Origin of the sequence: Agarivorans aestuarii, from assembly GCF_019670125.1 — a bacterium.
GTDB classification, from domain to species: domain Bacteria; phylum Pseudomonadota; class Gammaproteobacteria; order Enterobacterales; family Celerinatantimonadaceae; genus Agarivorans; species Agarivorans aestuarii.
Genome location: NZ_AP023033.1, coordinates 1,725,001 through 1,781,570 on the forward strand (window position 1 = coordinate 1,725,001; position 56,570 = coordinate 1,781,570).

58 protein-coding genes, 5 tRNA genes and 2 rRNA genes (2 of these 65 only partly in view) are annotated in these 56,570 nt (G+C 44.8%); 31 read left to right on the forward strand and 34 right to left on the reverse strand.

Annotation, left to right across the window (positions count from 1 at the left end):
* Both K5609_RS08015 and rrf read left to right on the forward strand, forming a co-directional pair.
* Positions 1-1,048 (forward strand): 23S ribosomal RNA (locus K5609_RS08015) (it extends 1,839 nt beyond the left edge of the window).
* 111 nt (positions 1,049-1,159) lie between these two features.
* Positions 1,160-1,275, forward strand: a 5S ribosomal RNA gene (rrf, locus tag K5609_RS08020).
* A gap of 523 nt (positions 1,276-1,798) precedes the next feature.
* Here the strand turns inward: rrf and K5609_RS08025 are convergent.
* The 11 genes from K5609_RS08025 to K5609_RS08075 all read right to left on the reverse strand — a co-directional run bounded on the left by K5609_RS08025 (position 1,799) and on the right by K5609_RS08075 (position 11,148).
* Positions 1,799-2,029 (reverse strand): hypothetical protein, encoded by a 231-nt coding sequence (locus K5609_RS08025; protein ID WP_221076709.1) that lies wholly within the window; start codon positions 2,027-2,029, stop codon positions 1,799-1,801.
* A 121-nt stretch (positions 2,030-2,150) separates the two neighbouring features.
* Positions 2,151-3,047: a UTP--glucose-1-phosphate uridylyltransferase GalU gene (galU, locus tag K5609_RS08030; RefSeq protein ID WP_221076710.1), complete on the reverse strand. Its 897-nt coding sequence runs from the start codon at positions 3,045-3,047 to the stop codon at positions 2,151-2,153.
* Positions 3,048-3,216: 169 nt separating this feature from the next.
* Positions 3,217-3,489: a ComEA family DNA-binding protein gene (locus K5609_RS08035; protein WP_221076711.1), complete on the reverse strand. Its 273-nt coding sequence runs from the start codon at positions 3,487-3,489 to the stop codon at positions 3,217-3,219.
* 124 nt (positions 3,490-3,613) lie between these two features.
* A complete protein-coding gene (locus tag K5609_RS08040) occupies positions 3,614-3,913 on the reverse strand; it encodes a YciI family protein (protein WP_221076712.1) in 300 nt (99 codons plus the stop codon).
* A 4-nt stretch (positions 3,914-3,917) separates the two neighbouring features.
* On the reverse strand, positions 3,918-4,478 hold the full coding sequence (locus tag K5609_RS08045; protein WP_221076713.1) for a septation protein A: 561 nt from the start codon (positions 4,476-4,478) through the stop codon (positions 3,918-3,920).
* 70 nt (positions 4,479-4,548) lie between these two features.
* Entirely contained in the window at positions 4,549-5,355 is an 807-nt protein-coding gene (gene trpA / locus K5609_RS08050) for a tryptophan synthase subunit alpha (protein WP_221076714.1), read from the reverse strand.
* Positions 5,355-6,545: a tryptophan synthase subunit beta gene (gene trpB / locus K5609_RS08055; RefSeq protein WP_221076715.1), complete on the reverse strand. Its 1,191-nt coding sequence runs from the start codon at positions 6,543-6,545 to the stop codon at positions 5,355-5,357. The genes trpA and trpB overlap by 1 nt, the downstream gene beginning before the upstream one ends.
* Before the next feature lie 50 nt (positions 6,546-6,595).
* A complete protein-coding gene (trpCF, locus tag K5609_RS08060; protein WP_221076716.1) occupies positions 6,596-7,978 on the reverse strand; it encodes a bifunctional indole-3-glycerol-phosphate synthase TrpC/phosphoribosylanthranilate isomerase TrpF in 1,383 nt (460 codons plus the stop codon).
* A complete protein-coding gene (gene trpD, locus K5609_RS08065; protein WP_221076717.1) occupies positions 7,975-8,979 on the reverse strand; it encodes an anthranilate phosphoribosyltransferase in 1,005 nt (334 codons plus the stop codon). The genes trpCF and trpD overlap by 4 nt, the downstream gene beginning before the upstream one ends.
* On the reverse strand, positions 8,979-9,575 hold the full coding sequence (locus tag K5609_RS08070) for an aminodeoxychorismate/anthranilate synthase component II (protein ID WP_221076718.1): 597 nt from the start codon (positions 9,573-9,575) through the stop codon (positions 8,979-8,981). The genes trpD and K5609_RS08070 overlap by 1 nt, the downstream gene beginning before the upstream one ends.
* Positions 9,565-11,148, reverse strand: coding sequence for an anthranilate synthase component 1 (locus K5609_RS08075; protein ID WP_221076719.1), 1,584 nt, complete (start codon positions 11,146-11,148; stop codon positions 9,565-9,567). The genes K5609_RS08070 and K5609_RS08075 overlap by 11 nt, the downstream gene beginning before the upstream one ends.
* A 242-nt stretch (positions 11,149-11,390) precedes the next feature.
* On the opposite strand from K5609_RS08075, the gene rnm reads away from it, so the two are divergent.
* The 5 genes from rnm to rluB are packed head-to-tail and all read left to right on the forward strand — an operon-like array spanning position 11,391 to position 15,126.
* Positions 11,391-12,233 (forward strand): RNase RNM, encoded by an 843-nt coding sequence (gene rnm / locus K5609_RS08080; protein WP_221076720.1) that lies wholly within the window; start codon positions 11,391-11,393, stop codon positions 12,231-12,233.
* A 23-nt stretch (positions 12,234-12,256) separates the two neighbouring features.
* Positions 12,257-12,877 carry an L-threonylcarbamoyladenylate synthase gene (locus K5609_RS08085; RefSeq protein WP_016400687.1) on the forward strand — a complete coding sequence of 207 codons (621 nt, stop codon included), beginning with the start codon at positions 12,257-12,259 and terminating at the stop codon, positions 12,875-12,877.
* Positions 12,877-13,695, forward strand: a complete 819-nt coding sequence (locus K5609_RS08090; RefSeq protein ID WP_221076721.1) for a segregation and condensation protein A — start codon at positions 12,877-12,879, stop codon at positions 13,693-13,695. The genes K5609_RS08085 and K5609_RS08090 overlap by 1 nt, the downstream gene beginning before the upstream one ends.
* Positions 13,688-14,239, forward strand: coding sequence for an SMC-Scp complex subunit ScpB (scpB, locus tag K5609_RS08095; RefSeq protein ID WP_016400685.1), 552 nt, complete (start codon positions 13,688-13,690; stop codon positions 14,237-14,239). Before K5609_RS08090 ends, scpB begins: the two co-directional genes overlap by 8 nt.
* Positions 14,240-14,265: 26 nt before the next feature.
* Positions 14,266-15,126, forward strand: coding sequence for a 23S rRNA pseudouridine(2605) synthase RluB (gene rluB / locus K5609_RS08100; protein ID WP_040306893.1), 861 nt, complete (start codon positions 14,266-14,268; stop codon positions 15,124-15,126).
* 56 nt (positions 15,127-15,182) lie between these two features.
* Here rluB and K5609_RS08105 read toward each other — a convergent pair whose 3' ends face one another.
* From K5609_RS08105 to K5609_RS08115, 3 genes are all read right to left on the reverse strand, one after another.
* Positions 15,183-15,779, reverse strand: a complete 597-nt coding sequence (locus K5609_RS08105; protein ID WP_016400683.1) for a Yip1 family protein — start codon at positions 15,777-15,779, stop codon at positions 15,183-15,185.
* Positions 15,780-15,971: 192 nt separating this feature from the next.
* Complete coding sequence (locus tag K5609_RS08110; protein WP_221076722.1) at positions 15,972-16,721, reverse strand: UDP-2,3-diacylglucosamine diphosphatase; 750 nt, start codon at positions 16,719-16,721, stop codon at positions 15,972-15,974.
* A gap of 6 nt (positions 16,722-16,727) precedes the next feature.
* Positions 16,728-17,225: a peptidylprolyl isomerase gene (locus K5609_RS08115; protein ID WP_016400681.1), complete on the reverse strand. Its 498-nt coding sequence runs from the start codon at positions 17,223-17,225 to the stop codon at positions 16,728-16,730.
* 152 nt (positions 17,226-17,377) lie between these two features.
* On the opposite strand from K5609_RS08115, the gene cysS reads away from it, so the two are divergent.
* On the forward strand, positions 17,378-18,757 hold the full coding sequence (gene cysS / locus K5609_RS08120) for a cysteine--tRNA ligase (RefSeq protein WP_221076723.1): 1,380 nt from the start codon (positions 17,378-17,380) through the stop codon (positions 18,755-18,757).
* A 43-nt stretch (positions 18,758-18,800) separates the two neighbouring features.
* Here cysS and K5609_RS08125 read toward each other — a convergent pair whose 3' ends face one another.
* The 3 genes from K5609_RS08125 to K5609_RS08135 form a co-directional block, all read right to left on the reverse strand.
* Complete coding sequence (locus K5609_RS08125; protein ID WP_016400679.1) at positions 18,801-19,529, reverse strand: substrate-binding periplasmic protein; 729 nt, start codon at positions 19,527-19,529, stop codon at positions 18,801-18,803.
* Positions 19,530-19,627: 98 nt separating this feature from the next.
* Positions 19,628-20,485 (reverse strand): bifunctional methylenetetrahydrofolate dehydrogenase/methenyltetrahydrofolate cyclohydrolase FolD, encoded by an 858-nt coding sequence (gene folD / locus K5609_RS08130; RefSeq protein ID WP_016400678.1) that lies wholly within the window; start codon positions 20,483-20,485, stop codon positions 19,628-19,630.
* A gap of 177 nt (positions 20,486-20,662) precedes the next feature.
* Positions 20,663-22,327, reverse strand: a complete 1,665-nt coding sequence (locus K5609_RS08135) for a putative transporter (protein ID WP_221076724.1) — start codon at positions 22,325-22,327, stop codon at positions 20,663-20,665.
* Positions 22,328-22,749: 422 nt separating this feature from the next.
* On the opposite strand from K5609_RS08135, the gene K5609_RS08140 reads away from it, so the two are divergent.
* The 6 genes from K5609_RS08140 (at position 22,750) to K5609_RS08165 (ending at position 23,717) form a co-directional block, all read left to right on the forward strand.
* Positions 22,750-22,826 (forward strand) — tRNA-Pro (locus K5609_RS08140).
* A gap of 47 nt (positions 22,827-22,873) precedes the next feature.
* Positions 22,874-22,950 (forward strand) — tRNA-Arg (locus K5609_RS08145).
* Positions 22,951-22,981: 31 nt separating this feature from the next.
* A tRNA-His gene (locus K5609_RS08150) sits at positions 22,982-23,057 on the forward strand.
* Between the two features lie 43 nt (positions 23,058-23,100).
* Positions 23,101-23,185, forward strand: a tRNA-Leu gene (locus K5609_RS08155).
* 47 nt (positions 23,186-23,232) lie between these two features.
* Positions 23,233-23,309 (forward strand) — tRNA-Pro (locus tag K5609_RS08160).
* Positions 23,310-23,558: 249 nt separating this feature from the next.
* On the forward strand, positions 23,559-23,717 hold the full coding sequence (locus tag K5609_RS08165) for a hypothetical protein (RefSeq protein WP_221076725.1): 159 nt from the start codon (positions 23,559-23,561) through the stop codon (positions 23,715-23,717).
* Positions 23,718-23,762: 45 nt separating this feature from the next.
* Here the strand turns inward: K5609_RS08165 and K5609_RS08170 are convergent, their stop codons facing one another.
* Positions 23,763-24,269, reverse strand: coding sequence for a prepilin-type N-terminal cleavage/methylation domain-containing protein (locus tag K5609_RS08170; RefSeq protein ID WP_221076726.1), 507 nt, complete (start codon positions 24,267-24,269; stop codon positions 23,763-23,765).
* 397 nt (positions 24,270-24,666) lie between these two features.
* Between K5609_RS08170 and tig the strand changes: the two genes are divergently transcribed.
* From tig to K5609_RS08190, 4 genes are all read left to right on the forward strand, one after another.
* Positions 24,667-25,968, forward strand: coding sequence for a trigger factor (tig, locus tag K5609_RS08175; protein WP_221076727.1), 1,302 nt, complete (start codon positions 24,667-24,669; stop codon positions 25,966-25,968).
* An 89-nt stretch (positions 25,969-26,057) separates the two neighbouring features.
* Entirely contained in the window at positions 26,058-26,681 is a 624-nt protein-coding gene (gene clpP / locus K5609_RS08180; protein ID WP_016400663.1) for an ATP-dependent Clp endopeptidase proteolytic subunit ClpP, read from the forward strand.
* Between the two features lie 113 nt (positions 26,682-26,794).
* A complete protein-coding gene (gene clpX, locus K5609_RS08185; protein WP_221076728.1) occupies positions 26,795-28,075 on the forward strand; it encodes an ATP-dependent protease ATP-binding subunit ClpX in 1,281 nt (426 codons plus the stop codon).
* A gap of 94 nt (positions 28,076-28,169) precedes the next feature.
* Positions 28,170-29,398 (forward strand): IS3 family transposase gene (locus tag K5609_RS08190; protein ID WP_221076729.1). Its coding sequence is split into 2 segments (ribosomal slippage): positions 28,170-28,521 and positions 28,521-29,398, totalling 1,230 coding nucleotides; the frame shifts between segments, so codons are not numbered across the junction.
* A gap of 121 nt (positions 29,399-29,519) precedes the next feature.
* Here the strand turns inward: K5609_RS08190 and K5609_RS08195 are convergent.
* From K5609_RS08195 to K5609_RS08225, 7 genes are read right to left on the reverse strand one after another with little or no spacing between them, the layout of a single operon-like run.
* Positions 29,520-30,038: a DUF938 domain-containing protein gene (locus K5609_RS08195; RefSeq protein ID WP_221076730.1), complete on the reverse strand. Its 519-nt coding sequence runs from the start codon at positions 30,036-30,038 to the stop codon at positions 29,520-29,522.
* Entirely contained in the window at positions 30,028-30,393 is a 366-nt protein-coding gene (locus tag K5609_RS08200; RefSeq protein WP_221076731.1) for a Na+/H+ antiporter subunit G, read from the reverse strand. The genes K5609_RS08195 and K5609_RS08200 overlap by 11 nt, the downstream gene beginning before the upstream one ends.
* Positions 30,394-30,402: 9 nt before the next feature.
* Entirely contained in the window at positions 30,403-30,672 is a 270-nt protein-coding gene (locus tag K5609_RS08205) for a K+/H+ antiporter subunit F (protein WP_221076732.1), read from the reverse strand.
* A complete protein-coding gene (locus tag K5609_RS08210) occupies positions 30,666-31,169 on the reverse strand; it encodes a Na+/H+ antiporter subunit E (RefSeq protein WP_246611959.1) in 504 nt (167 codons plus the stop codon). Before K5609_RS08210 ends, K5609_RS08205 begins: the two co-directional genes overlap by 7 nt.
* Positions 31,166-32,677 carry a monovalent cation/H+ antiporter subunit D gene (locus tag K5609_RS08215; RefSeq protein ID WP_221076733.1) on the reverse strand — a complete coding sequence of 504 codons (1,512 nt, stop codon included), beginning with the start codon at positions 32,675-32,677 and terminating at the stop codon, positions 31,166-31,168. The genes K5609_RS08210 and K5609_RS08215 overlap by 4 nt, the downstream gene beginning before the upstream one ends.
* Positions 32,677-33,030, reverse strand: a complete 354-nt coding sequence (locus tag K5609_RS08220; RefSeq protein WP_163135176.1) for a Na+/H+ antiporter subunit C — start codon at positions 33,028-33,030, stop codon at positions 32,677-32,679. The genes K5609_RS08215 and K5609_RS08220 overlap by 1 nt, the downstream gene beginning before the upstream one ends.
* A complete protein-coding gene (locus tag K5609_RS08225) occupies positions 33,030-35,825 on the reverse strand; it encodes a monovalent cation/H+ antiporter subunit A (RefSeq protein ID WP_221076734.1) in 2,796 nt (931 codons plus the stop codon). The genes K5609_RS08220 and K5609_RS08225 overlap by 1 nt, the downstream gene beginning before the upstream one ends.
* Before the next feature lie 242 nt (positions 35,826-36,067).
* Between K5609_RS08225 and K5609_RS08230 the strand changes: the two genes are divergently transcribed.
* The 7 genes from K5609_RS08230 to K5609_RS08260 all read left to right on the forward strand — a co-directional run bounded on the left by K5609_RS08230 (position 36,068) and on the right by K5609_RS08260 (position 46,199).
* Positions 36,068-36,436 (forward strand): DUF5329 family protein, encoded by a 369-nt coding sequence (locus K5609_RS08230; protein WP_221076735.1) that lies wholly within the window; start codon positions 36,068-36,070, stop codon positions 36,434-36,436.
* Positions 36,433-37,338: an AraC family transcriptional regulator gene (locus tag K5609_RS08235; RefSeq protein WP_221076736.1), complete on the forward strand. Its 906-nt coding sequence runs from the start codon at positions 36,433-36,435 to the stop codon at positions 37,336-37,338. The genes K5609_RS08230 and K5609_RS08235 overlap by 4 nt, the downstream gene beginning before the upstream one ends.
* A gap of 247 nt (positions 37,339-37,585) precedes the next feature.
* Positions 37,586-38,713: an S-(hydroxymethyl)glutathione dehydrogenase/class III alcohol dehydrogenase gene (locus K5609_RS08240; RefSeq protein ID WP_281423339.1), complete on the forward strand. Its 1,128-nt coding sequence runs from the start codon at positions 37,586-37,588 to the stop codon at positions 38,711-38,713.
* 17 nt (positions 38,714-38,730) lie between these two features.
* The gene (gene fghA, locus K5609_RS08245; protein ID WP_221077227.1) at positions 38,731-39,570 is read left to right on the forward strand and encodes an S-formylglutathione hydrolase; all 840 of its coding nucleotides are present in this window, start codon (positions 38,731-38,733) and stop codon (positions 39,568-39,570) included.
* A 242-nt stretch (positions 39,571-39,812) separates the two neighbouring features.
* Positions 39,813-40,976 (forward strand): glycoside hydrolase family 5 protein, encoded by a 1,164-nt coding sequence (locus K5609_RS08250; protein WP_221076737.1) that lies wholly within the window; start codon positions 39,813-39,815, stop codon positions 40,974-40,976.
* A gap of 222 nt (positions 40,977-41,198) precedes the next feature.
* Positions 41,199-45,188 (forward strand): AsmA family protein, encoded by a 3,990-nt coding sequence (locus K5609_RS08255; RefSeq protein WP_221076738.1) that lies wholly within the window; start codon positions 41,199-41,201, stop codon positions 45,186-45,188.
* A 186-nt stretch (positions 45,189-45,374) separates the two neighbouring features.
* Positions 45,375-46,199 (forward strand): substrate-binding periplasmic protein, encoded by an 825-nt coding sequence (locus K5609_RS08260; RefSeq protein ID WP_221076739.1) that lies wholly within the window; start codon positions 45,375-45,377, stop codon positions 46,197-46,199.
* Positions 46,200-46,229: 30 nt separating this feature from the next.
* Here the strand turns inward: K5609_RS08260 and K5609_RS08265 are convergent, their stop codons facing one another.
* Positions 46,230-46,457: a hypothetical protein gene (locus K5609_RS08265; RefSeq protein ID WP_221076740.1), complete on the reverse strand. Its 228-nt coding sequence runs from the start codon at positions 46,455-46,457 to the stop codon at positions 46,230-46,232.
* A 156-nt stretch (positions 46,458-46,613) separates the two neighbouring features.
* Here K5609_RS08265 and K5609_RS08270 point away from each other — a divergent pair, with 156 nt between their 5' ends.
* The 4 genes from K5609_RS08270 (at position 46,614) to K5609_RS08280 (ending at position 48,789) form a co-directional block, all read left to right on the forward strand.
* Positions 46,614-47,588, forward strand: coding sequence for an MFS transporter (locus tag K5609_RS08270; protein ID WP_246611960.1), 975 nt, complete (start codon positions 46,614-46,616; stop codon positions 47,586-47,588).
* A 61-nt stretch (positions 47,589-47,649) separates the two neighbouring features.
* Entirely contained in the window at positions 47,650-47,787 is a 138-nt protein-coding gene (locus K5609_RS21730) for a hypothetical protein (protein ID WP_246611961.1), read from the forward strand.
* A gap of 44 nt (positions 47,788-47,831) precedes the next feature.
* Positions 47,832-48,407, forward strand: a complete 576-nt coding sequence (locus K5609_RS08275; RefSeq protein ID WP_221076741.1) for a phosphoribosyltransferase — start codon at positions 47,832-47,834, stop codon at positions 48,405-48,407.
* Positions 48,394-48,789 (forward strand): ACT domain-containing protein, encoded by a 396-nt coding sequence (locus K5609_RS08280; RefSeq protein WP_221076742.1) that lies wholly within the window; start codon positions 48,394-48,396, stop codon positions 48,787-48,789. Before K5609_RS08275 ends, K5609_RS08280 begins: the two co-directional genes overlap by 14 nt.
* Before the next feature lie 125 nt (positions 48,790-48,914).
* Here K5609_RS08280 and K5609_RS08285 read toward each other — a convergent pair whose 3' ends face one another.
* Complete coding sequence (locus K5609_RS08285) at positions 48,915-49,268, reverse strand: HopJ type III effector protein (protein ID WP_221076743.1); 354 nt, start codon at positions 49,266-49,268, stop codon at positions 48,915-48,917.
* 81 nt (positions 49,269-49,349) lie between these two features.
* Positions 49,350-50,270, reverse strand: a complete 921-nt coding sequence (locus tag K5609_RS08290; protein WP_221076744.1) for a DMT family transporter — start codon at positions 50,268-50,270, stop codon at positions 49,350-49,352.
* Positions 50,271-50,381: 111 nt separating this feature from the next.
* Here K5609_RS08290 and K5609_RS08295 point away from each other — a divergent pair, with 111 nt between their 5' ends.
* On the forward strand, positions 50,382-51,296 hold the full coding sequence (locus K5609_RS08295; protein WP_221076745.1) for a LysR family transcriptional regulator: 915 nt from the start codon (positions 50,382-50,384) through the stop codon (positions 51,294-51,296).
* Positions 51,297-51,340: 44 nt separating this feature from the next.
* Here K5609_RS08295 and K5609_RS08300 read toward each other — a convergent pair whose 3' ends face one another.
* A complete protein-coding gene (locus K5609_RS08300) occupies positions 51,341-52,072 on the reverse strand; it encodes a hypothetical protein (RefSeq protein ID WP_221076746.1) in 732 nt (243 codons plus the stop codon).
* Positions 52,073-52,153: 81 nt separating this feature from the next.
* Complete coding sequence (locus K5609_RS08305; RefSeq protein WP_221076747.1) at positions 52,154-52,651, reverse strand: GNAT family N-acetyltransferase; 498 nt, start codon at positions 52,649-52,651, stop codon at positions 52,154-52,156.
* Between the two features lie 281 nt (positions 52,652-52,932).
* Between K5609_RS08305 and K5609_RS08310 the strand changes: the two genes are divergently transcribed.
* Positions 52,933-53,538, forward strand: a complete 606-nt coding sequence (locus tag K5609_RS08310; RefSeq protein WP_221076748.1) for a nitroreductase family protein — start codon at positions 52,933-52,935, stop codon at positions 53,536-53,538.
* A gap of 70 nt (positions 53,539-53,608) precedes the next feature.
* On the opposite strand, the gene K5609_RS08315 is transcribed toward K5609_RS08310, so the two are convergent.
* The 4 genes in view from K5609_RS08315 to uraD are tightly spaced (at most 1 nt apart) and all read right to left on the reverse strand, a layout consistent with a single transcriptional unit that may run on beyond the window.
* Positions 53,609-54,808 (reverse strand): urate hydroxylase PuuD, encoded by a 1,200-nt coding sequence (locus K5609_RS08315; protein WP_221076749.1) that lies wholly within the window; start codon positions 54,806-54,808, stop codon positions 53,609-53,611.
* Positions 54,789-56,108, reverse strand: coding sequence for a guanine deaminase (gene guaD, locus K5609_RS08320; protein ID WP_221076750.1), 1,320 nt, complete (start codon positions 56,106-56,108; stop codon positions 54,789-54,791). The genes K5609_RS08315 and guaD overlap by 20 nt, the downstream gene beginning before the upstream one ends.
* 1 nt (position 56,109) lies before the next feature.
* Positions 56,110-56,436, reverse strand: coding sequence for a hydroxyisourate hydrolase (gene uraH / locus K5609_RS08325; protein ID WP_016400631.1), 327 nt, complete (start codon positions 56,434-56,436; stop codon positions 56,110-56,112).
* Positions 56,433-56,570, reverse strand: partial view of a 2-oxo-4-hydroxy-4-carboxy-5-ureidoimidazoline decarboxylase gene (gene uraD, locus K5609_RS08330; protein WP_221076751.1) — the 3' portion only. 378 nt of this gene lie beyond the right edge of the window; only the last 138 of its 516 coding nucleotides appear in the window; its start codon lies beyond the right edge, outside the window; the stop codon is at positions 56,433-56,435. Before uraD ends, uraH begins: the two co-directional genes overlap by 4 nt.

Below are 56,570 nucleotides of genomic sequence, written 5' to 3' on the forward strand. Positions count from 1 at the left end.
TGTGGTTAGTCTTTGGACGAAGCTATTGATCGAAGCCCCGGTAAACGGCGGCCGTAACTATAACGGTCCTAAGGTAGCGAAATTCCTTGTCGGGTAAGTTCCGACCTGCACGAATGGCGTAATGATGGCCAAGCTGTCTCCACCCGAGACTCAGTGAAATTGAAATTGCCGTGAAGATGCGGTGTACCCGCGGCTAGACGGAAAGACCCCGTGAACCTTTACTACAGCTTGACACTGAACATTGACCCTACATGTGTAGGATAGGTGGGAGGCTTTGAAGCGTTGTCGCTAGATGATGTGGAGCCGACCTTGAAATACCACCCTTGTAGTGTTGATGTTCTAACGTTGGTCCCTTATCGGGATTGCGGACAGTGTCTGGTGGGTAGTTTGACTGGGGCGGTCTCCTCCCAAAGAGTAACGGAGGAGCACGAAGGTTGGCTAAGTATGGTCGGACATCATACGGTTAGTGCAATGGCATAAGCCAGCTTAACTGCGAGACAGACACGTCGAGCAGGTACGAAAGTAGGTCATAGTGATCCGGTGGTTCTGTATGGAAGGGCCATCGCTCAACGGATAAAAGGTACTCCGGGGATAACAGGCTGATACCGCCCAAGAGTTCATATCGACGGCGGTGTTTGGCACCTCGATGTCGGCTCATCACATCCTGGGGCTGAAGTCGGTCCCAAGGGTATGGCTGTTCGCCATTTAAAGTGGTACGCGAGCTGGGTTTAGAACGTCGTGAGACAGTTCGGTCCCTATCTGCCGTGGGCGTTTGAGAATTGAGGGGAGCTGCTCCTAGTACGAGAGGACCGGAGTGGACGAACCGCTGGTGTTTGGGTTGTTATGCCAATAGCATTGCCCAGTAGCTACGTTCGGAACTGATAACCGCTGAAAGCATCTAAGCGGGAAGCAGGCCTCGAGATTAATTCTCACTAGGACTTTAAGTCCTCTGAAGGGCCGTTGGAGACTACAACGTTGATAGGCAAGGTGTGTAAGTGCTGTGAGGCATTGAGCTAACTTGTACTAATTACCCGTGAGGCTTAACCATACAACACCTAAAGGGTGTTGCTTATAGATACCTTATTTTTTGACCATGAATACTTGTTAGTACTCGTGAGATATTTTTAGCTTTTTCGAATGTTAAAGACAACAGTTTTTGCCTGGTGGCAATAGCGTTGTGGACCCACCTGATCCCATGCCGAACTCAGAAGTGAAACGCAACTGCGCCGATGATAGTGTGGGGTTTCCCCATGTGAAAGTAGGTCACTGCCAGGCTCTCATTATCGAAAAGGGCTTCCCGATTGGGAAGCCCTTTTTGTTTGTGTTTAGCATGGCCTGCTTTCAAAAGTAGGGCGGAGGCGGTTAAGGACAAAACGCAGTTTTGTTCCGCCGAAGCACAAGCAGCTATGCTGCGCACCTGACCACCGCCAGGCTCCTATACTAAGCCTCGTCATACGACGAGGGCTTTTTTATTGCCTGCGGTTTAGTCCCACAAAAGCCTTCCAGATATGCTCACACTCAATCCTCAATCACTTTCTCAAGAGTGCCAACCGAGCACATCACAGACATCGTCCTCTTGCACATACAAGGTCGACCAGTGATTACGCTTGGCTTGCTTCTTAACGAGGGCTCAAATCATAAATGTGTAGCTATCCAGCTGCGCGGAAATTACTCTTCGTGCTTATTGAGTCGTTTAACGAAGTGAACGGATAAGAAAAAGAAAGTGAAGGAATTGGTGTTGGCAATTTTAATAACAAAAAGGCAGCGAATGCTGCCTTTTAATACTATTTCTGATAGCTTATTGAGCTGTAGAAGTAGTTGTAGAAGTTGAAGTGCCAGTTGTTGAATCATTGTTTTGATTCGCGGCAATACCAACAACTGCAGTTGCAGCAACAACACCACCAACTACACCAGCTGTAACACCAGCGCCACCAGCAGCTCCGCCAGCTGTACCAGCAGCTGCTTCTTGTGCGAATACGTTAGAAGATAAAGCTAAAGCTGCTACACCAGCTAAAAGTAAAGTTTTCATGAAATTTCCCTGTATTAAATATATTACTGTTTCATTGTATTACTGTGTGGTGATTCTTGCCACATCTACTTACATTTTTATCACTGAAAGTGATAAATTTCCAGCAATAACCAACTAAAAATTAAAGTTTTAACTCAGCAAGGTACTTCTTAAAGCGGTCTCTTAACTCTGGGTGGCGTAAGCCAAATTCGACGATGGCTTTCATATAGCCAAACTTACTGCCGCAGTCATGGCTTTTACCTACCATGTAATAAGCTTGGGTGGTTTCTTTTTCCATCAAGCTTGCAATGGCATCAGTAAGTTGGATTTCGTCACCAGCACCAGGAGCGGTTCTTTCTAATTCTTTCCATATTTGAGCCGATAATACATAGCGGCCAACAACCGCCAAGTTTGAAGGCGCTTCTTCAATCGCTGGCTTTTCTACCGAACCTATCATATCTGATGATTCACCCGGCTTTAGCTTCTTACCATCAATATCTACGATACCAAATTTACTCACGTCCTCTTGGGCGACTGCTTCAACCATTACTTGGCTCGAGCCAGTCTGGTTAAATTTAGTCACCATGTCAGCTAAGTTTTCAGTACGCAGGTCTGAGGTTGAATCATCGAGCACAACATCGGGTAGAAGGACAGCAAAGGGTTCGTCACCTATTAGGGGATGAGCACATAGGATTGCGTGTCCTAGGCCTTTTGCAACGCCTTGGCGAACGTGCATGATGGTAACGTCTTTGGGGCAAATTGAACGTACTTCGTTTAGTAGTTGACGCTTTACCCTTTTCTCTAATGTGGCTTCTAGTTCGAAGCTAGTATCAAAATGGTTTTCTATAGAGTTCTTACTAGAGTGGGTTACTAAAATGATCTCTTTAATGCCTGCAGATATAGCTTCTTGAACAACATATTGAATCAAAGGCTTATCTACAATTGGTAACATCTCTTTAGGGATGGCTTTGGTTGCAGGTAGCATTCTTGTTCCTAATCCTGCTACCGGTAGTACAGCTTTTTGTACTTGTTGGGTCATTTTCAGTCTCTTGAAAAATAAGGTTAAATACCGATGCACTGTAACACGCCAAAATGACATTTTAAATTGAGATATTTGCGAATAGCTATACCTGTGACATTTTTTTTGGGATGGGGAAGTCATCGCCCTTGCAGTGATAGCGAGCTACGGACGATGCCAAAAGACTAACTTAGTCTACGTAGATCCTGTCTTTGTTATCCAAGTAGATTTTTTCACCAATGCCTGGCACTAGCACAATCTGTTCAATGTTTTTGAAATTGCCATGTTGCTTGCGGTACTGAACGATCGCGATGGATTTTGACTCACCAACGCCTTTTAGAGAATCTAGTTGTTCTGCACTGGCTGTATTTAAGTTGATTGGTGTTAGATTTTCATTAGCTAAGGCTGATTGTATATTGATTAAACTAAATACAAGCACCAGTACCAGCTGAATTAATTTCATGGTTCATTCTCCTTTTTGATAAAACCATGAATAACAGTAGAAGATATGTTTTATATGCGAATCACTCATTTGGGCTAAATTGTGACGCTAAGATGACAATTGGGCGATAGCTCGCCCAATTAGATTAAGGAAGTACTTTTTTGAAGGGCTTTACACTTACCTTTGCGTAAACGCCTGCAGCAACATAAGGGTCAGCATCAGCCCAAGCTTTTGCATCAGCCAAACTTTCGAACTCAGCGATGACTGTTGAGCCAGTAAAACCGGCCTCTGCAGGATCTTCAGCATCTATGGCAGGCATTGGGCCGGCAACTAATAATCGCCCTTCGTTGAGTAAAGCGTTTAAACGCTCTAAGTGAGCGGGGCGAGCTTGTTTGCGTTTATCTAAACTATTAGCGACATCTTTCGCATAAATTACATACCACATGCTATTAATCCTTTTTCTCTGTGAGTGATTCTTTTTGTTCTTTTGGCAAATGCTTATAAAGGTAAACCACCGTACCAACCGTGAATACTAAGGTTAATCCAAGTAGACCAAATACCTTAAAGTTAACCCAAAACTCCTCTGAGAAGCTAAAGGCTATATAGAGGTTTAGCGTGCCACAAGCGATAAAGAATAATGCCCAAGCCACGTTTACTTTGGACCAAATATCGTCAGGCAAAGTCATTTCTTTGCCAAGCATTTTTTTGATAAGCGGACTACCAAATGCAAACTGACTGACTAAAAGTACTAAGCCAAATATCCAATTAATAACGGTAGGTTTCCATTTGATGAAGTCGTCATCGCGCAGAATTAAGGTTAAACCACCAAATACCAAAATAAGTACAAAGGAGATGAGATGCATTTTCTCAACTTTTTTGTTTTTGATGTATGAGATAGCCAATAGCAGTGCTGTAGAGATAATTAATGCTAGGGTTGCCGCGTAAATGTCCTGCATTTTATATACAGCGAAAAAAATAATTAAAGGGATAAACTCGAAAAATTGTTTCATAGTTCCTCAGCGCCAGCTGTTAATAAAAAAGCCGCTAAAAAGCGGCTTTTGATAGTAGCAAGATCTTTGGCTAAACGGTAGCCGCTTTCATGTCACAGGCAAACTGCTTGAGTGTTACAAGCATTTGCGCTTTGTCATCAAGGTTGTTTTCGATGATTTTAACCACGGCTGAGCCAGAAATGGCGCCAGCTGCTCCAGCTTCAATGGTTTCTTTTACCTGCTGAGGCGTAGCTATTCCAAAACCCAGTAAGGCTGGCGGCGCATTATGTTGCTTAAGCTTGTTTAACAGCTCTCCCACTGGAGCGCCTGCTTTAGTTTCTGTACCGGTAACACCTGCTCGGCTAACGAGGTAGGTATAACCTTGCCCATATTCAGCTACCTTGGCTAAAGTAGCTTCATCGGCGTTTGGTGGCGCTATAAAGATGCTTTGTAAGCCATGTTTATCAGCGGCTTCTCTAAATGGCGCTGATTCACGAATAGGTACATCTGCCACTAGCACCGAGTCTACTCCTGCAGCGGCAAGCTTTTGATAGAAGGAATCAATGCCGGTTGAATAAACCAAGTTAGCGTAAAGCAGCAGTCCAATAGGTACTTGTGGGTGCTTTTTACGAATCGCACTTAGCATCTCTAAACACTTAGGCGGAGTCACATCAGCCGCTAGAGCACGTACATTGGCACCTTGAATAGTTGGGCCATCGGCTACAGGGTCAGAGAAAGGAATACCCAACTCTAGTGCATCAGCACCTCCTTCAACTAAGACATCTACAATTGCTAGCGATTGCTCTAAATCTGGATCACCAAGTGTAACAAAGGGAACAAAGGCGCCTTGTTGTTGGCTGGCTAATTGCTCGAATAGGTTAGCGTAACGTTGCGTCATTATAAGCTTCCTCTTTGTTCGAATATTTCGGCTACGGTGAAGATGTCTTTGTCGCCACGTCCCGATAGATTTACTAACAAAATTTGTTCTTTGTCTTTATCTTGCTTCGCTAATTTAAGCGCGTAAGCCAAGGCGTGAGCAGACTCAAGAGCCGGAATAATACCTTCACTTTCAGCTAAAATTTGGAAGGCTTCTAAGGCTTCTTCGTCAGTTGCTGATTCATAACCGGCTCTGCCAATGGCGTTTAAGTGAGCGTGTTGCGGACCCACAGACGGAAAATCTAAGCCAGCAGAAATAGAATAAGACTCTTCAATTTGACCGTTTGGATCTTGCATCAATAATGAATGCATACCAAAGAACATACCTTTACGGCCGTGTTTAAGCGGCGCGCCATGTTGGTCGGTATCTATGCCTTTGCCAGCAGGTTCAACGCCAATTAGTTTTACCTCTTCTTCTTTAATGAAGTCAGCAAACATGCCAATGGCGTTAGATCCGCCACCAACACATGCAATGACTGCGTCAGGTAAGCGACCTTCAGCTTCAAGGATCTGTTGTTTAGCTTCTTCGCCAATCATTTTCTGGAACTCACGCACAATGGTTGGGAATGGATGGGGGCCAGCCGCAGTACCTAGCAGGTAGTGAGCGCTGTCGTAACTAGCAGCCCAGTCACGTAATGCTTCGTTACAGGCATCTTTCAGAGTTGAAGAACCACTATGCACAGGAATAACTTCTGCACCCATCAACTTCATTCTGAATACATTAGGTTTTTGGCGTTCACAATCAACGGCACCCATGTAAACACGACACTTAAGGCCGAGCAGGGCACAAGCTAAGGCCGTTGCCACGCCATGTTGTCCAGCACCCGTTTCAGCAATGATTTCTTTTTTGCCCATACGCTTAGCAAGCAATGCCTGCCCAAGTACTTGGTTGGTTTTATGGGCGCCGCCGTGCAGCAAGTCTTCACGCTTAAGGTAGATCTTAGTTTTAGTGCCAGCAGTTAAATTGCGGCACAAGGTTAGCGGGGTTGGTCTGCCTGCATATTCGCTTAGTAGTCCATTAAACTCTTTTAAAAAGTCTGGGTCTTCTTGGGCATCAATAAAAGCTTGTTCTAGTTGGTCGAGTGCTGGCACTAATATTTGTGGCACAAACTGCCCACCAAACTCGCCGAAATATGAATTTAATTTACTCATTGTTGACTCTTATTCGTTAATAATGGTTAACAGTGACTAATCTCTTGAGACTAGTACTGTCTAATCTGTTCGAACGCAGCAATAATTTTTGCTGGGTCTTTAACGCCTGGTGTTTGCTCAACACCGGAGTTTAAATCTAAGCCTGCAGCGGCGTAGGCTAGCGCACCTTGGATGTTGCTTGGGCTTATGCCGCCTGCTAGCATCGCACCTTGGCTGTGCTCACCTAATAGTTGCCAGTTGAAGGTTTGTCCGGTGCCGCCACATTGGCCGGCGACTTTGCTGTCGAACAAAATCTTGTCGGCATTGTTAGGTGCTTCTGGCAGGGCATCACTCACCCCTAGCGCTTTCCATACTAAGCTGTTATTCAGTTTGTTTTTTAACTCTGTAATATATTGTGGGTCTTCGCTGCCATGCAACTGAACGGCATGTAGTTTCAGCTTATTGGCAATTGTTGCCACTTCTTCAACCGAGCTATTTACAAATACACCAACAAAATTAAGCGGAGCGACTTGGGTGAGCTTTTCTGCTTGGGCTAGGCTTACGTAGCGCGGTGACTTCTCAGCGAAAATTAGGCCGCCGTATACTGCACCTGCTTGATAAACGGCTTGTACGTCTAGCTCGCGGGTTAATCCACACACCTTGTTTTCGCCCAAAATAAGCTTGCGGCAAGCCATGTCTACGTCATCTTGGCTCATTAGTGAGCTGCCTACCAAAAATCCGTTGGCGTATTTGGCCAGTTCGCGAACTTGTTGGTGCTGATAAATACCGGACTCTGAGATGATGATTCGATCGTCAGGAATTTGTTTCGCCAGCTCAGGCGTTCTGTCTAAGGTTATCGATAAGTCACGCAAGTTGCGGTTGTTAATACCGATAACTTTTGCATTTAGATCAATGGCGCGCTCAAGTTCTTCTTGGTTGCTTACTTCGGTAAGTACGCCCATGTTGAGCTTATGAGCAACCTCGGCCAGCAAGCGGTACTCGTTGTCATCCAATACCGACAACATCAGTAAGGTGGCGTCGGCTTTGTGATAACGCGCTAGGTAGATTTGGTATTCGTCAATGAAGAAGTCTTTACAAAGAACCGGCTGCTCAACTTGTCCACGTACTTGAGTCACGTAGTCAAACTCACCTTGAAAGTACTTAGTATCGGTAAGCACAGAAATGGCTGCAGCATAGTTTTTATATACGCCAGCAATTAGGTCTAAGTCGAACTCTGGGCGAATCAAGCCTTTAGATGGAGAAGCCTTTTTACACTCAAGAATAAACTTAGCGGGTGAGCCTGATAGCGCATCATAAAAACTGCGCTCTGTGGGCTTAACCTGATCTATAAAGCTTGCTAGTGTTATGCTTTGCATACGCTCTGCTAACCAAATTTCTTTGTCAGCCACAATTTTATCTAGAATGGTGGTTTGTTTTGTTTCTGCTTGGCTCACTGACTCATCTCCGCCAATTGGTTTGCTAGGGTTAGTGGACGACCAGAGGCCATTTCATCTAAGGCCATTTTAACGCCTTGAGCAACATCATCAGCTTTACCTGCAAGCTTAAGTAACAAGGCAACATTAACTGCAACAGCTGCTTGTTGTGCTGGTGTCGCGGTGCCTTGCAATAACTGTAAAGTGATGGCTTTGTTTTTTTCAGGAGTGCCACCTTTAATGGCATCTAGATCGGCTTGCTCAACACCAAAATCAGAAGGGGTTAAGCTATATTCGGTAATCTTGTCGCCGTTAATTTCAGCAATTTGAGTTTCACCATGAATGGCTACTTCGTCTAAGCCTGCACCGTGAACCACCATGGCTTTTTTCATGCCTAGTTGTTGCAAGGTATGCGCAATAGGCGAAATAAGCGCCGGGTCGTAAACGCCCATCACTTCCATGCTTGGGTGAGCCGGGTTTATTAGCGGGCCCAATACATTAAATATGGTGCGAGTTTTTAAGGTTTGTCGCACTGGCATCGCGTGGCGCACACCAGCGTGGTATTGAGGAGCAAACAAGAAGCACAGGCCTAGTTCATCTAAACAACGGCGGGCTGTTTCAGGTGTCATTTGGATGTTAATGCCTAAAGCCGCCAACAAATCTGAAGAGCCCGATTTACTCGATACGCTGCGGTTACCGTGTTTGGCAACTTTAACCCCAAGGCTAGCCGCGACAAAAGCCGAAGTGGTTGAGATATTAATGGTGTTGTGGCCATCACCACCTGTGCCAACAATATCTGCAAAGTCGTATTCAGGGCTTGGGAAAGGCGCAGCGTTGGCAAGCAAGGCTTTGGCTGCACCCGCAATTTCCTGCGGTTGCTCGCCTTTAATTTTTAGCGCGGTTAACAGTGAAGATAAGACAATTGGCTCTACTTCACCTTGAATCACCTGACTGAACACTTGCTGCGCTTGTTCAATGCTTAAATCTTTTCCTTGATATAGCTGCTCTAAAATAGCCTGCATTATGCTTGCTCCTGTTGGATTGCCCAGTCTAGGCTGCGGGCTAACAGTGTTGCCCCTTCGCTGGTTAAAATGGATTCTGGGTGAAATTGAAAGCCAACAACCTTATCCTGCTCGTTAATGATTGCCATTGGCATTTTTTGGTAGTGGGCACTTACCACTAGGCCTTCTGGCATCGAGGTAGCTACCAAGGAGTGATAACGCGCAACTGGAAGTGGGTTAGTTAAACCTTCAAACATTAAACGGTTGTCGTGCTCAATAGCCGATGACTTACCATGCACAATTTCATCAGCTTTACCTACCACACCACCGTAGCTTTCTACTAGCGCTTGGTGGCCAAGGCAAATACCAATAATAGGCACTTCACCTTTACACAAATTAATTAGCTCTAACATACAGCCTGCTTGCTGTGGGTTACCTGGCCCCGGTGATAAAACCAATACCGGCGGTGTAGGGCTATCATCAATATGCTGCTTAATTTCTTTGGCGCTTAAGTGATTGCGGTAGATGCTCACATCTAAGCCTTGGCTGCGAAACTGATCAACAAGGTTGTAAGTGAACGAGTCAAAGTTATCGAGCAAAAATACACTATGAGTCATGGCTAACATCCTTCAAAGTTGAACCGTGAGCACGGGCTATTGCGTTTAGCACCGCTGCTGCTTTGTTTCGGGTTTCATCTGCTTCGGCCTGAGGCAGTGAATCATACACCACACCTGCACCAGCTTGAACATGTGCGACCTGATCTTTAACAAAAGCAGAACGAATAACGATACAGCTGTCCATGTCGCCGTTACCTGCAAGATAACCTACCGCTCCGCCATAACTGCCTCGGCGTTGCTGCTCCACTTGGCGAATTAACTCTGAAGCACGAATTTTAGGCGCGCCCACTAGGGTTCCCATGTTCATGCAGGCTTGGTAGGCGTGCAGTGCATCTAGGTCACTGCGTAAGGTGCCTACAACTCTCGATACCAAATGCATAACGTGGCTGTAACGGTCTACTTTTAGTAGGTCTGCTACGTGGCGAGTACCCGGCTCACTGATTCGAGCAACGTCATTACGGGCTAAATCAACCAGCATTATGTGTTCGGCGGTCTCTTTTTTATCTAGGCGCAGCTCTAGCTCTAGTCGTCCGTCTAAATCTTGATTGATTGAGCCATCGGCATTAAAACCGCGTTTACGAGTACCTGCAATGGGGTAGATTTCAACATCGCGATTATGGCTAGAGTACTTAATCGCACTTTCTGGAGAGGCGCCAAACAATACAAATTCGCTGTCTTGCAGGTAGAACATGTAAGGGCTAGGGTTGGTGATCTTTAGTTCGCGGTAAGCAGCAAGGCTATCGGGACAAGAGAGTTTAAAACTGCGAGATGGAACAACTTGAAAAATGTCACCTTGGCGAATGTAGTCTTTCATAGTTTCTACATTCTGGCAGAAGTCTCGGTCGCTAATGTCAGCTTCAATCTTTCCTTGGTAATCACTAAAATCTGGCTGCGCTTGTTGGTGATTTTTGTGCTCACATAATTCTACTAAGTGGGCTAGGCGTTGATTTATTCTAGCTTGCTCACCTTCGTTATATACCGAGCCAATTAAGTGAGTCACTTGTTCTTGGTGGTCTATTAGTAGCAATGTTTCGGCGAGGTAGAACTGATAGTCGGGGCAAATGTTGGTGCTTTCGGCGACGTCTTGTAGTTGCTCAAAGCTGGCGATGAAATCATAGGCAAATACACCGCCGATAAAAACGCCTTTATCATGAGAGGCTAGCTCACCGTAAAGTGTGGTTATTAATCGTAAGGCATCAACAGGAGAGCTCGCTTTTAAACGAGAATCTTCATCCAAATTAGCGGCTGGGAGTGGGTAATCTAAAACCAGTTGAGTTGCACTATGTTCGGTGATTAAGCTGTTGTCACTGTGTTCTACAACCGCCGAGATAACCGCTTCACCATTGAGTGATACCGCAGTAAACGTCACTTGACGACCTTTACAAGTTATCTTTAAGGCTGCATCGGCCAAAATTAAACTTTGAAGGTTTTCTTTGCTGTCTATCTCGCAGGATTCTAGCAAAACGTTGTGCTGACTCTCTTTGCAAAGCTCTTGATATAAGCTTAGTGGGTCAAGCACGTAGCTAGCATCAATTAAGTTGTTGCTTAGCTGCACCCTAGGGTGATTACTCATGGTTCGTTACTCCTCGTTAAGGCCGTAGCGCAAATATAAAAAAAGCCCGCATTAAGCGGGCTTTTTGTTGTTCTGTTCAATGTATTGGAAATACAACAACTCACACCCGTTTATTTCGGAGTGCGCCACCACCAAGATTTGTTGGTAAGAAGAAAAGTTGTCATGCTTATTCCTAGTCATTTTGATAGACTAAGTTAACTGTAAATGACATCACCAAGTCAAGAAAAAATTTAGGAAATTTAATGCGATTTGATTTGCATTGCCATACTACTGCCTCGGATGGTGGCTTAAGCCCAACTGAAATAGTAATGCGTGCCGAAAACATGCAAGTCGACGTATTGGCTATTACCGACCACGACACCACCGCTGGCATTGCAGAAGCAAAAGCTAATGCGAAGCATGTGCAAATTATCACTGGCACCGAAATCTCTACTGCTTGGCATGCTTTTGATATTCATATTGTAGGCTTGAATATCGATGTGACGTCTACAGAATTACAAAGGCACTTGGCTGAACAACGAGACAAGCGAGAAGTTCGAGCTCAAGAAATGAGCCGCCGTTTAGCAAAAGCCGGTATCCATGATGTTTACAGTGATGCAAAACAATTGGCGGGTACAGCCCCGATAACCCGTTCCCATTTTGCTAAGGTATTGGTGGAACGTGGTATAGCGGCTAATTTCAATAAAGTATTTGATAAGTATTTAAGCCGTGGCAATACCGGTTATGTGCCTAATAATTGGATGAGCATGGGCGATGCAATAGAGGTTATTCATCATGCTGGCGGTGTTGCTGTATTGGCTCACCCAACTCATTATGATTTGTCGAATAAATGGGTGCGTAAGTTGTTGGCCGAGTTTGCCGAATTGGGCGGCGACGGCGTAGAAGTGGCAATGCCGCAAATGTCTAAAGACCAATTACTGTGGCTAGCCGATTTAGCCGAACAAAATGGATTACGTGCTTCTCAAGGCTCTGATTTTCATCATCCCTCTCCTTGGCGTGAATTAGGTAGAGGCTTACAATTACCAGAAAAGTGCCAAGCTATTTGGCAGTTGTGGCCTGGCTTCTCTCCTGAATCCAATCGCTAGGCCCATTAATCGCAGGGACAGTTATGAGTCAGTTTTTCTATGTACACCCCGACAACCCTCAACAGCGCTTGATGAATCAAGCGGCTAATCATATTCAGCAGGGCGGGGTGGTGATCTACCCAACCGATTCAGGCTATGCCATTGGTTGCCATATTGGCGATAAAGCCGCATTAGAGCGCATTTGCCGTATTCGTCAGTTAGATAAAAACCACCATTTTACTTTGATGTGTCGCGATTTATCTGAGCTCTCGGAATACGCACGAGTGGGTAACCAAGCTTATCGCTTGTTACGCAACAATACCCCAGGACCATATACCTTTATTTTTAAAGGTACCAAGGAAGTGCCACGTCGTTTACTCAACCCTAAACGTAAAACCATAGGTATTCGAGTTCCCGACAACAAAATTGCATTGGCGATGCTGGAAGCTCTTGGTGAGCCACTAATGTCATCGAGCTTAATTTTGCCGGGCAATGACTACACCGAATCTGATCCGGAACAAATACGCGACCTATTGGAACACCAAGTAGATTTAATTGTTAACGGTGGCTATTTAGGCGAGCAGCCTACTACTGTTATTGATCTTTCAGAAGATGAGCCAGAGATATTGCGCAGTGGCTCCGGTGATACGAGCCCATTTGAATAATGTCTGAACAGGCTTCTCCTACTCAGCAATTAACCCTAGCCAGCGTAAATGGTGAGCCTTGGCTAGACATGCCGGAGGATTTGTTTATTCCGCCGGATGCCATGGAAGTGATTCTGGAGCAGTTTGAGGGGCCTTTGGATTTATTGCTGTATTTAATCCGAAAGCAGAAGTTGGATATTGAGCACTTACCTGTATTAGCAATCACCCAGCAATATATGGAATATATTGAAGCAATGCGAATGCTCAAATTAGAGCTCGCAGCAGAGTATTTGGTAATGGCAGCGCTGTTAACCGAAATTAAATCGCGTAGCTTGCTACCAGTACAAGAGCACGAACAAGTTGAGGAAGACCCACGGGCTGAGCTTATTCGGCGTCTTCAAGAGTATGAGTTATATAAAAATGCCACCGAAAAAGTAGATAGTTTACCAAGACAGCAACGAGATACTTACACAGCTACCATCAACCGCCCTCAAGATATGCCAATCAATGTTATTTACCCAGAAGTGACGATGGATGAGTTGATTCAAGCTATGCGGGGTATTGCTCAGCGAGTGGCTAACTTTGAACATCATGAAATTAAGCGTGAAAAACTGTCTACTCGGCAAAGGATGAGCGATATATTGGCCAAGTTACAACAACACCAGTTTGTCGAATTTAGTCAGTTGTTTTCCTTATCTGAAGGTCGTAGCGGTTTAGTGGTAAGTTTTTTAGCAATACTTGAGTTAGTCAAAGAAGGTTATATCAAGTGTGTGCAAAGTCAGCCTCTGCAGCCTATTCAAGTATTATTAGTTGATGCGGAGATCTCTGAGCATGGCTAAACCCAATTTAGTTAAGTTAGTTGAAGCCGCTTTGTTTGTTGCTGGCAGACCGCTCAGCGTTAAAGAGCTGCAAGCCACGGTGTTGGCAGATGTAGGATTAGCTAAAGCACAAGTGAATATGGTGCTTGAAGAGTTGTCTTTGCGTTATCAAGATTCGGGTATTGAGTTGGCCGAAACCGCATCCGGGTTTCAATTTAGAGCGCGCCAAGAATATGCGCCACAATTAGCCAACTTATGGGCTGAAAAAGCCCCGAAATTTAGCCGAGCAATGTTAGAAACGCTCACTTTAATTGCTTATCGCCAGCCAATTACTCGCGGTGAGATCGAAGCGATTAGGGGAGTGGCAGTGAGCAGCCATATCATAAGTGTATTGAGAGAGCGCAATTGGATCCGCAGCGTTGGACATAAAGAAATTCCCGGCCGTCCTACCTTATTTGCAACTACAACAAGCTTCTTAGATTACTTTGGTTTGAAAGATCTGGCCGATTTGCCAGAATTAGATCAATCTTTACTTGAAAAACTGCCGCAAGACTTTCAGACTTAGCGCACATTACCACCCGGATAAGAAATATGAGTGAAAAACTTCAAAAAGTCCTGGCCCGTAGCGGTTTAGGCTCACGTCGTGAGATGGAAGCTGTAATTGACGCAGGGAGAGTAAGCGTAGATGGGAGTATTGCCACTTTAGGTGATCGCATCGAAGAAGGGGTTGAAGTAAGGGTGGATGGCCGCATCATCGACATCCAAAAAGTCGAAGACACCATTTGTCGAGTATTGGCTTACCATAAGTCTGAAGGTGAAATCTGTTCTCGCAATGACCCTGAAGGGCGAGAAACTGTATTTGACCGCTTACCACGTTTGCAACATGGTCGCTGGATTGCGGTAGGTCGATTAGATATCAATACCTCTGGTTTATTGTTATTTACTACCGATGGCGAGTTGGCCAACCGTTTAATGCATCCAAGTTTCGAAGTTGAACGCGAATATGCAGTACGGGTATTTGGTGATGTAGATGACGAAGTAATTCGTAACTTGCGCACCGGTGTTGAATTAGAAGATGGCCGAGCAGCATTTACCACGGTTAAGCGCCAAGGCGGCGAGGGTATTAATCAGTGGTACTCCGTGACACTAAGCGAGGGTCGTAATCGCGAAGTGCGCAGAATGTGGGAATCTCAAGGCATGCAAGTGAGCCGTTTGATTCGGGTTCGTTATGGGCTTATTCCTTTACCTAAAGGTTTGCCACGCAGCGGCTGGCAAGAAATGCCCTTAGATCAAGTAAACTACTTGCGTAAGTTGGTACAGCTTAATAAAGAAGAGAATACGATTATCAAGGTGGAAGATCGTGTTCGCAGTACCCAGCGTATTAGAAAGTCGGTGCGTAAACACCGCTCTCGCACGCAAAGCCAAGCGGCAAAGAGAAGGCGTTTAAAATAGCCCTTTAGCCAATAAAAAAGCTCGCTTAGTTGCGAGCTTTTTGTTTTGGCCTTGCGTCAGTTCGCAAAGATGGGGCCTGCGCCGCTAGACCATAAAATAACGGTTGAGATGAGCACGGTCACCAACATCACCAAGCCAACAGTAACTAGGCTACTGGCAAAGATGAAGCCTCGCTCTTCTGGGATGTGCATAATGATAGGCACACCCGTGTACAGCAAATATACGGCGTAAGTAACGCCAACTAAGCCGGCAACCATAACAAACCAAGGTTCTGGATAAAGCGCGGCAAAGCCCACCATATAAATTGGTGTGGCTACGTAAGCAGATAGCTCTAAGGTTTGCTGGTAGGTGGTATCGGTATTAAACGTTTTTGCCATCCAAAGCGCTGCATAAGCTAAGCACAACACTACGGTAACCATGGCAGCATACATAGCCACAGACATGAAAATGGCACTGTCGCTGGTTAATGAAAAGCTGTTTGCTCCCACCTTCCAACCAATGTGTACGGTAGAAAAGTAACCACAAATGGCAGGAATAAGTGCCATAAGTAATAAGTGCGACAAGCTCGCTCCGATCCCTTCGTGGTGCTTGTCAATGTCTTGCCATTCTTCTTTTGTATGTGAAGCTAGTCCCCAAACATGACTAAATAACATAGGCGCGTCCTCGCTAAAATTAACATTAATGCAACATTAATGATTAAGTTATGCGCGATGTCTATGAAATCGTCAAGTAGTTTATTAATTAAACGATTCTGCTGAGAATCTGGGTAAGAGTAGAGTATTCAAGTGCTTGGCTTGGTTTATTAACAATTTACCTAAGCAAAGTGCTAGTACTTAATGTTTAAATTATTGACCAAGCTCAAGCTTCTGTAGCTGACCTTTCGCGCTAAGTTCTAAGCCGTTTTGATCAATTTTTAATACACTCATTTGTTGGTACCAATCTCCAAGTACTACACGATACTTGATTGTATTATTGGTTTGCTGAATAGAGTGGATATCAGGTCGGTGGGTATGACCGTGGATCATGTAGTCGATAGCCTGACATTCAAAGCGTTGTTCAACGGCTTGTTGGTTAACATCCATAATGCCAAGCGATTTGCTGGTGTTGGCTTGTTTACTTTTACTGCGGATTTTGTTGGCAATTTTTTGCCGAACAAATAGAGGCAGCAATAAGAATAAGCGCCTAAGCCAAAGCTTTTGAGTCACCTCGCGGTATTCTTGATAACCTACATCGTCAGTGCATAAGGTATCGCCATGCAAAATTAAGACTTTATGACCGTAAAGATCTACCAATTTCTCTTCTTCAAGCAAGGTCATGCCGCAGCGTTTTGCGTAAGCCTTGCCTACCATAAAGTCTCGGTTGCCATGAATAAAGTAACTTGGCACACCTTTGTCAGATAAAGCTTTTAACGCTTGCTCTACTTGCTTGGCCACCGGTGTTTTATCGTCATCACCAATCCAAAACTCGAATAAATCGCCCAAAATGTAGAGGGCTTCGGCCTTAGGGGCTTGTTGCTGCAAAAAGTCGAGAAAGGCCTGAATAATGTCAGGCCGATCTTCACTTAGATGTAAATCTGAAATGAAATAGGTGTGCACGTAAGCTTATTCCGCAACACTTACAGAAGTGATTAGTACTTCTTCTAAAGGCACGTCTGAGTGAACATAACCAAAGTTACCAGTGTCTACGCCTTTGATTTTGTTGACTACATCCATGCCTTCAACCACTTCACCAAACACGCAGTAACCCCAGCCTTCGGTGGTCTCTGCTTTAAAGTCTAGGAAGGTGTTGTCATTCACGTTAATGAAAAACTGGGCAGAAGCTGAGTGAGGATCCATGGTGCGGGCCATTGCCAAGGTGCCAGTTTTGTTAGATAAACCGTTGTTCGCCTCGTTTTTGATTGGCGCTTTGGTTTCTTTCTCTTCCATGCCAGATGCAAAGCCACCACCTTGAACCATAAAGCCATCGATTACGCGGTGGAAGATAGTGTCGTTGTAAAATCCATCTTTTGCATAAGCAATGAAGTTAGCAGCTGTTTCAGGCGCTTCAGCGGTGTTTAGTTTAACCACGATGTCGCCAAAATTTGTATGTAAAGTAACCATTGTTTCACCCTTTTTTGGTAAGTGCACCGATTCTAAACTTTCCCATGTCTACTGACTAGTCACAGCGCTTAATTCGGCTGTTTTTCCTCAAGCGCAGTGTTAGAATAGCCAACCTTAGCAATAGTCAGTAAATGGAACAGGAAACCAATTAGATGTTACAGATATACAATACTTTAACCCGCAAGAAACAAGCGTTTAAGCCCTTAGTCGAAGGGAAAGTGGGTATGTATGTTTGTGGAGTTACCATTTACGACTACTGTCACATTGGCCACGCGCGTACGTTTGTCGCTTTTGATACGGTTGCTCGCTACTTACGTTGGTCGGGGTACGAGCTTAATTTTGTTCGCAATATTACCGACGTAGACGACAAAATTATTAAACGTGCAGCTGAAAACGGCGAAAGCTGCGATGCCTTAACCGAGCGTTTTACTAAAGCAATGCATGCTGACTTTGATGCACTGAATATGCTGCGCCCAGATATTGAGCCTCGGGTAACAACGCATATGCCAGAAATCATTGAGGTGATAGAAAAGCTGATTGCTAATGGCCATGCCTATGTTGCCGATAGCGGCGATGTACTGTTTGAAGTGAGCACCTTCGCTGATTACGGCAAGCTGAGCTTACAAAACTTAGAAATGCTACAAGCAGGCGCGCGGGTAGAAGTAGAAGAGGACAAGCGTAATCCTCTAGATTTTGTATTGTGGAAAAGTGCCAAACCTGGTGAGCCTATGTGGGATTCTCCATGGGGTAAAGGCCGCCCTGGCTGGCACATTGAATGTTCAGCAATGAATATGAAGCACTTAGGGGATGTATTTGATATTCACGGTGGCGGTTCAGATTTAGCCTTTCCACACCATGAAAACGAAATTGCTCAATCTTGCTGCGCTCATAAGACCAATTACGTGAACTACTGGATGCACTCTGGCATGGTTCAGGTAAACAAAGAGAAAATGTCTAAGTCTTTAGGTAACTTCTTCACCATCAAAGATGTGTTAGAAGTGTATGATCCTGAAACAGTGCGTTACTTCTTGTTGTCTGGTCATTACCGCAGCCAGTTAAATTACTCTGAAGACAACTTAAAGCAATCTCGCTCGGCTCTTGAGCGTTTGTATACTGCCTTGCGTGGTATTGAGCTGGTAGCTGTAGACGAACAAGTAGCAGCTGCTTATCGTGAACCGTTTAAGGCTGCGATGGATGACGATTTTAATACGCCAGAAGCCTTGCCTGTTTTATTCGAGTTAGCAAAAGAAATTAACCGGGTTAAAGAAAGCAATGCAATGTTAGCCGGCCAGTATGCTAGCTTGTTGTTAGAACTTAGCGCAGTGCTTGGCATTTTGACTCAAGATGTAGAAACCTTTTTGCAAGGTGAGCACGATAGTGAAGTGGCTGAGATTGAGGCTTTGATTGCAGCGCGTAACCAAGCGCGAGCTGATAAAGATTGGGCTGCAGCAGACATTGCACGTAATCGATTAACCGAAATGGGTATTGTGTTGGAAGACGGTGCGGCAGGTACAACTTGGCGTAAAGCCTAAGCAAGGTTTACAGATAACAAAAAGGCAGCCTAGGCTGCCTTTTTTACATCTTGTATTTCTTTAATAAGCTTTGGTATTGCTCGCCAGAGGTTACTTTGCTTAGTGCGGCTCTAAAGCGTTGCAAATAATCTGGGTCAGTCCCTTGGCTAAATGCATAACAACCCTCTAATTTACCTAGCTGGTGAACAGGTTCAAATAGTTCACTTTCAAATCCTAAGGCTTTAGCCGTTTGCTCGACGACCTCGGGTTCAGAAGCAATAACATCAACACGCTCGCGCTTTAACATGCGTAAGGCTTTTTCTAAGTCTTCGGTAAGTGATATCTGCTCAAACTCAACGCCTTTATAGAGCAAGAGTTGTTCGCCAACGCCGGCCTTCATAGCGCCAAATAGGAGTTTTGAATTTGGTCCAATTTGGTCAATTTTGATAGCGCGTGACTTTAACGCGATGAGCTTAATATTGGAGGTGGTTATGGGGCAGGCCCAGTGAAACATGTGTTCTCTACGGGGGCTACGCATGGTAAGAAACAATGCCATATTGGGGCGATGCTGTAGCAAATAGTAGGCTTTTTCCCAGGTTTGCACTTTAATAGGTTGAGGATCTTCGCCCATCTCTTGCCACACTAAACGCAGTAGTTCTACAGAAATACCGGTTAGGTGAGCATCTTCTACATAGTTAAAAGGGCGCAGGTTTTCCGTTACAAAGCTAATGTTTTCTGCACGAGCGGCAAAAGGTAAGGTTAAACACAGCAATAATAAGTAACGGTGGAGCATAAGTAATCCTAATCTAGTCCCTTTGTTAAAATTAGCTTACTTTTGATTAAGTTGCAGTGAAAATGGCGAATACTTGATCTGAGTATTCGCCCAGCCAACTATTTGTCGTGGAACTCTTCACAGGCTTCTAAGGTGTTTTGAATAAGCGTTGCTACTGTCATTGGGCCAACTCCACCAGGTACTGGCGTAATAAACGCGGCATTTTGACGAGCAACTTCATATTCAACATCACCAGCTAGTTTACCGTTGTCTAAGCGGTTAATGCCTACATCGATCACCATTGCGCCGGGTTTAATCCATTCGCCAGGAATAAATTGCGGTTTACCTACAGCAACAACTACTAAATCGGCGCGACGCACATGCGCTTCTAGGTCTTTAGTAAAACGGTGACAAGTGGTGGTAGTGCAGCCAGCTAGCAATAACTCTAAGGTCATTGGTCGGCCAACAATATTTGAGGCACCTACAACAACGGCTTCTAGACCGTAAGGGCTGACACCGGTTGATTCAATAAGGGTAATAATGCCTTTAGGAGTACATGGGCGTAGTGCTGGAATACGTTGAGCTAATCGACCAATGTTATAAGGATGAAAGCCATCTACATCTTTGTCAGGGCGAATACGCTCAACCACTTTGGTTTCATCGATACCTTCGGGTAAAGGCAATTGCACCAAGATTCCGTCGATTAGTGGGTCATCGTTAAGTTTGTCAATTTCGGCTAATAGCGTTTGCTCATCAGTGTTGTCATCTAAGTCGATAGACTTCGAAATAAAGCCAACGGCTTCACATACGCGGCGTTTGCTGCCCACATAAACTTGAGAGGCTGGGTTATCGCCAACTAAAATCACGGCTAAACCTGGAGCACGTTTCCCTTCAGCGACTCTTTGCTTAACACGCTCAGCAACTTGATCTTGAACTTGTTGAGCGATTTTTTTTCCATCAATTATTTGTGCAGACATTGATTCTTCTTTAACGAGTGATTGACCATGCTAGAGGGCGCTATTTTGGCATGATAGGCGAATAAATGTCAGATCTTTTTTTTAGCAAAAAGGATGGTTTTAAAAAGAAGTTGAGTGAAACGGCGGAATTTATAAGGCGGATAAAGCAAAAGCCTGCTTGCGCAGGCCTTTATATAACTAAGCAGCAACCCAGAGTAATACAGCGATTACTTGTGGTGATAAAATCCGTAAACACATTACCAAAGGGTACACCGTAGCATAGGCTAAGGCCGAGGCACCGCTGGTACTGTGAATAGAGTTAGCAAATGCCAACGCTGGTGGATCGGTCATCGAACCTGCCATCAAACCACATAGGCTTAGGTAATTCACTTTTAGAACGTAACGCCCAATAAAGCCGATAATAAGTAGGGGAATAAGGGTTATAAAAGCGCCATAGAACATCCAGCTAAGGCCATCGCCCTCAACTAAAGTTTCAATGAAGTTAGCACCCGAGTTAATACCTACAACCGCCAAAAATAGCACAATTCCTATCTCTCTAAGTGCTAAGTTAGCACTTGGTGGCATAAACCAGTAAAGGCGGCCAATACTGCCAATTCTCGCAAGAATAATTGCCACAATAAGTGGGCCTCCAGCTAAGCCGAGCTTAAGAGGAGCCGGTAAGCTTGGAATTGCTAAAGGCAAAGAACCCAGTAAAACACCTAAGCCAATACCAATGAAAATAGGTAGCATTTGCACATGCTGTAACTTGCTACGCACGTTGCCTAAGCTTTTGGCTACTTTTTCAATATCTTGGCTCGGGCCTACGATATTAAGAATATCGCCAAACTGTAAAATGGTGTCTTTGTTAGCAACCAGCTCAACACCGGCACGGTTTAGGCGCGAGATAATTACGTCAAAGCTATGTTTTAAATCTAACTCGCTGAGTTTTTTACCTAAAATCCGCTCTTCGGTGACTACAACCCGTTCACTGCGAAGCAAGGTTCCTTTAGTAGAGAGAGACTCACTGATCTCTTGGCCAATGATTAAGGTGGCTTGTTCCAGTTTGTTGCGATTAGGCCCTACCAAGTGTAGGTAATCACCTAGGTGCATTAGCATATCGGCGCCTGGTACTTTTAGCTCGCCATCAGATTTTACTCGCGAACAAATGACATCTTCGCCAATCAGCTTACTTAACTCAGAGAAGGCAATGCCATTTAGGTTGGGGTTTTCAATAATGACGTTGATATCAAGCAAGCTTTGCTTCTTTTTACCTTTAGTATTATCGAAATCTTCTGCTTCTTGTTCAATATCAACGCGAAAGGCAAGGCGAATGATCCACATGGTAAGCAAAATGCCCAAAATGCCAAAAGGGTAGGCCATGGCGTAACCTAAACCGAGTACGGTGGTTTCCTCGGTAGCCATTCCTAGCTCTTGTAGGATTTGTTGGCCAGCCGCTAGAGAAGGGGTATTGGTAACCGCGCCACTATATATGCCCAAGAAAACATTTAAAGGTAGGTCAAAGATGAAGTGAAGCGCTACTGCAGTTATGCCTCCAAGAACAACAATGCCAACAGCAAGCAGGTTTAACCTTAATCCACTGGCTTTAAGCGAGGCAAAAAAACCAGGCCCAACTTGGATACCAATAGTGTAAACAAATAGGATAAGGCCAAACTCTTTAATAAAATGCAGGGCGTGTGGGTCTAAATGCCAGCCAAATTGCTTAATGAAGTGACCAACAAACAGGCCTCCAAATAACACTCCGCCTATGCCTAAACCAACGCCGCGAACTTTTATTCCACCAAACCATAGTCCTATAACCGCAACAGCCGATAAGACCAATATGGATAACGCAACTTCACTCATGAGATTCCATTCCAATCGCAAAAAAAATTTGTGTTTAATTCTTCAGCAAGAGACTACTACTTTAGTCGTAGTTAACTATTGATTTGGATTAATAAATAACAATGATCTAAATAAACAGTGGCTCCGTTATGAAGATGATGAAGTTTTTATAGCTAATGATTGGTTTTAGGCCTCTGTTTGCTGATTATTACCGCAGGATATTGTTGAAATTCACTCATTTTGGCTATGCTGTAACCAATCGGTAAATATCAGTAAAAAACTGTTTGACGCTGACCAATCAAGTGGGTAGTATTCGCCTCCGTTGAAGGGCACAATCAGTGCTTTAAAACAAATCGGTGATTAGCGTAGTTTGATAGCGCATCGTCGCGAAGCTCATAAAGAGCGGGACCAGAAGGTATAACCTTCTAAAATATCAAAGCAATCGGTGATTAGCGCAGCTTGGTAGCGCATCTGGTTTGGGACCAGAGGGTCGGGAGTTCGAATCTCTCATCACCGACCAAATTTTTGAAGCCTAGTGTTTACACTGGGTTATTTGACGCTAAAGATGCGCCCTTAGCTCATCTGGATAGAGCAACGGCCTTCTAAGCCGTAGGTAGTAGGTTCGAGTCCTACAGGGTGCGCCAAATACATGCTCTAGTAGCATAAAAGTTTGTGGTGGGTATAGCTCAGTTGGTAGAGCCCCGGATTGTGATTCCGGTTGTCGTGGGTTCAAATCCCATTACTCACCCCATTATTCGACTACATTGCCATAGCAATGTTGCGAAAATAGTTTTGCGGAAGTGGCGGAATTGGTAGACGCGCTAGATTTAGGTTCTAGTATCGCAAGGTGTGAGAGTTCAAGTCTCTCCTTCCGCACCATTATTGGTGTAAGCGTGGGTAACGCTTAAAATATACCAACAAGTTTTCGGTGATTAGCGCAGCTTGGTAGCGCATCTGGTTTGGGACCAGAGGGTCGGGAGTTCGAATCTCTCATCACCGACCACTACATAAAGCCTCGTCAGCAATGACGGGGCTTTTTTGTATCTGTACTTTGCGATGAAGAGGGCTCAGGTTTAGAGTCAGGAGTTCGCTTTTTTGTATCTGTACTTTGCGATGAAGAGGGCTCAGGTTTAGAGTCAGGAGTTCGCTTTTAAGTTTTGCTCATATTGTAGTACCTGCTTACTTCTGGGATAGCAACAAAGTAGAGCTTCATTCATTCGATAAAAGCCTCGAGGTACTGGAGTTACCTTTCTTGGCCACTGGCTTTAAATATCAAGCGAGCGAAGCGATGAACTGTATTCGCCAGGGTAAATTGCAAAGTGATCTTAATACTTGGCAAGACACCCTAGGCACCCAGCGAGTGATGGATGAAATCTTAGCCCAAGTAGGTGTTAGTTACCCATTTCTTTAGACGGTCGTTAATGCATTTAGCTAAAGCCCCGCCTTAGGGGCTTTTTTAGCAACCGTCGTCGACTAGCTCGTACTGCGGAGGTGTGGTTGCGTTGCTGGCTTGGGTATATTGAAAATAGCAGTTGTCGTCAGTGACTTGGCCATTACCATTTCTGTCGTAACCCAAATAAGTAAAAGCGAAGCCTTGCTCTTGTAAAACAAAGACATCATCAATGTCGATGCGTTTAGTAATATCGGTATTATCAAGGTATCGCCATTTTAGTCTTACGTCAGGACTATCTGGGTTAAATACATCAAAAGTGCCATCTCCATCCATGTCTACGTCGATTAAATCATCGCGATTAGGCACCTGTTGCGACACATAACTTGGCATGTAGGATTTAAGGGTGAGGAGGTCGTTGGCTGTTTTTACACTAACGCTGATTTGTTCAATGGTTTTTATTCGAGCATCACTGGATAGATTTAGTAGCTTAGGTGCAGCAGTAACCGCAAGAATACCGATCACGATAATCACTACAACCAGTTCTATTAAGGTAAAGCCTTGGTTCTTCATTAATCCCTAAACATTATTACAGCATCCGTTTTCGGCGAAGTATAAAAGTTTGCTTATCGCTTGCCTAGCTTTGTAGAGTCATTGGTCTAATTTTGTGCGGGTGCGCTAATTATAAGCGAGCGTTATATCAACAAAGGCCTGTTTATTAAGCGGGAGCTTTGGGCTTTATGTAGTGAAAATCGCCAAACAGGTATGCGTAGCAGCAAATATTTACGCGATATCTGCGATTATCTAGCAATCAGTCTCGACCTTGGCGAAAACCATGGCTATAATGCGGCGTTTTGAAATTATGGGTCCTTAACTAAGGACAGCTAGTTCGCCAATGCGAACCGCTAAATTCCCATTGTTTACGTAAGTAAATTGTCAGCAGGGTGCTGACTATAGCCGAGGTAATAAAATGCAGGTTTCAGTAGAAACAACTCAGGGCTTGGAGCGTCGTGTTACGATTTCGATTGACGCTACGCAAATCGAACAGCAAATTGAGCAAGCGCTTAAGCAAGAATCACGTCGCGCTCGCATCGACGGTTTCCGCCCTGGTAAAGTGCCAGTAAGCGTAATCAAGAAACGTTACGGTGCAGCTATTCGCCACGATGTAACTGGTCAAGCAATGCAGCGTTCATTCTACGAAGCTATCATGCAAGAGAAGCTAAACCCAGCAGGTGCTCCAGCACTTCAGCCTGGTGATACTAAAGATGGCGAGTTCAGCTTTAGCGCTACTTTCGAAATTTTCCCAGAAGTAGAAGTTGCTGGCTTAGATGCTATCGAAGTCGAAAAGAAAACTGCGACAGTTAACGAAAAAGATGTTGATACCATGATCGACACTTTACGCAAGCAGCAAGCTACTTGGAAAGAAACCAAGGGCATGATTAAAAATGAATTCCGCGTTAACCTAGACTTCTTAGGTAAAATTGACGGTGAAGAATTCGAAGGTGGCAAAGCTGATGGTTTCGACCTAGCAATGGGCGCTGGCCGAATGATTCCTGGTTTTGAAGATGGAATCATGGGTAAGAAAGCTGGCGAAGAGTTTACTATTGAAGTTAACTTCCCAGAAGATTACCACGCAGAAAACCTAAAAGGTAAAGCGGCAACTTTTGATATCAAAATCAACAAAGTTGAAAAGCCTGAACTAGCTGAAGTTAACGAAGAGTTCGTTAAATTATTCGGTATCGAAACAGGTGAATTAGACGCACTTAAAGCTGAAATCCGTAAGAACATGGAACGTGAACTTGAGCAAACGCTAAAAGCGGGTGTTAAAGAGCAAGTTTTAGCTGGTCTTATCGAGCAGAACGAAATCGACGTTCCAGCTGCACTAGTGTCTCAAGAAGTTGAGCAACTTCGTAAGCAAGCAATGCAACGTTTTGGCGAAAACGCACAAAACGCACCAGAGCTTCCTGATGAGCTATTCACTGAGCAAGCACAGCGCCGTGTTCGCACTGGTCTTCTACTAGGTGAGTTAATTAAAGTTAACGAACTAGAAGCTGACGATGAGAAAGTTAAAGAGCACATCGCTTCTTTCGCATCAGCTTACGAAGATCCAACTGAAGTACTTGAGTACTACGCTAAAAACGAAGAGTTAATGAACAATGTTCGTAACGTAGTATTAGAAGAACAAGCGATTGAGTTTGTACTTGATAAAGCAAAAGTGACTGAAAAAGAAGTAGCTTTTGATGAAATTATGAACAAGCAAGGTGCAAATTAAGGTCTAATTTGACTTAGCCACCTTTATCTCGCATATAATGGCTCGTATGTACTACATACGAGCCATTTTTTTTAAGGAAGAGCGCATCAATGTCTAAAGAAGTTAATCAGTCTGCATTCGACCCCATGGCGGCTTTGGTGCCAATGGTTATTGAGCAAACCTCTAAAGGGGAGCGCTCTTACGATATTTATTCTCGTCTATTAAAAGACCGAGTTATTTTCTTAACTGGCCAAGTGGAAGACCACATGGCCAATCTTGTGGTTGCTCAGCTGTTATTCTTAGAATCTGAGAACCCAGAGAAAGACATTTTTATTTACATTAACTCGCCAGGCGGTTCAATTAGCGCTGGTATGGCGATTTATGACACCATGCAGTTTATTAAGCCTAAAATTAGTACCGTGTGTATGGGTATGGCAGCAAGCATGGGTGCATTTTTATTAGCGGGTGGCGCTAAAGGCAAACGTTATTGTTTACCAAACGCCAAAGTGATGATTCACCAGCCACTAGGCGGTTATCAAGGTCAAGCATCTGACATTGAAATCCACGCCAACGAAATTATTAAAACAAAACGTCGCATGAACGAGTTGTTGGCCGAGCATACTGGTCAAAGTTTTGATACTATCGCTGCAGACACTGATCGCGATAACTATATGACAGCCGAACAGGCTAAAGAATACGGTATCGTCGATGATATCTTTGCGCGTCGTGAATAATTAGTTCCAATTCACGGTCTGTACAGATAGAGCATAGAGAAAATAGCATTCTTCGCGGTTTGATTTACACTGTAGATAAAAGCGTAGAATGCTACATAGTTTGAGGTTAGCGAATGACAGATAAGCGCAAGGGTGATGGAGATAGCAGTAAGCTGTTGTATTGCTCCTTCTGCGGTAAAAGCCAACATGAAGTGAGAAAGCTGATTGCCGGTCCCTCCGTCTATATTTGTGACGAATGTGTTGAGTTATGTAACGACATTATTCGAGAAGAAATAAAAGAAATATCGCCTAATAAAAAAGAAGGCAACGCCTTACCTGTTCCTAAGGAAATTAGAGAACATCTAGATGACTACGTAATCGGTCAAGACCACGCTAAAAAAGTATTAGCGGTAGCGGTTTACAACCATTACAAGCGCCTGCGCAATGGCGATGTAGCTGACGGCATCGAGCTAGGTAAGAGTAATATTCTCCTAATTGGCCCTACCGGTAGTGGTAAAACTCTATTGGCAGAAACGCTTGCTCGTTTACTAGACGTGCCGTTTACTATGGCCGACGCCACCACATTAACCGAAGCGGGTTATGTGGGCGAAGACGTTGAGAATATCATCCAGAAGTTACTTCAGAAGTGTGACTACGACGTTGAAAAAGCTCAACGGGGCATTGTTTACATTGATGAAATTGACAAGATTTCGCGTAAATCAGATAACCCGTCAATTACCCGTGATGTATCTGGTGAAGGTGTACAACAAGCCTTACTTAAGTTGATTGAAGGTACTGTTGCTTCGGTTCCTCCTCAAGGCGGTCGTAAGCATCCTCAGCAAGAGTTTTTACAGGTTGATACCTCTAAAATCTTATTCATCTGTGGTGGTGCGTTTGCCGGCTTAGATAAAGTAATTGAGCAACGGGCAACTACTGGAACCGGCATCGGTTTTGGTGCTGAAGTGAAGGGCGAAGCGGATAAAAATTCGTTGAGCGAAACCTTCTCTAAAGTAGAGCCAGAAGATTTAGTTAAATACGGTCTTATCCCAGAGTTTATTGGTCGTTTGCCAGTAGTAGCTACGTTGACTGAACTAGATGAAGACGCATTAATTCAAATCTTAAGCGAGCCTAAGAATGCCCTTACCAAGCAGTATGGCGCTTTGTTTAAGCTTGAAGATGTTGAGTTAGAGTTCCGAGAAGACGCGCTAAGAGCTATCGCTCATAAGGCGATGGAACGTAAAACCGGTGCTCGTGGCTTGCGTTCAATTGTTGAAGCCGTATTGCTTAACACCATGTACGACTTGCCATCAATTGATAACATATCGAAGGTAGTTATCGACCAAACGGTGATTCAAGGTGAGAGCGATCCAATCTTGATTTATACCAATGAAGATAAAGCCGCTAGCGCAGACTAGTTTACGCGGGTGCTAAAAAAGCCAGTCTAAGGACTGGCTTTTTTGTTTTTATCTGTCCCGTCCGGAAATAGGTTGACATAAAGAGGACTTCTTTATGACAACACCCATTAACTCAAGCCGTAAGCGCACACAACGAGATTACACCTTGGTCTTTAAATTAGGTGTCGTAGAGCGCGTCGAAAAAGGCGAAATGACTTACAAACAAGCTCAAGCCCGATTTGGCATTCAGGGGCGTTCAACAGTACTGGTTTGGCTCAGAAAACATGGTAGGCTTGATTGGTCAAAACCATTTCAGCATCCCCTTATGCCTAATTCAAAAGAAACACCAGCCGAAACAATCAAGCGCCTTGAGCGTGAGTTAGCCGAAGAGAAGCTACGTAACCAAATCCTCAATGGTATGGTCGATATCATGGACAATGAATACGGAGCGGGCCTTAGAAAAAAGTACTTATCCGGCACATCTGGCAAGCGAAAACCGACAGCGAAATAAACCTAGCTGCTGCATGTCGCGCGGCGGGTATTTCACGGCAATCTATTTATCAGGCGGTCGCCCGAATAGAAAACCGTAGAGCGACGTTATCGGTCATCAAAGACTGGGTACAGTACTGGCGTAAATATATGCCGCGATTGGGTGTACGCAAGCTCTACGTGTTGATAAAGCCTAAACTCCTTGAGCACGACATTAAACTTGGACGAGATGGGCTCTTTGCCTATTTGAGACGTGAGGGTTTGCTGGTTAAACCAAAGAGAAGCTTCACCAAAACGACATTCAGCAAGCACTGGATGAAGAAACATCCTAACCTGCTGAAAGAGGAAGGATTACATGATGCAGAGCATGTACTGGTTAGCGACATGACCTATCTTGAATCAGACCAAGGTGTGCACTATCTGTCGTTGGTGACCGATGCCGCTTCTCGTAAAATAGTCGGTCATCACTTGAGTGATGACATGAAAGCTGACAGCGTAGTGAAGGCCCTGAAAATGGCGGTTAAAGATAAGCGCTATATCGCTAACGCGGTACACCACTCAGACCGAGGCTCACAATACTGCTCGGCAGCTTATCAGGATGAACTGTTGATAAACCAAATTCGACCATCGATGACAGACGGTAATGATTGCTACCAAAATGCGTTGGCGGAAAGGATAAACGGAATACTGAAGCAGGAGTTTTTACTGTACCGATGTAAAACGCTTAAAGAAATGAAGATACTTGTAAAAGAATCGATAGCGATATACAACGCTATGAGGCCGCATCTGAGTTTAAATATGGAAACGCCCAATCAGGTGCACAATAGAAAAGGCAAGCTACTGGAGCTGGCCTAAAAATCGTCAACCTATCTTAGGACGGGTCAATCGCTTAGGCCTTTTGCCACACTAACAAAAGGTTGTTAGTCGGCATTGCGATACGTTCTTTCAGTTTTAATCTGTTTAGGCCTGCCCAGGCCTATAGTTGCTCGATGTCGCGCAAGCCACCATAGCCTTGTGCTTGCAACATTAAATCAAACTCTCTATTACTCTCACTGCTGTATTCACTAGCTAGTCTAAATGGCCCATAGTGAAATAGTTGCCCTTTAGGGGGGAAGTGCTTACCAATATCTAAGTACATAAGCTCTACAAGCTCTTGAGACATTATGTGGGCAGTATTGGCTGTGTACACAGTGTCACAGGCAAATGGCCAATTATCCTTTCCTACTTGATAGTTCAGCGGCTGTGGTTGCTCAGTGAGCTCCATCTGCTTTTGCCAATACTCTATGGCAGCTGTATCGGCTTGTTGATCTGAGCACTGCCAATAAAGGTGAGGTAGGGCTTTAGCAACATAAGCTGCGTGCTGCCCCGTGCCAGAACCTATCTCAAGCAAGCGGCGAGCGTCTTGCAGCCTTGGTTTAAGTTGTTCAAGTATTGCTTGTTTGTTGTTATCGGCAGCACGATTGAAAAAGGCTGGCGGATGCTGCTTATTGGTCATCAGGGTTTTGATGTAAATAGGCTTTTTCGCTTAGGTGTTGCTTTTGGGTATTGGCTTTTAGCTTCACTTTATAGTGCAAGCCCGCTTTGGCTAACATGTGGGCAGCAATGGGCGCGGTGATAAGCAGAAACATGGTGATCAATATTTCCTTCAAGCTCAATCTACCCAGCTCAACACTAAAGTAGACCATCGATGCAATTAAAATGCAGCCTACACCGAGGGTGCTCGCCTTAGTGGGGGCGTGTAAACGGGTGAAAAAGTCTGGCAATTTTGCTAAACCAATAGAGCCAATCAACATAATAGTTGCACCAAGTACAAGTAAAACACTGACAATTACTTCTAATAAACTGGTCATCTGTTGGTCCTATTCGATGATATCGCCACGGAGTAAGTATTTACAAAACGCCGCGGTGCTTACAAAACCTAGTAGTGCAATCAGCAGTGCACTCTCGTAGTAGCTGACAGAACCTTGGTAGAGGCCTAACAATATAATTAAGGCGATGCTGTTGATGTACATAGTATCTACCGCAATAATTCGGTCTGGCGCGGTTGGCCCTATAATTAAGCGCCAGGCGTTTAATGCTAAGGCGATACAAATTAAACCGCTGGCAAAGAGAGTGGCATACATTAACATTTAAAAATCTCCTTGAGTGGGGCTTCATAGCGCTGTTTTATCTGTGTTATTAGTTCTTGTTCGTCATCTAAATGAAGCACATGCACATAAAGCCAATTTCTATCATCAGACAACTCTACACTGCAGGTACCTGGAGTGAGTGACACGCTGCTGGTAAAAATGGTTAAGGGTAGCGGCTCACTAAAGGAGATGGGCACAGCAATAAAAGCGGGCTTAAGCTTTTTATTACTTTGCAATACTCGTTTAGCAACATCAAAATTTGATACCACAATATCCACCAGTAAGCGCAGCATATAAGTCACAACTTTAAGTGGGTTTTTAGCGATCGGTTCTTCCTCGCTAAGTGGCGCGACAATCCAAGGGATCACGATGGCAAACACCGCACCTAAAACCATATGGCCACGGCTAAATTCATGAAGGATTTGCCATACTAACCACAACAATAAACTGTGGTAAGGAGTAGGGAACCAAACAAATTTCTTTTGTGTTTTTATCATTTGGCTACCTCATTAAGTTGCTGCAAGCTTAAGCCATTATTTAGTTGCTCTGCGGCTAGCTGAGCATAGTCGGTGAGTGGGCCACCAAATAGCACCATTAAGGGCAGTAGACCAACCAAAATACCAATGGCTAGATACTGAATCGGGTGTCCTTGTAAGGCACTGGTATTCTCGCCACTAGTGCGCCAGAACAATGATGTTCCCGCGCGTGATAGAGCTATTAGTGAAATCAATCCAGCTACTAGAATCAGTGACCAAACCCATGTCATTTGTTTAGCATCAGTCACCGATTGCAAAATTAGTGCTTTGCCGACAAAGCCCGATAAGGGCGGCATGCCGATTAGACCTATCGCTAGCAGTGCAAAAACAAAGCCTAACTTAGCCGATTGTGGCATGGCTCTGGCCGTTACGAAGCGGTCTTCCGCTTTACCTCGCTGCTGCTGTATAAGCCCTGCCAGTAAAAACATCGCTGCGCAGGCAATGGTACTGTGTACTAAATAGTAAATCCCCGCAGTGCTGGCTTGAACACTGTTTAGGCTAATGGTCACTAATAAGGTTCCCACCGACACAATCACCAAGTTGCTACAAAGCACTCTTAGGCTTTGGCTAGCTAATACAGAGATAGCACCGATAGCGATAGTCAACAAGGCAATGGGCCACAACCATGGAAGCGCAATGTTAGCCAGCTCGCCAGCTTGGTCACCAAACATGACTCCGTGAACTCGCCAAATACTGTAGATGCCTACCTTGGTCATAATGGCAAATAAGGCTGCCACCGAGGCGCTTGTGCTTGAGTAAGCCTTTGGCAGCCAAAAGTGCAGTGGTAGCATGGCAGCTTTTAAGCCAAACACTGCAAGCAATAACAACGCACCCGACTTAGTAATTAGCTGCTCGCTATCTGATAAAAGCGGAATTTTGTCAGCCATGTCTGCAAAGTTAAGCGTTCCTAAGGTGCCGTATAAGGTACCTAAGGCAAACAAGAATAGAGATGAGCCAATTAAGTTTAAAAACACATAATGGATGTTGGCCTGAATTTTCTGTTTACCGCCGCCATGAATCATTAAGGAGTATGACGCAATCAGCAGTACTTCAAAAAATACAAACAGGTTGAAGGCATCACCGGTTAGAAATGCGCCGTTAATGCCCATTAGCTGAAACATGATTAGTGGATGAAAGAATGCACCACTTTTGTCTTCCCCCGCACTGGCATACAAAATCACCGTTAGGCCTAGTAAAGCGCTTAGGGCAATCATCAAAGCTGAGAAAGCATCTGCCACCAACACAATACCAAAAGGTGCCGACCAATCGCCTAAGGCATACATTTGAATGCCATCCTGTTGAACCTTAATTAGCAAAGAAATTGCCACAATAACCATTAACAGGTTGGCTGATATAGTGAAAATGCGTTGCTTTTCCAATGAGCCGCTAAGGCTAGGGAACAGTAATATCACACCTACAAAAAATGGGATAAGAATGGGGAAAATAACTAAATGATCAAACAAGCTCATTAGGCTTTTTCCTCCCGCGCTAAACGGTCAATAGGTTCTTCTCCGTCAACGTGGTCATTACCTAAATCGGCACGCCCTCGCATTGCTAAAATCACCGCAAAGGCGGTCATTGCAAAACCAATAACAATGGCGGTTAACACCAAGGCTTGAGGCAAAGGATCAGCGTAATTGCCGCTGCCATCTAATACGGCTGGAGCGCCAATCGTAAGTCCGCCACTGGCAAACAAAAATAAGTTAACTGCGTAAGACAGCAAGGTTAATCCTATAACAAGGGTAAAAGTGTGCCCACGTAGCATCAAAAAGATGCCACAGGCAGTCATAAAGCCGACACACACTGAGTAGACTACTTCCATTATCTTTCTCCTACGGTGAGTCGTTCTTTGGTGGTGAGTTTGCCTAAGTTGGCCAAAATCAATAGGGTGGCACCGATCACCGTTAGGTAAACACCTAGGTCAAAGACCAAGGCACTGGTAAGTTCAAACTTGCCAATCCATGGTAATGAAAAGTAATCAAACCAAGAGGTTAAGAATGGGCGGCCAAAGGCCCAACTACCTAAACCGGTAATAGCAGCCATCACCAAACCAATCGCAATAAAGTAGTGATAACTCACGCTAACTCGTTTACTCATCCAATCCACGCCGTGGGCCAAATATTGTTGAATCAGCGCAATAGCGGTGATTAGACCTGCAATAAAGCCACCGCCAGGTAGGTTGTGTCCACGCATAAATATGTAGGCAGAAACTAATAAGAATAGCGGCAGTAAGCTTTGTGAAACAACTGAAAGCAGAACCGGGTACTTATCAGTAGCCCATAAGCGACCCTCGTGATCCTTAGTGCGCATCGATAGGCGCATGCGGGCAATCAGTTTATAGATGCCTAAAGCTGCAATACCGAGCACGGTAATTTCGCCGAAGGTATCAAATCCACGAAAATCTACCAAAATAACGTTAACGACATTAGTGCCACCGCCGCCAGTTTTAGCGTTGGCAATGAAGAAATCGGAAATGCTGTCGAGCGGATGAGTCAGCAGAGCAAAACAAATACTGCCAACGATACAACCAATTGCTGAAGCCAAGGCTAAGTCACGCACAAAGTGACTGGGGCGGCTCTTGCTGGTGGGAGTATGTTGCGGGAAGAAGTACAAAGCCAACAGCAGTAAAATCACCGTTACCACTTCTACCGACAGCTGGGTTAAAGCAAGATCTGGTGCCGAGAAGTAAGCAAAAGTAATTGATACCACTAAACCCACTAACGACAGCATTAGCAGCGCTATCATCCGGTAGTGGCTCCATATTATGGTGGCCAGTGAACCAGCTATTAACAATATAGCGGCTACGATTACTGCGCCATTAAGTGGTGTAGTGGGTAAACTACCTTTGGTTGTTTCCAAGTCTAATAGTGGTGGTGCAGTTAAGGCTAAGGCAAAAAAGCATAACCAAAATGCGTAGCGCTGCAGTGAGCCCGATTCTAAATAAGCATTAGCTTTTTGCGCCCAAGCCACACAGCGTTGAATAACGCCTTCAAATATCAGCTTGGCATCAAGGGCGGGGAACAAGCCTTCAAATCTAAATAGTGGCTTGCGGTTTAAGTAAATCGCCAAGCCACCTGCGATGGCTAAACCACTCATCAACAATGGAATGTTGAAACCGTGCCAAAGAGCTAAACTAAATTCGGGTAAGGGGTGGTTCAATACAGCCAGTGAAGCACTGTCTAGCAGTGGCCCAATGGTGAAGTTAGGGAAGATACCTACAATTAAACATAAGGCTACCAAGATTTCGACCGGCACCCGCATGTAACGCGGTGGTTCATGCGGTGTTTTGGTTAAGCCTTTAGGTTCGCCATTGAAAAACACATCGTGAATAAAGCGTAACGAGTAAGCTACCGCAAAGGCACCACCAATAGTGGCGAGCACTGGAATAAGCCAAGACAGTGAGCCTAAAATGCTTTGGTCCAGAGTTTCGGCAAAAAACATTTCTTTAGACAAAAAGCCATTAAGTAAGGGCACACCTGCCATTGAGGCCGAGGCCACCATCGCCAAAGTGGCGGTAATGGGCATGTATTTCCATAAACCGTTCAGTTTGCGCATATCACGTGAACCGGACTCATGATCAATAATCCCAGCAGCCATAAACAAAGAGGCTTTAAAAATGGCGTGGTTAATAATATGGAATACTGCTGCAATGGCCGCCAGTTGAGTATTTAAGCCCAACAGCAATACAATTAAACCTAAGTGGCTAATGGTTGAGTAGGCCAGCAAACCTTTTAAATCATGCTTAAACAGCGCGGTGTATGCACCCAATAACAAGGTAAACAAACCGGTCATTGATACCACAGCAAACCAAGTTTCTGTGCCAGCAAGTACCGGGTAAAAACGCGCCAGTAAGAAAATACCGGCTTTAACCATGGTAGCAGAGTGCAGATAAGCGCTTACTGGAGTAGGCGCTGCCATGGCGTGGGGGAGCCAAAAATGGAAGGGGAACTGGGCCGATTTAGTAAAGGCGCCTAACAAGAACAAAGCAAGAATGGCAAAGTAGTAGGGATGTTGTTTAACGAGTTCACCACTGTTTAACACCACATCCAGCTCATAGCTGCCAACTACTTGGCCTAGCAGCACTATGCCACCCAACAGAGCTAATCCGCCCGCGCCAGTAATGGTTAGCGCCATGCGAGCACCTTTTCTTGCGTCACTGCTATGAGACCAAAAACCAATCAGTAAAAAAGAGCTGATACTGGTTAATTCCCAGAAGAACCATAGCTGCAACATGTTGTTAGACATAACAATGCCGAGCATGGCAGTCATAAACATGATCAGGTAGCAGTAAAAGCGTCCCATATGGTCATTTTCGCTCAAGTAGTAGCGAGCATATAAAATGACCAACAAGCCAATGCCTAGTATCAGTAAGCTGAATAATACAGACAAGCCATCAAGGCGAAAAGATAGGTTAAGCCCTAGCTGTGGGATCCAAGCGATACTTTGGGTGAAAAATTGGCCATCCAGTACTGCTGGCATGTCGAACAAAATCAAGGCCAGTGCAAGTGCGGGGAGTAAGGCAGTTGCCAGTGCACAGGTACTTCGGTTGAATTTGTTGGTTAGCAAAGGAACAATGATTCCCAGCATGGGTAAAAACGGTACCCAAAAATAGTGCATTTAATGCAGCTCCGTCAGCTAATTGTTTGGTATTTATGAAAAATCATAGTCATTATTCGAATGAATATCCATGCTTAGTTTACACTAGTTAAGGAAAGTTACCCCTTGATTAAGCCTGCTTATTTTGTTTCTTGAGCTTAGTGGTGATGAGACATAGACTAGGCGAAAGTCCACACTCAAAAGGATGATTTTAGGTGTTCTCACGCAAGCATTTTTTAAGTGTCGTTTTTTTAAGCTTTTGCATGTTTAGTCAACTTATCTATGCAGAATCAAACACTAGCACTAATTGGCCAAAACAACAGCAACGCATTGAAGCCCTATTGCAAGCTATTGAACAAGCTGACCTCACCTTTATTCGCAATGGTTCCGAACATAATGCTAAGCAAGCTGGTGAGCACTTAAGAATGAAGTTAAAGCGAGCGCAAAACAGCTGGTTTGCTCCAGACAAAGAAACTTGGACCGCTGAAATGTTCATCGACAAGCTGGCCAGTAAGTCTTCCTTTAGTGGCAAACCCTACCAAATTCGTTTTACTGACGGCCAGCAAGTAGATTCTTCGCTTTGGCTTTATCAGCAACTCGCCAGCTACGATCAACAGCAGGGAGCGCAATGAGCAAAACCAATTATCAGCGTAAATTTGTGCCGGTGATTCGCTACTTAGAAAAAAACTACGACAAGAACCTAAATTTAAACGAAGTGGCAGAACTGGCGCATTTGTCGCCCTATTATTTTCATCGCGTTTTTAAAGCGGTAACCGGGGAAACGCCAGCCGATTTTATTCGCCGCTTAAAGCTAGAAAAAGCTGCTACCCAATTGTTCTTTCATAAAGAAGCGGTAACCAAAGTGGCCTTAGATTTTGGTTTTTCAAGTTCTCAAGCTTTAGCGAAGGCTTTTCGTGGTTATTTTGCCTTAAGCCCAAGTGAGGTGAGAAACTGCGAAAGCATGGAACATTACAATCAGTTGTTAAGAGACAGCAAGATTGGACACCTGTTACGCAACAATGGACACGCTTTAAGTGCTAACTCCCAATATGATGAAGATGAACATCAAACAAGGAGTGAAACCATGAAAACTGAACATTTCGAAGAAAAAACTTTGGCTTACATTCGGGTAACTGGCCCCTATGGCGAAGGGTATGCTGCTGCCAGCGAGCGACTTTATGGCTGGGCTGGACCGCTGGGTTTAGCAGAAGGCGATAGTATTTTTATCTATCACGATAACCCTGAGCTTACCCCAGCAGAAAAGTGTCGCACCGACGTATGTTTGGCTGTGCCAAAAGACCTTATTCCGCCAGCAGGCATAGAGCTGCAAACTTTACCAGCAGGTACGTATGCGAGTATGCGCAAACTGGTTACCGATACGTCTCAATATGGGCTTTACTGGCAACAGCTGATGACCCAAGTAGTAGAAGCAGAGCTAACAGTAGATAACCGCCCATGTTTTGAGTTTTACCATAGCTACGATCAAAGCTCTCATCATGCTGATGTTAGTTTTTGTACCTCAGTAAAACTATAAGTACTCGCAGCGTTATGCTGCTTACCGTGTGATCGAGTTCATTTTGTTTTTTGCAGCCCACTTGGGCTGCCTTTTTATTCCCTCCCAAAAGTCCTTTTAAAACATAGCGGCTAGTTGTTCCGGCTCTGCTATGCTCTGGTAATGATTAGTTGATGTGTGCTGTAGCGATAGCTTTTGTTGAGTTATTTTGCTTAGGCTACTAAACAGCAGCTAGTGTAAATTCGTTTTTTATTGCCTAAGGATTGTTATGGATACCAGCAATTTTATTAAGTCTCGTGCGGCCATCGCTTGGGCGCCTAATCAGCCGCTTTCAGTAGAAACCGTTGATGTTATGCCGCCTAAAAAAGGCGAGGTTCTGGTGAAAATTGTTGCCACTGGGGTTTGCCACACCGATGCATACACCTTATCGGGTGCCGATTCAGAGGGGGTATTCCCTTGTATTCTCGGTCATGAGGGTGGCGGCATTGTTGAACAAGTGGGCGAGGGGGTTAACTCGGTTAAAGTGGGCGATCATGTTATTCCACTGTATACCCCGGAATGCGGCGAGTGTAAGTTTTGCTTGTCTGGAAAAACCAATCTTTGCCAGAAGATTAGAGCCACCCAAGGTCAGGGCTTAATGCCCGATGGCACTTCTCGTTTTTACAAAGACGGTAAACCGATTTTTCATTATATGGGCTGCTCAACCTTTAGCGAATACACCGTTTTACCCGAGATATCTTTAGCAAAAATTAACCCCAGTGCAGATCTAAAAGAAGTTTGCTTATTGGGCTGCGGAGTCACCACCGGCATGGGCGCGGTGACAAAAACTGCCAAAGTACAATCCGGCGATACGGTTGCCATTTTTGGCTTGGGTGGAATTGGCCTCTCTGCCGTCATTGGCGCAGCAATGGAAAAGGCTTCACGCATTATAGCCATTGATATTAATGAATCTAAATTTGAGCTAGCCAAGCAACTGGGCGCTACCGACTGCATTAACCCACAAACCATCGACAAGCCAATTCAAGACTATATCGTTGAGCTCACCGATGGTGGCGTAGATTTCTCGTTTGAATGTATTGGTAACGTAAACGTGATGCGCTCGGCCTTAGAATGCTGCCATAAGGGCTGGGGAGAGTCGGTGATTATTGGTGTAGCGGGTGCTGGTGAAGAGATTAGTACTCGACCTTTTCAATTAGTGACCGGCAGAGTTTGGCGCGGCTCAGCCTTTGGTGGGGTAAAAGGGCGCAGCGAGTTGCCCGATTATGTAGAGCGTTATATGGCAGGAGAATTTAAGCTTAGCGACTTTATTACTCACACCATGAGCTTAGACAAAATCAATGAAGCATTTGATTTGATGCATCAAGGCAAAAGTATTCGTAGCGTAATTCACTATTAAGGTAGCCGTTGATGACTATTCAATTACTCGCCAGTAACAAAGTGTTTGGCGGCTTGCATCAGCGCTACTCTCACCAGGCAGAATCTACCCAGTGTGAGATGACTTTTGCGGTGTATTTGCCACCGCAAGCCACTGCTGAACAGCCCGTACCATTATTGTATTGGCTGTCTGGCTTAACTTGTAGTGACGAGAACTTCATGCAAAAAGCTGGGGCATTTAAAGTGGCTGCCGAACTAGGTATGGCCATTGTGGCCCCAGATACCAGCCCGCGAGGTGAAGGTGTAGCCGATGACCCAGAAGGTGCTTACGATTTAGGTTTGGGTGCTGGGTTTTATATTAATGCTACGCAGCAGCCTTGGGCAAAGCATTACCAAATGTATCGTTACATAAGTGAGGAATTGCCCGTTTTATTGGAGCAGCATTTCCCCGTTACCCAGCAGCGGGCGATTGCCGGTCACTCGATGGGCGGACATGGCGCTTTATCTATCGCCTTTAAAAATCCTGAGCGTTTTTCATCGGTGTCGGCGTTTAGCCCAATCTGTCAGCCCACTACTTGTCCTTGGGGGGAAAAAGCCTTTACTGCGTATTTGGGCAGTGATCAACAAGCGTGGCAAGAGCATGACAGTAGCTTACTGATTAAACAGCTCACGCCGGAGCAGCGGCTGCCATTGTTGATTGACCAAGGCAGTGATGACAATTTTCTTGCTGAGCAGTTGAAGCCAGAAACCTTGGTTGATGCCGCCAAACAGCTTAATTACGCCATCAACTTTAGAATGCAGCAAGGCTACGACCATAGCTATTTCTTCATAGCTAGCTTCATTGAAGATCATCTGCGTTTTCATTATAAATACTTCTAACTACTTACTTTTATTAGTCTATGTGGACCCTTTAGCCCGCTAAAACATAGCGGGTTTTGTTTTTATCTTTTTCGCAATGCTTCATGTTTTATTTGAAACAAATTCACCACTTCATTCATTTGAAGATTTTTAGTGTGAGAGTCTACAAATTCTGATCAACTACTTTAGGTTTTGGCTAGGTTTAGCTAATGACTTATTTTAGCCTGATAGCTTGTGATGAGACGTAGTTGAAAAGGTTAAGCATGGAAGTGATTAAAAAAAGTCTTCAAGGTAGTGTCATACTCGTTAGCGGTATTTTGCTTGCAGCCTGTGGCGGTGGCAGTTCAACAGGAGCAGCCAGCGATGCGCAGGTAGAGCTAGATAGTGCTTATTACGCCGATGTTTATGGTTGGAATGCCAGTGGTGGGCTTAACCAAACTCAACTAGGTCGTGGCCTCAACCTAGGAAATTACCTAGAAGCGCCCAACGAAGGAGAGTGGACCGGTGGTCGATTGTTGGTACAAGAGGACTTACAAATAATCGCCGATGCAGGCTTTAAAACCGTGCGCATTCCAGTACGTTGGTCAAATCATGCAGCTGAATCTTCTCCTTATCAAATAGACGCCAGCTTCATGGCCCGAGTTAAGCAAGTGGTCAATTGGAGCTTGGCTGAAAATCTGCAAGTCGTGCTTAACGTTCATCACTATGAAGAAATGATGAACGACGGCGAGAACATGCAAGAGAACCATATACGTCGCTTAGTGGGGGTCTGGCAACAAATCAGTGAAGAATTCCCGTTAAGTGAGTATGGCCAAGAGCAAGTGGTATTTGAGCTACTTAATGAGCCAAATGGCACCATTGACTACGATGATTGGAATGACATCATTGCTCGCCTAACGCAGTTGATTTGGACCACTATGGCCGATCAGCAAAACAATGGTAGTGAGCAGCGTACTATTATGATTGGCACCGCTAATTGGGGACACCCCGATGGCTTAACCCAATTGCAATTACCTAGCAGTGTTAACTCCGACAACACTATTATTACCGTTCACTATTACGAACCGTTCCACTTTACTCACCAAGGCGCCGATTGGGTATCGGGTTCTAATGATTGGATTGGCACACCATGGTTAGGTACTGCTTCAGACCAACAACCCTTGATTGATTTGTTCGACAGGGTAACGGCTTGGAATGAACAAGCAGGGCGAGGCTTTGAGATCTTCATGGGAGAATATGGCGTGTATTCACTGCATTCTGATCCCGACCATCAACGTGCCTGGACAGCGTTTATTTCTCGCGAAGCAGAAAAGCGCAATATAAGTTGGGCATATTGGGAATACGCTTCTGGCTTTGGTGCTTACGACCCTGAAGCCGGTGCTTGGCGACCAGCCCTTATTGAAGGTTTAATTCCCACTTCACTGTAGTGACTCCCTTTCAGCGCTAGCTAATCCTTGCTAGCGCTAAATATTTCCGCACTGGCTATTATCTTATTGCTAATCAAACACTATAGTTTGTTAGTAGGTTTACAATATCAATATTAAATTCAAGCTATTAGCTAACGTCCTAGTAGCCTATTAACTGTTAAAACTGTGATAGTAGTGATGAAAATTAAGCCCTGGCTGAAGCGAAGTCTAATTGGTTTTACCGTGTTAGTTGCAATTCTGCTGCTCCCCCTTGTTATCTTGTTGGTGGGCTTAAAAGTAGAAATTGGCGACAGCCGCCAACTGGTGACTAAGATACTTAGTGAGCAGCTGCAGCGCGATGTACGTATTGAGGGCAATATTCAACTTGAATTGTCTTTTCGTCCCGCTATTACCGTGGAAAACATCCATATTGCTAACCCTCGTAGCTTTGGAGAACAAAGCTTTGCCCAAGTGCGTAAAGCCAGCGCGCAAGTTCAAGTATTACCCTTATTAAGGCAGCACTTAGAAATTGAGCAAATACTGCTAGATGGCTTTTATCTTGACTTGATAAGAAATGTTGCCGGCGAGAATAATTGGCAGTTTGCTAGCGGCGCGCCAGAGCAGAGCACTGCAGCGGCTGCCGCAGAATCTAGTGAGCAAGAAACCAGCAATGATTTTACCTGGCAAGGCACTAATTATAGTTTCGAGATTGAAGACCAAATCCTGATAAGCGACGCCAGAATTAGCTATGCCGACCAAGCCGCAGAGGCGGTACTCAGCTGGCAGCTAGAAGAGTTAAAACTAACCTCCTTAGATAGCGAGACCTTGGCGATGACAGCCAAAGGCAGCATGTTAGATGAGCGTTACTCCTTAGATTCAACCTGGCAGTTAGAGCCCTTATTGCAGGGGCGAGCCGGCGACGTTCAACTTAATATGCAGGTGGCAGACGCTAGTTTTGGCCTGTCAGGCCAGTTGGCGCCGCAAAAAGAAATAAACAGCTATTTGGAGCTGAAACTTGATTGGCAAAATGCCGATTCGATTGCCCGATTGCTAGGCGAAAATTTATCGCATATTGCACCCATTAAATTGGCGACCCGTTTTGATGGTAAACCTGGTAGCTATAGTTTATCGCCAATTTCGGCTACTTTGGGGAGTAGCCAACTTTCTGGTGAGCTGGCACTTACCGGGCACCAGCCAGTCGCTATTAATGGCAACTTAGAAATAAACCAAATTGATTTAGGCGTTTGGCTTCCCAGCGTTGAGACGAATCAGTCTTCAGAAGAACCTTTAGTTGATACTCCCACCCAGCCGAAGCCAAATAAGCCCGCTGCCGCGCAAGTTCAAGAAGCAGAAGCCTTACCGTTGTTGCAGATAGTCCGCTACTGGTTAAATCAAGCCGATGCCGATTTATCTTTAAGCATTGGCAAAATACTAGGGCTGCCGTTAGAGGTATCATCGGTTAGCTTAGGTTTAAAAGTAGAGGGTGAACAACTAAAAGCACCGCTGCGCGCAGTGGTTGATGAGATTCGCTTTCGCGGCAACCTTAAAGCCAGTGTAGAAGACGACAGCTTAAATACATCAATGCGTTTGGTGGCACAAAAGTCGCCACTAGATAAGCTGGCTAGCCGTATTCCATTGTTAGCCGGCAGTACTGGAAGCATTGGTCGCTCGGTTCTGCGCATTAGTGCCACCGGTAGTGATGTGACACAGTTGTTAGCCAGTAGCCAGTTTAACTACAAAATTGAAGACAGCCGTATGAGCCTGCCGGCAGGTACTAAATTCGATATTAAAAGTGCTAATTTACATGCCAGTTTAGACAGTGAGCTCGAGCTAAACCTTGACGGTGTACTACTGGATATTCCGGTCAACGCGCTTATCCATACCAGCCCTCTAAGAGCAATGCTCAATCAACAAGCGTGGCAAGTGCGCATGCAGCTAGACTCGCCCGCAATAGAGCTAAACTTAAATGGAGAACTACCTAGTGGCGTGTGGCAGCAGGGAGCAAGTCTACAGTTAAATGCAAATTCTCCACGTATTGGTTTGTTAGCGCCTTGGTTAGGTGTAGATAGCAAGGCTCAAGGGCCACTTAAGCTTGAGCTAGCCATGCAGGCCCAACAAGGAAAATCTTCACTCAAGGTTGGCCAGCTGCAAATAGCAGATAGTAAGGGCACGATTCAAGCCAGCTGGGATAAAAGTAAAACCGAGCAAGGTCTAGTAAGCCTCGAGTCAGCTTGGCAAGGCATCCACTTGGCTCAATTAATGGACTTGATGCCCAGTGAGCCTAATAAACCCAAATCAGAAGACAAAACAGCTGCGAAGCCGCTTAGCGAAAAGGCCACTATTGATATTCGTGTGCCCATATTACCGCAAGGCTTTGCTATTCATGATGCTGATCTTGCGATTAGTATTGAAGAGTTATTGCTAGGAGAACATCAATTTGAAAACCTAGAATTGCAAGCCTCAGCACGTGATGGCTGGCTACAGCAAGCGCCATTTAGCGGAGAGTTTGCCCAGAGCAAAATAGCCGGCAATGCGACACTCGATTTACGTAGCTCACCACTTAAGCTAGATTTTAGTATTGCTAGCGAGCAACCCAACATCGCGCAATTGCTTAAACAACTTAATATTGCCGAGCAAGCTAACCTTGCTTTAGACCGTGCCGAGCTGGATTTGTCTTTGCAGGGAGATGATGTGGCGCAGCTATTAGCAAGCACTACACTTTCTGCAAAGCTCATCGGTGGCTATTGGGATTTAGTTGACCCAAATACTCAAGCCAGCGCAAGAATTGAACTAGATGAAGGCAGTTTAAGCGCTAGCCCTAAAAAGCCTTTGGTCTTAGCCTTAAAGGGCGAGCTAAAACAACTGCCCCTGAATGTACAACTAAGCACGCTAAGCTTGGCTGAATTTACTCAAAAACCGAGCGAGCTACCTCTCAAGCTTAGCTTGGATGTGAACCAAGTTAACTTACAAGCTAAGGCCACACTGCCGCGCCCGGTGTCGCTTAATAATTTGAGCCTTGCAATGCAGCTCACTAGCCCTAGTTTAAGTCAGTTAGACAGCTTACATGGTGTTCAGCTACCGCCATTTGGCCCGATAAAACTAGCCGGTGAATTGCAGATAAACGAGCAAGGCTACGCTATTAATAACATGCTGTTAGCGGTAGCAAATAGCGAGCTCACAGGCTTAGCTAACTTAAGTACCGTAAACGTAAAGCCCCAACTCGATATTGCGATTAGTGCCAATAATATTCAGTTAGATGATTTTAAAACGGGAGATTGGCAAGGGCTTGAGCAACGCGCAGCTTTGCCAGCTGAACAAACGCAAAGTAATGCTGAGGAGCAAAATCAAGTTGGCTCAAACGATGTCGCTCAGCCTTTGTTGAGTCAAGCTGTGTTCCAGCGTTTAAACGCCAATTTTTCTTTAGATGTTGAGCGGGTTAAATCTGGTAAAGATTGGTTAGGCGAGGGCAAATTGCATTGGCAGTTACACGATGGCAGCTTGCGCTTGGCGCCTTTGTGGTTAGCTCTACCGGGAGGTGAGATTGATATTAATGGCGAGTTAAGCGCTACAGGCTCTGGATTTTACAGCCAGCTTAAAGCAGAGATAGAGAATTTTGATTACGGCCTGTTAGCCAGACGGATAAAACCCGATACCGAGATGCGTGGCAGTTTTAGTCTACATCTAGATGTAAACAGTGAGTTTGAACAGCTTGAGCAATGGTTAGAGAGTGCCAACGGTAAGGTAGGTTTTGCGGTTTGGCCTAAAGAATTTGAAGCCGGCATTATGGACTTATGGGCGGTAAGTCTGGCTAGTGCTGTAGTTCCCGAACTAGATGATTCCGATAAATCGGTACTTAATTGCGTGGTTGCCGCCTTTGATAGTGATAACGGTAAATTGGTTCAAAACGTACTGTTAGCTGATACCTCACGCATACGAGTACTAGGTGAAACCGAAGTGGACTTTAAGCAACAACAAGTAAAAATGGTGCTGCGGCCTAAAGCTAAGCGCGCCCAAATATTTGGCTTATCGACGCCGGTACAAGTCACCGGAAGTTTTGAAGATTTTAAAATTGGTATCGTAAGTGGCGGCTTAATTGGCACTACCATTCGCTTTGTTACCAGTCCAGTTGTGTCGCCGCTGCGTTGGATAGTGGAAGCGCCGCTTGATGCCGATGGCAGTGAACTGTGCCGTCAAGCTTGGCAGCAAGCTAAACAGGTAGATATAGCAAACTAATTTTCTGCGCTAGAGTTAGGCAGGGGGATTAGCTAGTTGAAAAAGCGCTGAGTGACAATTATTTATGAGCCAAATTGGAGTTTGCTCACTAAATGCAAACCTTTCAGTTGCTTAGGCCTAAGTTAGCTTGATAAGTCGATGCTTCGCGCTAATCTTAAAGACAGCTGGTATTTAAGGAAGCACAAAATGCCCTCTCTAATCAAAACCCTACTCTTGATTGCTGCATTAAGCTGTTCTCTGCAGGTAGCTGCCTCAGACATAACTATTTGTAATCGCTTGGTGGTTACCGGGAACGCCGAATATCCGCCCATTTTGTGGCGAGACCAAAATAACCCCGGCAAGCTCACTGGCATTGCTGTCGAGCTACTCGAATTAGCCTTAATGGATACCGAGATTAGTGTTGACGCTCGGGATCGAGGCGTATGGGCAAGAGCATTGCAAGAAGCCAAACATGGTGAAATAGATATGTTAGCGGGCGCCTTTCTAACCAATGAGCGACAAGAATACATGGACTACATTGTGCCGCAGTTTACTGACGTTCCCAGTGTTGTTTGGACCAAAAAAGGTAACGAATTTAGTTATCAAAAATGGGAAGACTTATTAGACCGCCGCGGAGGCACACTGGTTAACAATAGTTTTGGACAAGACTTTGATACTTACGCCAAAGCCAATTTGAAGATCCTAAGTAGTGCTTCGGCAGAACGCTCCTTCGCTATGTTGTTAGCCGATCGCTTCGACTATGTGCTTTACGAGCTCTATCAAGGTTTAACCATTTTGGAATCTGCAGGCCTAAAATCTCAAGTGGTACCTTTAGACAATCCCATATCTGTAGAAGGTTTATATTTCACCTTTTCTAAAAAGTCAGGCTGTAATAGTGAGGAGTTAAGGCGGCACTTAAGCGAGCGGGTTACCCAGCTGACTAAGTTTAATACCTTCGAACGTTTATTCGACAAACACATGCAAGCGTGGTTGTTACAGCAATCTAATTTTGGTGTGGAACCGCGTAACTAAGCGCTAAGTTACTGGGCCGAGCTATTGAGCTTAGTTATCTTTGCTTGAAATTTTTTCTGCGCTAACAGCGGTGTTGGCTTCTTGCCAACCTCGAGTGTCATTAATTAGCTGTTCAACCATTTCTACCTTACCAACAACATTACCTTCATCTAAGACCACCAAGCTATTGTTCTGCTCTTCAATCTGAAAATTTGTGCAGATGATTTCATTGTCTCGATATCCGGCAGAATTAAAAAAGTGAATCTTGTAAGTATTCATGCCTTCGCCTCGATTTGAAGAGCAATAAATTGCCTTTCATCATTATTTGGGAGTTTTGTTGTATTTTAGGAGAGAAAATCGCTATTAAGCAATCGTAGTGAAGAGTATTGTTCATTTGTTTTGATGTTCATCGTTCTTGTCTAGTGAGTAACTGAAATGCTATTGCTGTTGGCGATTATTTATCTGGCCTTTATTAGCCTGGGCTTACCTGATTCGTTATTGGGCTCTTCCTGGCCAATCATGCGTGGCGACTTAAATGCCAGCCTTGAGTTTGCTGGTGTTATATCTATTGTGGTGAGCGCGGGAACCGTGGTGTCGAGCTTGTTATCCACCCGAGTGACCCATCGCTTTGGTACCGGTAAGGTGGTTGCCTTTAGTGTACTAATGACCGCATTAGCATTGTTCGGGTTTAGCTTAAGCCTAAATCCATGGGTACTAGTGCTGCTAGCTGTGCCTCTTGGCTTGGGTGCAGGGGCAGTAGACGCAGCCTTAAATAACTTTGTCGCGATAAACTACAAAGCAAAACACATGAACTATCTGCACTCTTTTTGGGGTGTAGGCGCAACAGCTGGGCCATTAATCATGGCGCTGTATTTAAGCCAACTGCAAGGCTGGCGCGAAGGTTATGCCACCATTTCCTATATTCAATTTGCCTTAGTGGCGGTGTTGCTTTTAGCACTGCCGCTGTGGAAGCGGGCAACCAGCGAGAGTTTGGCGGCTGGTGGAGAACAGCCCGCGCCTATAAGTAATCGCAATGCCGTAACAATAAAAGGCGTTAAACTGCAGCTACTTACCTTCTTTTGCTATTGTTCTTTAGAGGCAGGAACCGGCTTGTGGGCAGCTAGTTATCTGATCAGTAAGCAACAAGTGAGTGCCGCTAATGCAGCCTTTTGGACAGCCATGTATTTCTTGGGCATTACCCTGGGGCGCTTTATTTGTGGTTTTGTCTCTGAGCGAATAGCGGAAGACAAACTGGTGCGCGCTGGAGTGCTAAGCATATTGGTTGGTGTTGTATTGTTGCTTATTCCTGGCGGGGCAATGCTGGCGAAAATTGGCTTAATGTTGATAGGTTTTGGCTGTGCGCCAATCTACCCAAATACAATCCACCTAACGCCGCAACGTTTTTGTTAAGCATGCATCGCAGGCGATTATTGGTTTGTCGATGGCTTGCGCTTACGTAGGTACAACCCTAATGCCACCGTTTATTGGGCTGCTGGCAGCTTCTAGTTCCTTTGTTGTGTTGCCAATCGCCTTGTTAGTGTTTAGCGCTCTAATGCTGTTTAGTACCGAACGCCTTAAGCATTGGCCAAAATCACAACATGGCCACTAGCCACAAGCTAAACTGGTTTAATAATTAACAGTGCGGAGTGGGAAATGGCAAACGAAGATATTGGTGAACTAGTATTTAGTTCGCAGCAGATAAGCCAAGGAGTAAGCGCGGTAGCCAAGCAGCTTAACCAAAAATACCTAGGTGAATCGCTGGTGGTTATAAGCGTAGTGCCGGGCGGGATGTTATTTACCGCCGACTTAGTGCGCCAGTTAGATCTTGACCTAGCCATCGACTATATATCTTGCCCACATACCCCGGGTAGTAGAAATAACGATTCCAATATCGAGTACCAGCAAAACATCAACATCGAGAATCAACATGTGATTGTTATCGACGATGCCATCGAGTCGGGAGGCACCATGCAGCGCTTAATTGCTCATTTATCTAAGCACTATGCCCCCAAAAGCTTAGCAGTGGCCTGTTTATTAGTGAAACCTAGCAGGGTAACTATTACCGCAGAACAGCATTACGCATTTGAAATGGACAACGATGATTTACTCGTGGGTTACGGCTTGCCTTGGAACAATCTGTATAGAAACCTGCCTTATATTTCTAAACTTAATACTTTGGACAAACAAGGCTTAGCAATATCTGGAGATAACCAGCATGGCAGGAATTAGCGATTTGGATGAACTATTGGCTTCAATGCAGCCCAAACTGCTTGAGGCTGAATATGTGTTTTGTAGCGTTAAAGGAAACATGGGCCAATATATTGAGCTGGAACCCGTAGCGTCTTTTATCGAGTCGGAAGGTTTAACGCTTGTGCTTAAAAAAGCAGTGGCCGAAAGCGCTGGTTTATTGTTTGAGGGCAGTTACAGCCAAATTACTCTCACGGTGCATTCCAGTTTAGATGCGGTGGGTTTAACCGCTGCAGTTTCCACTAAGCTCGCTTCAAAAGGCATAAGTGCTAATGTTATAGCAGCTTACTATCACGACCATATTTTTGTTCAATCTAGCAAGGCGTCAGCAGCAATGTTAGCGCTACAAGAGTTCGCTGTTTAGCTCGAATAACTGGCTTGTGTGAATAAACAGAGGTTTGAGAGTACAGAGCTAAGACGTGCTTGTTTTAATTAAGATTAGAGTTTGCTGAAGCAAATCAAAAGCCGCTCTTAGCGGCTTTTGATGTTTTAGGCTTTGGCGCTTAGCGCTGGTTGGCTGAAGCTAATGCCATCCCAACCGTTTTTAATAAACTGGCGAATATTTTGGTGGTCGTCACTGTATGGCGTAGACAATACATCTTGGTAGTATTGACCAAACAAGGCTAGGGCTTGTTGTTTGCTTAATCCGTTTAATTGACCAAAAGCAAATACTTTGCATGAACCTGAGTTTTCACCTTCGGCATTGTGTTGCTTGCCGTTGCTAAATGCACTTGGCGTGAACTCGTAGTTTGCATCAATAATTTTCATACTATCTTCAAAGCGAATTTGATCGGGATCTTTAGTAAGAACTTCAACAAAGTTAGCGATATCTGCCTGTGCCATGAGTTACGTCCTGTAGTATTGATTTATTCGCGCTTACCTTATTTGAGAATATTGCCTCGGGTCAAGAAAAAATCATCTGTTTTAACTATTGTCATTTTGAATAATTAGCATTGCAAAAAACACCAGTATTGCGCCAGGCAATAATCTCCATGATAGTTGCTCAAACCCCATACTTACCGTAAGCACTAAAACCAATAGAGGCGTTAAGTAACTGTAGGCTGCCACTTTGGTGGGGCCAAGGCGCACCGTACCTATTTGCAGCAAGAAGAAGGTAGTTAGGGTGGTGAACAAGGCTAAATAGCCAATGCCAGCATAAGCTTTTAGGGGGACTGCTAACCAATTAATCTCATTTAAGCTGGTGAGTGAAAGCAGCAACAAAAACAGGCTGCCAAATGTTAAGACCCAAAATGTCATTAGCTCTTGTGGCTCGCCTTGGTAAAGCTTTTTCATTAAGGGGTTATAAATACTTAAAGCGATACAGCCGAGCAAAAACAGCAAGTCTCCTTGATTTAGCGTTAATGCAAATAGCGCATTAACATCACCGCGAAATACAATCCATAAAGCGCCCAAAGTACCCATTGTTAAACCTACCGCTCTCTGTAGTTTTATGGCTTGGTCTAGGATAAAAAAGCTAGTAAGGGCGGTAATGGCAGGCAATGTTGTATATAAAGCACCGGTGTTTAACGCGCTGGTATGGCGCAGCGCTTCAAACATACACCAAAAAAATACCACCAAAGGCAAGCTAAGTAATGCGTATCCCAATAAGGTGTTACGCGAAGGTAGCGTCAATCCGTTTTTGTAAAACACATAGGGGGCAAATAACAAAGCCGCAGTGAGGAAGCGCAAAAACATCATCACTACTGGAGGTAATGCGTGGGTAATCGCAGCGCCGACTGGGAAAGAGCTAGCGACTAGCGTAACCATTAGCAGCATCAAGCCATGAGTCGCTAAATGGCTGTTGTTTAAGCTTGGCTTAGTGTGAGTGTAGCTTGGGTTTAGCATGGCAAATACCGCGTTATTCAGTCATGCCGCCAGTGTAATAATATTTATATTGACTGATAATCCCTCTATTTTGATAATAACTGTTGAGATTAAGTTGACAGTGGTGAGCGCATGGACGGATTTGCAGCAATTCCTGTATTTGTAGCAGTAGTTGAACATGGTGGGTTTTCGCCTGCAGCGCGTAGTTTGGGGATCTCCAAATCGGCAGTAAGTAAGCGGATCAATCTACTCGAACAGCAACTTGGGGTTAAATTACTGCACCGTACTACCCGTAAACTGAGTTTAACCGAAGCGGGTAAGCATTATTTTGAGCATGCGGCAAAAGCCAATAATGCCGCAAAAGATGCCCAAGATGCGGTTGCCCAACTGCAAGGGGAGCCACAAGGTTTGCTGCGCATCAATACGCCTATGTCTTTTGGCCGTTTACATATCGCACCACTGATAGCCAAATTTTTACAGCGTTATCCCAAAATTACTATTGATATGGTGATGGACGACAAAGTTGTCGACTTGGTCGCCGAAGGTTTTGACGTAGCAATAAGAGCTGGAAACTTGCCCGATTCATCATTGATTGTTCGTAAACTTGCCCCATTAAAAAGCGTGTTATGCGCCTCTCCAGACTATTTAAAGCAACATGGTATACCGCAAACCATTGAACAATTAGCCGCCCACAATTGTCTGCAGTTTAGCTATTCTCGTGATGTAAAAGAATGGACATTTATGCGTGATGGGCAATCACAATCAATAGACGTAAAAGGCAATTATCGAGTGAATAATAGTGAAGCTTTGCGCGAAGCCATGTTGCAAGGATTAGGTATTGGGCGCTTACCCACTTTTGTGGCTGGGCCAGATATTGTAGCGGGGCGTCTAATTAAGCTACTAGACCAATACCAAATGCCAAACCAAAGCATTTACGCAGTGTTTTCAGAGCGTCAGTTTTTGCCTGCCAAGGTGAGAGCTTTTGTCGATTTTGCCATAGAGCACTTAGCTGCAGAACAGCCATATTGGGAGCTTAAGCCCAGCTAAAGGCTGAGCGTTTTACTCTCGCTTTGCGGTGAGCTCTGAGCTCATTACAGCTCGCTGTTATTAGCCCCAGTTATCGCTTTATCTAGCCAAGTTTGCGCATGTTTAATTGGGCCTTGTATGCCCTTTAGTGGCGCATCTGGGCGATCGGCCCTTACTTTAGGGTGATTGTTTAGTTTAAGCAGTACTTGTTGGGCGTAAGCTAGGGTTTGTTGGTCTGGCATCGGTGTTATGCCATCGCGAATACAGGCAATTAGCGTACGATGCAGACCGCTGGTTAAAGTCCAGATAGTGTTTAACCTAAATCCTCCGAGCTGGCTATCACTCGCTAGTTCATCTAAAAAGCGGATCAAACCTGGCAGCATAGATACCGGCCTTTTTTCCCTAATGCTTACCGCGGCTACGTAAAGCTCTTCTGCTGAAGCACTTAAGCGAAGATAGTCTGCAAGAGAGTCTGTTTCCGATAAATTACGCGCTTCGGCGATGATGGCTTGCCTAGCTTCAGCTAGTTGGCTAACCGGGGCATGAGGGTCAAAGTTTTGCAGAATATCGTCGAACTGGCGCCTATCGTTTTCGATCTCAGACTCTAGTTCAACAATCTTTTCTTTACCTTTCTCCACTTCTTGTTTTAGGGTTTGTAGCTCTAGTTCAAACTGGCCAAATTTGAGCTTAGTGATTCGCTTACGCAGCTCTGGTTGAGTCGCAATGTAAATCACTGCTGCTAGTACCATAAGCTCCCAAAGAGAGGTATTACTCAAAATATTGCTAATGATGCTCATGCTAAAACCTAGTTATTTGTAAGGCTCTCTAGATCTTAGACCAAGCAGGATAAATATTGGTATTTTCAGTGCTTGTGCGGTTTATTCGCTTCGCCATTTAGGATTAATAATCGCCCAGCGTTCGTGGTCTTTCCATCCTTTACCACCAATGTTTAAGTAGTTTTTGGATAGCCCTTCTTTAACAAATCCGGCTTTTGCCACTAATGCTATTGAGGCTTTATTACCTGGTTGGATATTGGCCTCTAAGCGATGCAGATTGAGTTCTTCGAAGGCTTCTTTTAATACTAAACGGATGCCTGTTCGCATATAGCCATGGGCTTGGTGGGGATGAAATACTTCGTAACTAAGGTAGGCTGATTGAAAATGACCTCGGATGATCGACGAGATATTGAAGGTACCCACTATTTCACCCGTTGCTTGCAGGCAAACAAAATAGCGGTGTTCTTCTTCTAAATAAGCACGCACATTTTTTGGCGGATAGCTCCAAGGGCGATGAAATATCTCACTGTTTTGATAGCACTCGCTTAGCTCTTCTAAATCGCTGCGCTCGGGTTTTCTTATATACAGTTCTTGGTTCACACCTTTTACCTTAGCTTGCTGAAAAGTCGCTAGAAACCTAAGTATTTTAGCCAATTATTTTTGCTAAAGGCTAATCAATATTCCAGTTATTGCTCACAATTTTTGTTGATGATAAGGGACCCCTAAAGCGTTTTTCTAAGTATATTGTGTAGTTTTACTCAACAGTTTCTTTTGTAAAAGCGGGATTATCATTTAAACGCCGTGGAATTAAGCTGGTGGCAACTTAAGTCAAAGTCTTAAGTTTTAGCAAATTAATTATCTATAAAGCTTAAGGAACAACCATGGAACTATTTACAGCCATTGAGCAACGCCGCGCCGTTAAACATTTTGATTCAAGCGAGCAAATGAGTGAACGGGATTTCCAGAAAATGATGGAAGCGGTGTTGTTATCGCCAACCTCTTACAACATTCAGCATTGGCGCTTTGTGAGGGTTAGTAATGCGGAAGTGCGCGAGCAAGTTAGCCAAGCTGCTTGGGGGCAACCACAAGTGGCCGAAGCTTCGGAGTTGTTGGTATTATGTGCCGATACTCAAGCCTGGGCCAAGCAACCAGAACGTTATTGGCAAAATGTAGACGCCAAAGTGCAAGGTGTATTGGTAGACATGTTAGCTAGTTTTTATCACGGCAAAGACCAGTTGCAACGTGATGAAGCGATGCGCTCGTGCGGCATGGCAGCCCAAACCTTAATGCTAGCAGCGAAAGGCTTGGGTTACGATACTTGCCCAATGATAGGTTTTGATGCTGGCCAATTGGCTGAGGTTATTAACCTGCCTCAAGATCATGTGATTGGTATGATCATCGCTATTGGCAAAGCGGCTAAACCGGCAGGTGTACGTGGGGGACAATTAGCGATGCACCAGGTGTTGATGCATAACCATTTTGTTTAAACTTAAAGTTAGAGATAAACCCAGGCTGTATTTGTAACAGCTTGGGTTATATATTCCGTTGAAATCCGCTTTAGTTGCTTAAATGTTGATTAAATAATTTTCGTTCGCCATCAGTCATTTGGGTTTTGTTCAAAAACGGCATATCTTGGCTAACAAATGAGCGTTCTACAATCCGTGCTTTCCAGCGCTCTACATCTTGCCAAGTATCTAAATTTACCCCTCCAGGTGCTGCGGTGAAGGTGTCGTCTGTAGGCACGCGGCTGTGACACGTGGTACAGCGCTGTTGAATAATTGCCATTACTTGGCCCTGCTCGGCGTTTAGCTCGTTGTTGATTTGACCTTGAGTCTGCACAGGGCGATTAGCGTTACTCCAGCTTAAAAACACCGCCAGTAACAGCAAACCTGCAGCGCCGCTGACAATAATGCTGGGCTTTTGAACGCCCTGGTGTTTTAGGTTGAAGTAGTGGCGGATCCAAGCGCTTAAGCCGATCAGCGCACAGAGGATTAACCAACTATGGCTGTGCTGATAAATCATTGGATAGTGGTTACTAATCATCAAGAAAATGACTGGCAAGGTGAGGTAGTTATTGTGCACCGAGCGCTTTTTAGCTTCTAGACTGGGCGCAGGGTCAACGGGCTCGCCAGCGCTAACTTGTGCCACCATTTGTCGCTGTCCTGGGATGATCTTGATCCACACATTAGCCACCATAATGGTGCCAATTAATGCGCCCATATGGATAAAGGCACCACGACCGCTAAATACTTGAGTAAAACCAAAACAAAACAGTGCACCTATAACTATTAAACAAAGGCTTAAAGGCAAAGGTTTGTTAGCAATGGGTGAGCGTAGTAAACCCTCATAAATGGCAAAACCAAGCGCAATGCCGCCAATACCCAAACCAATCGCTTGATAGCTGGTTAAAGCCATAACTTGTGGATCAATTAGGTAGGCATCGGCGCGAAGGTAGTACATCCAAAACAGCAGCAATGTGCCGCTAAGCCAAGTGCTATAGGCTTCCCATTTAAACCAATGGAGTTTTTCTGGCATTTTTTCTGGGCCTACTTGGTACTTGGCTACTTCGTAAAAACCGCCGCCATGCACCGCCCACAAATCACCTTTAATGCCTTTTTGCTTTTTCCATTCTGGCGGCGTTTTTAAGTTGTTATCTAACCAAACAAAATAAAAGCTAGCGCCTATCCATGCAATGCCTGCAATGACATGAAACCATTTAATAAAGAGGGCTAACCATTCATACAGCTGTGGCCACATAGTGTTGTCCTTTTTTGTAAACTTGCTTACCTGCTACATAGGTGGCGTTTATAACGCGGTCATCACCTAGGGTATTAATGGCAAATAATTTCTCACTTAAGCTGCTGGCTTTATTAAAGCGCTGGCTAAGCATCGGAGTGGGGTGCATATCTAGTTCAATAAAATCGGCTTCGCTGCCTGCATTTAAATTGCCCACTTGCCTTTCAATACCCATTGCCACTGCTGCGCCTTGAGTACATAAATACAACGAATCGAAAGGGCTTAAGCTGGCTTGTTGCAGTTGGCAAACTTTGTAGGCATCGGCTTGGTTTGCAAACATACTTAAGCTGGTGCCACCGCCTACATCACTAGCAAGCGCTACGGCCACTCCATTGGCTTGGGCGCGTTGGTAGTTAAATAAACCGCTGCCTAAAAACAGGTTAGATGAGGGGCAAAAGTTAATGGTTGCACCTGAGCTTGCCAAGGCTAAATATTCACGGTCGGTAAGATGAATGCCATGGCCAAATAGTGAACGTTCGCGCACCAAGTCATGCGCTTCGTATACTGCCAGGTAGTCAGAGTAGTCCGGAAACAGTTCGTTAATCCACTGTACTTCGGTGGGGTTTTCCGACAAGTGGGTTTGAATAAAGCTATCTGGGTGTTCCTTGGCTAGCTGACCCGCTTTAGCTAGCTGTGCTTCGCTGCTGGTAGGCGCAAAACGCGGCGTTATCGCGTAGAGTTGCCGGCCATTTTTGTGCCATTGCTCCAGCAGTTGCTTGCTCTCTCGATAGCCAGATTCAGCACTATCTTGCAGGGCGGTGGGGCAGTTTCTGTCCATTAACACCTTGCCGCAAATCATTCGTGCATTGTAGCTTTCTGCCGCCTCAAAAAAGCTGCTTACCGATTGCGGGTGAACGGTGGCATACACACTGGCGGTGGTGGTGCCGTGGGCAAACAGTTGTTGCAAAAAAAACTCGGCTTGGGCACGAGCATAGGCGGCTTCAACAAATTGTTGCTCAGCGGGAAAGGTGTAAGTGTTTAACCAATCCAATAGTTGCTTGCCATAGCTGGCAATAATCTCTACCTGGGGGTAGTGCACATGGCTGTCGATAAGCCCAGGAATAATTAGGCCATGATGCTGAATAACAGCCGCTTGTACTTCGGGGTTGCTGCGTAAGTAATCTTGCGCATCCCCAAGGTGTTGAATAAGACCATCCTCAACAACCAACATGCCATCATGTAAGTATTGGTAGTTATCGCTAGGTGCAATAGTGGCTTTTGGAAAGTGTAAAATACTCCCGCGGTGGAACTGTCGCGTCATCTTAGCTGCCTCGATAAGTGGAATAGCTAAAGGTGCTTAACAGCAGCGGGATGTGGTAATGGGCTTGTTGCTCATCACTAATAAACACGACATCCGCTAAAGGAAAAAAGCATTGCTGGAAGTGCGCTAGGCAGTATTCTTCGGTAATGAAGCGTAGGCAGTAGCAATCGCTGGGTAAGTCTAATTGTTCAAACTTATAACGCCCGTCTTGATCGGTTAAGCCTTTGGCTAAGCTTTGGCTTTCGCCAAAGCGATAAATTTCTACCGCAATACCTGCTGCGGGCTGGCCACAAGTTGTATCTAGTACATGACAGCTTAAGGTGCTCAAAATAAGTTCTCCATTCTACGCAGGCTAATGCTTTGTTGTTGTTCGGCAGCATTGTGTAATTCTTGCTCGCGACTATTTCCGTAGCGTTGCTCCAATATGTGCAGCATTTCCTCGGCGGATTTACCGCTAGCAAA

Bases quoted from the DNA above. Each gene is read 5' to 3' on its own strand.
- K5609_RS08035 (WP_221076711.1), bottom strand. From the start codon at position 3,489: ATGAAATTAATTCAGCTGGTACTGGTGCTTGTATTTAGTTTAATCAAT.
- K5609_RS08280 (WP_221076742.1), top strand. From the start codon at position 48,394: ATGGCAGGAATTAGCGATTTGGATGAACTATTGGCTTCAATGCAGCCC.
- K5609_RS08300 (WP_221076746.1), bottom strand. From the start codon at position 52,072: ATGAGCATCATTAGCAATATTTTGAGTAATACCTCTCTTTGGGAGCTT.
- K5609_RS08170 (WP_221076726.1), bottom strand. From the start codon at position 24,269: ATGAAGAACCAAGGCTTTACCTTAATAGAACTGGTTGTAGTGATTATC.
- K5609_RS08275 (WP_221076741.1), top strand. From the start codon at position 47,832: ATGGCAAACGAAGATATTGGTGAACTAGTATTTAGTTCGCAGCAGATA.
- K5609_RS08135 (WP_221076724.1), bottom strand. From the start codon at position 22,327: ATGAGTGAAGTTGCGTTATCCATATTGGTCTTATCGGCTGTTGCGGTT.
- K5609_RS08225 (WP_221076734.1), bottom strand. From the start codon at position 35,825: ATGCACTATTTTTGGGTACCGTTTTTACCCATGCTGGGAATCATTGTT.
- K5609_RS08220 (WP_163135176.1), bottom strand. From the start codon at position 33,030: ATGGAAGTAGTCTACTCAGTGTGTGTCGGCTTTATGACTGCCTGTGGC.
- K5609_RS08070 (WP_221076718.1), bottom strand. From the start codon at position 9,575: ATGACTCATAGTGTATTTTTGCTCGATAACTTTGACTCGTTCACTTAC.
- clpP (WP_016400663.1), top strand. From the start codon at position 26,058: ATGTCTAAAGAAGTTAATCAGTCTGCATTCGACCCCATGGCGGCTTTG.
- tig (WP_221076727.1), top strand. From the start codon at position 24,667: ATGCAGGTTTCAGTAGAAACAACTCAGGGCTTGGAGCGTCGTGTTACG.
- K5609_RS08240 (WP_281423339.1), top strand. From the start codon at position 37,586: ATGGATACCAGCAATTTTATTAAGTCTCGTGCGGCCATCGCTTGGGCG.
- scpB (WP_016400685.1), top strand. From the start codon at position 13,688: ATGGCTAAACCCAATTTAGTTAAGTTAGTTGAAGCCGCTTTGTTTGTT.
- trpA (WP_221076714.1), bottom strand. From the start codon at position 5,355: ATGACGCAACGTTACGCTAACCTATTCGAGCAATTAGCCAGCCAACAA.
- K5609_RS08195 (WP_221076730.1), bottom strand. From the start codon at position 30,038: ATGACCAATAAGCAGCATCCGCCAGCCTTTTTCAATCGTGCTGCCGAT.
- galU (WP_221076710.1), bottom strand. From the start codon at position 3,047: ATGACCCAACAAGTACAAAAAGCTGTACTACCGGTAGCAGGATTAGGA.
- K5609_RS08205 (WP_221076732.1), bottom strand. From the start codon at position 30,672: ATGTTAATGTATGCCACTCTCTTTGCCAGCGGTTTAATTTGTATCGCC.
- K5609_RS08025 (WP_221076709.1), bottom strand. From the start codon at position 2,029: ATGAAAACTTTACTTTTAGCTGGTGTAGCAGCTTTAGCTTTATCTTCT.
- K5609_RS08310 (WP_221076748.1), top strand. From the start codon at position 52,933: ATGGAACTATTTACAGCCATTGAGCAACGCCGCGCCGTTAAACATTTT.
- K5609_RS21730 (WP_246611961.1), top strand. From the start codon at position 47,650: ATGCCACCGTTTATTGGGCTGCTGGCAGCTTCTAGTTCCTTTGTTGTG.
- K5609_RS08235 (WP_221076736.1), top strand. From the start codon at position 36,433: ATGAGCAAAACCAATTATCAGCGTAAATTTGTGCCGGTGATTCGCTAC.
- K5609_RS08295 (WP_221076745.1), top strand. From the start codon at position 50,382: ATGGACGGATTTGCAGCAATTCCTGTATTTGTAGCAGTAGTTGAACAT.
- K5609_RS08085 (WP_016400687.1), top strand. From the start codon at position 12,257: ATGAGTCAGTTTTTCTATGTACACCCCGACAACCCTCAACAGCGCTTG.
- K5609_RS08045 (WP_221076713.1), bottom strand. From the start codon at position 4,478: ATGAAACAATTTTTCGAGTTTATCCCTTTAATTATTTTTTTCGCTGTA.
- K5609_RS08285 (WP_221076743.1), bottom strand. From the start codon at position 49,268: ATGGCACAGGCAGATATCGCTAACTTTGTTGAAGTTCTTACTAAAGAT.
- K5609_RS08265 (WP_221076740.1), bottom strand. From the start codon at position 46,457: ATGAATACTTACAAGATTCACTTTTTTAATTCTGCCGGATATCGAGAC.
- cysS (WP_221076723.1), top strand. From the start codon at position 17,378: ATGTTACAGATATACAATACTTTAACCCGCAAGAAACAAGCGTTTAAG.
- guaD (WP_221076750.1), bottom strand. From the start codon at position 56,108: ATGACGCGACAGTTCCACCGCGGGAGTATTTTACACTTTCCAAAAGCC.
- K5609_RS08215 (WP_221076733.1), bottom strand. From the start codon at position 32,677: ATGAGCTTGTTTGATCATTTAGTTATTTTCCCCATTCTTATCCCATTT.
- K5609_RS08260 (WP_221076739.1), top strand. From the start codon at position 45,375: ATGCCCTCTCTAATCAAAACCCTACTCTTGATTGCTGCATTAAGCTGT.
- trpD (WP_221076717.1), bottom strand. From the start codon at position 8,979: ATGCAGGCTATTTTAGAGCAGCTATATCAAGGAAAAGATTTAAGCATT.
- K5609_RS08270 (WP_246611960.1), top strand. From the start codon at position 46,614: ATGCTATTGCTGTTGGCGATTATTTATCTGGCCTTTATTAGCCTGGGC.
- folD (WP_016400678.1), bottom strand. From the start codon at position 20,485: ATGTCTGCACAAATAATTGATGGAAAAAAAATCGCTCAACAAGTTCAA.
- K5609_RS08125 (WP_016400679.1), bottom strand. From the start codon at position 19,529: ATGCTCCACCGTTACTTATTATTGCTGTGTTTAACCTTACCTTTTGCC.
- K5609_RS08040 (WP_221076712.1), bottom strand. From the start codon at position 3,913: ATGTGGTATGTAATTTATGCGAAAGATGTCGCTAATAGTTTAGATAAA.
- K5609_RS08075 (WP_221076719.1), bottom strand. From the start codon at position 11,148: ATGAGTAATCACCCTAGGGTGCAGCTAAGCAACAACTTAATTGATGCT.
- K5609_RS08200 (WP_221076731.1), bottom strand. From the start codon at position 30,393: ATGACCAGTTTATTAGAAGTAATTGTCAGTGTTTTACTTGTACTTGGT.
- K5609_RS08115 (WP_016400681.1), bottom strand. From the start codon at position 17,225: ATGGTTACTTTACATACAAATTTTGGCGACATCGTGGTTAAACTAAAC.
- K5609_RS08315 (WP_221076749.1), bottom strand. From the start codon at position 54,808: ATGTGGCCACAGCTGTATGAATGGTTAGCCCTCTTTATTAAATGGTTT.
- rnm (WP_221076720.1), top strand. From the start codon at position 11,391: ATGCGATTTGATTTGCATTGCCATACTACTGCCTCGGATGGTGGCTTA.
- K5609_RS08290 (WP_221076744.1), bottom strand. From the start codon at position 50,270: ATGCTAAACCCAAGCTACACTCACACTAAGCCAAGCTTAAACAACAGC.
- K5609_RS08230 (WP_221076735.1), top strand. From the start codon at position 36,068: ATGTTTAGTCAACTTATCTATGCAGAATCAAACACTAGCACTAATTGG.
- clpX (WP_221076728.1), top strand. From the start codon at position 26,795: ATGACAGATAAGCGCAAGGGTGATGGAGATAGCAGTAAGCTGTTGTAT.
- K5609_RS08250 (WP_221076737.1), top strand. From the start codon at position 39,813: ATGGAAGTGATTAAAAAAAGTCTTCAAGGTAGTGTCATACTCGTTAGC.
- K5609_RS08090 (WP_221076721.1), top strand. From the start codon at position 12,877: ATGTCTGAACAGGCTTCTCCTACTCAGCAATTAACCCTAGCCAGCGTA.
- trpB (WP_221076715.1), bottom strand. From the start codon at position 6,545: ATGAGTAAATTAAATTCATATTTCGGCGAGTTTGGTGGGCAGTTTGTG.
- K5609_RS08210 (WP_246611959.1), bottom strand. From the start codon at position 31,169: ATGATAAAAACACAAAAGAAATTTGTTTGGTTCCCTACTCCTTACCAC.
- rluB (WP_040306893.1), top strand. From the start codon at position 14,266: ATGAGTGAAAAACTTCAAAAAGTCCTGGCCCGTAGCGGTTTAGGCTCA.
- K5609_RS08105 (WP_016400683.1), bottom strand. From the start codon at position 15,779: ATGTTATTTAGTCATGTTTGGGGACTAGCTTCACATACAAAAGAAGAA.